The organism is Antrihabitans stalactiti (assembly GCF_012932915.1).
Lineage (GTDB): Bacteria > Actinomycetota > Actinomycetes > Mycobacteriales > Mycobacteriaceae > Antrihabitans > Antrihabitans stalactiti.
On the sequence record NZ_VCQU01000007.1, the window covers coordinates 274,281 to 330,995 of the forward strand.

Genomic DNA, 56,715 nt, shown 5'->3' on the forward strand with positions numbered 1-56,715 from the left:
TGCAGCGTAATAGCGACCGCCTCTTCCGGATTCAGCACGCCGCCCTTCCGAACCAGGTCGTCGACGCTGCCGCCAGGACAGAATTCGCTGGTGAAGAAGAAGGTGTCGCCTGCCGATCCGGCCTCGCGGAGACCGACGACATTCGGATGCCGCAGCGCCCGCATTCCGCTGATCTCGCGCAGAAATTCGTCGCGCGCTTTGCGCTGCACCGCAATTGCCGCGAGCAACACCTTCAACGCGACGAGTTCGCCATTGCTCTCGTGCCGCGCGAGGTACACAACGCCCTGACCGCCGCGGCCGAGTTCGCTTACGATCTCGAAGCCGCGGATCCCTGCGAGGTCGGGCTGACCAGCGGCAGCGTCGCTGAGCAATTTGTCGATCCGGCTACCGGGCTCGAACCGCGGAGAAACTCTGCGAGTCGGCGTCACCACGGTCTCGCGATCGGATTCGACGGTGACAGCCAAGATGGTCGCACCGAGTGCGATTCGATCGCCATCGACCAGATCACGCTCCCGAAAAGCGTTGCGCGCTCCTTCCTCTGGCGTTTGGCCTGCCGCACGGCGCCCGATCTCGACGCCGTTGACGTGGGTGCCGTTCAGGCTGCCGAAGTCACGCACCCGGATATCCGGCGGATTGATGTCGAACAGACAATGGTGCCGAGATACGTGCACCTGCGGTCCAGGCTCGATGATCCGCGGATTGCAATCGTCGGCTCGTCCCGCGATCGCGATCGTTCGTTCGGTGTATTCGAACGTTGCCCCGGTAGACGGGCCGGCGATCACCGTCAACGTCACCTTCGACATCCACACCTCCTCGCAAGAGTGAGCGATTCCGATCGGTATCCGAGAGGAATTCCACACTTCTCCCTATCGTTCACGTTGTACCGCTTCGCGGACAATGGGCACACAGACTTCTGCCGTGGACCCGAATTGCGCGCCTCTGCACACGATCCCGCAGCAAAGGCAACTCTGGCTCGGCCGTTCCCGGACCGGGAAATCGTGCGGATCGATAACGACGGGGGTCCCAGCGGTCCGCGCCGGATTCCAGTGCACCGCTCAGCAAGAACCAGCCTCCTGACCGCGCCGACCCGGGTAGCGTCGGAATACATATCCCCTACTCGATGGAGGTCCGGCGATGGGCTTGGTCACGAAGGCAGGCGTCGAGGAAGTCACACGACGCATCACACGGTCCGCGATAGGAAGTGCGGGTTTCAAGGAGCAGCTGACCGAGGCTGTCACGCAGGTCGCGGCCGCGGCATCGACACGCGACGTCACGACTGCGGTGGCGAGCACGGGCGACGCGATCTCCGGCGGACTCACTCGCGCATCGGATCTCGGTTCCGCGCTGTCGGACCGACTCTTCGGCACATCGCGACCGGCGCCTGCCGCCACACCGGCACCGAAGGAAGCTCCCGAGCGGAACGTTCCGCAGGAAGCGCTTGTCGAGGAGATGAGTGGACGCGCGCCGACCTTCTTCCTGCACGCTGAGGGCCTCGGCCACGAGACCGCCTACAACATGATCAACAGCGAGCTGCTCCTCGACGGCAGCGCTCGGTTGAACCTCGCGACCTTCTGCACCACATCGATGCCTGCCTACGCGGACAAGTTGATGGCAGAGACTGCCGACAAGAACATGATCGACAAAGACGAGTACCCGCAGACCGCGGAAATGGAAAACCGTTGCGTCAACATCATTTCCAACTTGTGGAACTCCCCCGCCGGCGAAGACGCCATCGGCTGTTCCACCACGGGGTCGAGCGAAGCGGTGATGCTTGCCGGTCTGGCTATGAAGTGGCGCTGGCGTGCGAAGATGCGGGCGGCGGGCAAGCCGACCGACCGACCGAACCTGGTTACCGGCGCCAACGTGCAGGTCTGCTGGGACAAGTTCATGCGCTACTGGGATATCGAAGAACGCATCGTGCCGTTGGAGGGCGACAAGCTCTGCCTCACCGCGGACCGGCTCAAGGACTACGTCGACGAGAACACCATCGGTGTCGCCACAGTACTCGGGTCGACGTTCGACGGTCGCTACGAACCGTTCACAGAGATCGCCGCCGAACTCGACCGCATCCAGGAAGAAACCGGACTCGATATCCCCCTGCATATCGACGCCGCATCGGGCGGCTTCGTCGCGCCGTTCATCCAGCCGGAACTGGTGTGGGACTTCCGACTTCCCCGCGTCTGCTCGATCAACGCCTCCGGCCACAAGTACGGACTGGTGTATCCCGGTGTCGGCTGGGCAATTTGGCGTAGCGCGGAGTACCTGCCCGAAGAGTTGATCTTCCACGTCAACTACCTCGGCGGCGACATGCCGACCTTCTCGTTGAACTTCTCGCGGCCGGGCAGCGAGGTCGTCGCCCAATACTTCATGTTCGCGAGCCTCGGCTTCGATGGTTACACGAAGGTCCAGCAGCACAGCTCGCACGTGGCGCAATATCTTGCGTCGGAGATCGAGAAGATCGGTCCGTACGAGTTGATCACGCGTGGTGACGACCTACCTGTGTTTGCGTTCAAGCTCAAAGACTCGGTGACGAACTACACCGTTTTCGACGTATCCGAGCGCCTGCGCGAGCGAGGCTGGCAGGTGCCGGCGTACACCTATCCTGCCAATCGCGAAGACCTTGCCGTATTGCGAATTGTGGTGCGGGCGGGCATGACCCACGACATGGCGGACCTTCTCCTCGCGGACCTTCGCAGGCACACCGCCAAGTTGGAATGCCTCAGCGGACCGTTGCCGTCGAGCATCGAAAGCGACGACCAGATCTTCGCGCACTGAGTGCGGGTCGCTCACCCTCGTGAGTCTTTTAGGAGTCCATAGACTCCTAAAAGACTCACGAGGGGTGTTGGGGCAGATCAGCTCAACCAGCCTTGATATGCGTCCCACGCCGGTCCGGGTGGGGTCGCGTCGTCGCGGGTGACGGTGGTCTGGATGAGGCCGTAGGGCCGGTCGTCGGCGTGGAAGACTTCCTTGTTGTTTTCCACGCCGAACGGGGCCAGATCGTAGACGAAGTGGTGTTTGTTCGGCGCCGAGAGCCGCACTTCGGCGATGACCGGGTAGGCCTCCAACACTGCTTTGCCCATCTTGTAGAGCGTCTGCTGCAAGGCCTTCGACTGGACGACAGCGAACTGCTTCACGAGTTGGACCTTGATTCCGGCGTACACCTCGTCCCAGTCGATGCCGTCGGTGTGGGTGAACCGCCACTGGGCGGTGAGTGACGTGGCCATCACGCGGTCGTGGGTCGGCTCGAGCACGGTGTACTTGTCTTTGTAGAAGCCGGCGAACTCCGAGCCGGTCGATTTCAGGATCACAAATTCCTTGAGTCCGCCGACGACCCATTCGCCATCCGCATTGACCGTGACGGCGGCGGTGCGAACTTCTTGCCCCTTTCGGACCCACGTGTGGTCGTGCTCGGCGCCGTCGACGATCACACGCTCCCAAGCGTATTCGTCGATCTCGATGCGCGCCTCGTCGATCGCATCGACATCGCCGACGTAGTGCCGCGCCAGTGCAAGCGCGTAATCCTCGATCTTCTCCAGCCCGACCTCTTTGGCAAACGAATACGCAGTCTGTTTTTGCGCGTCGGTGGTGAGAACGTTCGCTTGATCGCCGGTGAGGTGCGCGTCGCTGAAATCACCGCGCAGGCAAGACGATACGTTCACGTCGTGAATCTCGTGCCGAGGCGTATCACGATAGATACGGACCACTCGGTTTTCGGCTTTGCCATATTGATTGTGGCCAAGGACGATTTCGGACACGGTCAGCTCCCTCGATAGGTTGAGTACGCATATGGCGACAGCAACACTGGGACGTGATATTTCGCGCTGGTGTCTGTGATTTCGAAAGCAATGACGATTTCGGGATAAAAGCCGACGATGCCGGCTGCCGCGAAATATGTCGCCGTATCGAAGCGCAGTCGGTAAATCCCGGTGGCGGTGCAGCCTCCGCCAAGGTCGCCGATTCGTCCGTCGGCATTGGTGTGCCCGTCTGCCAACACGGAACCGTCTGCTGCGGTCAGCGTGACCGGCACGCCCGCCGCGGGACTGCCGGACACCGCATCGAGGACATGTGTGCTCAGTGTCGTCACGATGACCCCTCCGCGATCGGCTCGGCGAGTAGTTGCTGCAGCCGCAGCCGGTTGATTTTGCCCAGTTCCGAAATCATTACGCGGCGTTCGGTTTCCGGGTCGTTGTGCAACCGATCGGTCAGGATCGTCGCCATCTCTTCGCCCGTCTTTCCTGTGGCGAACACGAGGTAGATGTAGCCGAACTTTTCTTCGTAGGCGCGGTTGCCCTCGGCGAGCCGCTCGCGCACGGACCGCGTCGCATCCGCAACACCGGCTTGCTCACGTGCCTCCGAGGCGTTGTCGACGGAATCGCCGATCCGCGCGTGGGCGTCGCGGGCCGCGTCGATCTCCGCGACCGGCAATTCGGTCAGAATTCGGTCCGCGTGGCGCAGCACATCGTCGATATCCGAGAATGGCCGGGCAGCCAGCATGAGCTGGCCCCATTGCGTGGACGCGCACACCCCGTGGAGCATATCCAGCCCGTCGCGAATTGGAAGGGAATTGAACTCGTTCAGCCGTATTGATTCCGCGAAATCCACCAGTTCACTGTACTTTTCTTGGGTTGCCGGTCGTATCATCTGTCGAACAAAAAGATGAACTCGTCCAGGACGGATATCGATGACGACGCCAGACATTGGTCACATGGTCGCGGACGGGTTGACGAAGCCCCTGCCGCTCTACAACCACGCGACGATCCACAACGGGATTGTCTACATCTCCGCGATTCAGGGCTTCGTCCCTGGGACAGTGGAATTCCCTTCGACCGACCCGGGCGATGAGGCCCGTCAGGTCCTTGCGAATCTGAAAGTCGTTCTCGACCAAGCCGGTTCGAGCCTTGCACACGTCCTGAAAATCACGGTGTTGATGACCGACATGACGTACTTCTCGAAAATCAACGATGCCATCAACGAGGCGTTCCCGGTCGATCCGCCCGCCCGCAGTTCGATCTCTGTAAACGAACTACCCAAGCAGGCGAAGGTCGCGATCGAGGCCATCGCTGCGGTATGCACCTGATCGCGTGAGAAACCTCGGGTTACGAATCCGGACGCTGCGCCATCTCCCCCAGCACATCGGCATAGAGAGCGTTGCGCAGCGATACCTCGCGTGGATCGTCGAACAAATGAAAGCCACTGCGATTCATGGCGTAGCAGAATCCGATGCCGGTGTCGGGGTCGGCGAATCCGAACGAACCGCCGGCTCCCGGTGTTCCGAATGCTCGTCCGGCTGCGGTGCCGAATCGAAAGTCCGGGAACGACTTGATGTATCCAAGCGAGAAGACGGTGTCGGTCCGCAGCACTACGTCGTGCGTCCCACCGCTTGGCGGTGAGGCGGCAATGGCGAGGGCGTCGAGCGTCTCTTGATGTAGCCCGAATGCGTGACCGCCGGTTGCGACGACGCCGTACGCCTTCGCGACGGAGTCGACCCGGCCGGTGCCGTTTGCCGCGGGCAACTCGACCGCGAGCACGTCCGGACGGTTGTATTCGTCGATCGCGGCCAGCGACTTCGGATTGTTGAATGATCGCGCCGTGACACTGCGCGGGTTGAGCATCGCGAACACGAATTTCCTTGGCAGCTCGTGCATGTGCAGAAGCATCTCCGCCTTGCGAAAGCCGTGCAGGTGCGCGATCCGATCGACATCGACGGAGGCCGGCAACCCGATATGGAACTCGAGGTCCAGCGGTGCGGCGATTTCCTCGGCGAAGAACTGACCGATAGACCGATGCGCCGGGTCGACCCGGCGGATCAGCTCGCCCTCGTACCAGCCGAGTGAGATCGCGTGATAGCCGTGGCGCGTGCCCGGTGTCCACGCCGGCCGCTGTTGCGCGATCGCATCGGCAACCACGTCAAGATCGGCCAAATCTTCGAGCGAGAGCGGGCGATCGATCGCACAGAGTCCGGCCTGGTGTGACAGCAATTGGCGGACCGTCACGTCGCTCTTGCCGTTCTCCGCGAACTCGGGCCAGTACGTCGCAACTGCTGCGTCGTAGTCCAGCAGCCCACGCGAATGCGCGAGCGCACAGGCCAGGGAGGCAACGCCTTTCGTTGTGGAGAACATAGTGACGAGGGTGTCTTCACGCCAGGGTCGCCGGTCCCGACCGTCGCGGTAACCACCCCACAGGTCGACGACCTTCACACCGTCGCGGTAGACGACGCACGCAGCGCCGACCTCACCGCGCTCGGCGAAGTTGCGCCGAAACTGGTCGGCTACGGGGCCATAGCCCTCGTCGACGTCTCCGTGAACGGTCGTCTGCGGCACATCGATCTTGAACGCCATTGTTCGTCTCCTCGCACCGGTGCTGAGTTGCCACCACGCTAGACGACACCGCGATGCGCGACGAGTGCGCTGACTCCTGCCGGTGCGCCGAGGTCGATGCTGGAGTATCGATCGAACCCCGCTTCCGCGAGCCAGCCGACCAGGTCGGCGACGCGGTGGGGTCGTGCGGCGGCGGAGCGCATCCCGAGGTGCAACGCATATGCCGCATGCCGAAGCCGAGCAGGGCGGTCGCCGTCGAAGATGTCGACGATCACCAGGTCACCGTCGGAAGCTGTCGCGCTGGCTGCCTTGCTGATCAAGGCGGCCGCGTCGGTCGGCGACTCCAAGTGCAAGACGTTGGCGAGCACGATTCGGTCGTAACGATTCCGGTCGAGCGCGACCTCGTGATAGTCGCCGACTATCGTTTCGGCGCGGTCGCCGACGCCGACGATCGCGGCGCGCGCCCGAAAGGACGGCAGCACCCGCTCGAAATCGACGGCCGTCGCGGTCGCATCAGGGGTCGCCGAGATCATCGCCAAACTCCACACACCCGACCCGGCTCCCAGATCGAGCACACGCGCGCCAGCACGTATCGGCGCGAAACTCGCAAGCGTGAGGGCCGCATCGCCGAACAGGTCGGCGAGTCCCCCTACGGTCGACGAATAGGCAGCACTGCGCTCAGCGGGCGTGCCATCCATGACCGCCGTGGGTGCACCCGAACGGAGGTACGTCGGCGTATGCGCCCAGAGGCGGAAATATGCCGGGGCGCCACCGGGACTCTTGTCCAGCTCACTCTGGACAGCTGATGTGAACCGATAGCGATCACCGTCGACTTGGACGACGCCGGCTTCGACGAGCACCGCGAGCACTTGTTCGGCGGCCGCCACGGAACAGGTGCAACGCTCAGCGAGTTCCGTGCCACCGGCGGGCCCGGTGGATAACGCGACGAGCAGTCCCGTCTCGTGCGCTGCCGTCAGCGACGCCGACACCGCGGCCAACTCGAAGAAACCCGACACGAGCACATCGTTGATCATCTGGTCACGCTCCGGCATTGCAGTAGGTAGAGGGCAGATTCGGCAAACGCCCATTCGATATCGAGCGCCCCCGCGAAGGCTGCTTCGCAGCGTGTCGCAAGGTAGTCGAGTGCTGCCAAACGCTGCGGTGTGAGGCACAACCGCGCAGCACTGTCTGCGTCGATGTCCACCTCGATGGTTCCGCCTGTTGCCGCGGGTCGAATTGCTATGTCTTTCAGGCCAACTCGCGACGACAGGACCGCGCCGCCACGGGACAGCCGATATTCGTCCGGCACGACCATTCCGCCGACCACTGCCTCGCCGAACCCGTACGACGCCTCGATCACGCGCTCGTCGGCGTGCGTCACCGGGTTGCGGGTGAATAGAACTCCGGCGCACTCGGCATCGACGATCTGCTGCAGGACAACGGCCATCCGCACCGGACCGGCAACACCGAGACGTGAGCGATAAGCCGACGCACTGGGCGAACGGCCCGACGAATGGACGGCGGTGATCGCAGCCTCGAGCGCGGCGTCGGTGGGCACGCCGAGCATCGTCGTGTGCTGGCCTGCGAAGCTCGCGTCGGCGCCGTCCTCGCCGACCGCCGACGACCGAACCGCCACATACGGACCCAGCCGCTCCGCAGCGGCCAACGCCTGGCTGAATGCAGCATGGTCGCCGACGGCGATTCGGTCGACGACGTCGTAGCGAAGGGCTATGCCGGACGGAACGGGCAACCCGGCATGCACTGCCTTGGCAAGTCCCGCAGCCTTGCCGCCGAAAGCGGCAGGGTCGCCGGCCTGGGCAAGCGGGGTGATCATGTCAGGGTCGCAACACCGCGGTCGCCGTCGACGACGACACGAGCACCGTCTGGGATCAGCCTCGTCGCGGTGGAGCTTCCGACGACGGCGGGAATGCCGAATTCCCTTGCGACCGTTGCGGTATGAGAAAGCAGCCCGCCACGGTCGGTCACCACTGCGCCGAGCAGCGGCATGATCCCGTTATAGGCCTCCGTGGTCATTCGTGCGACGAGCACGTCGCCACGAGTGATGCGGCCGAAGTCGTCGGGTCGCAGAATCACGCGGGCCGTTCCTTCGTACCGCCCGGCAGCTGCCGGCAATCCATGGACCGCTTTGGGTTCGGTCCGCGGTACCGGTTCGTCGAAGATGGCCTTCACCGCTGCGTCGATTGCTGCATTCATCCGACGAGCCCCAACCGGGTACCAGCTCGGCGGCGGCGGGGGCGCAGGCTCGGGACCGAGAACCTTGGGGACGTCATCGGCCGTTGCCGTAATTCGGTATGCGTGTCGGTCTTTCAGTTCGGCAGCCTCCGGACCGCCCGTTCCTCGAACGAGTTCGAGAATCTCGCTGTGGCTCGCGTCCAGCAGGTGTGTTGGCTCAGCGATTCGGTCGCGGTCGGCGAGCCTGCGTCCTGCTTCCAAGATCGCCCTGCGGACGAGTCCGTACGCCCAGAAGTCGCAGACCAGGGCTCGCTCTTCGCGCAGGCTACCGACGAAAAGCGCTTCGGCGAGGACGGCCTCGTACTCCGCCTTGTGCTGCGTCGGCACCGCGGCTCGGACTTTCGCAGCCAACGCGGCACGCGTCTCTTCGCGAGCGTGAATTTGAGAGTCGTCGAGCGCCGCGAGCAGCGTCCGGATAAGCAAGTCAGGCATTTCGATTGCCGTGAGGTCGACGATGTCGTAACCGGTCATCAGCCTGTTGCCCGTCATTTCGAGCCATACGCGCATCGTCTCGCCGACCGCGTCGGTTCGCGCAGCAAGTTGGGCGAGGTTCTCGGCGGCATGCGGTCCGGTGCGCAGCAGTTCCTGCGCGGACCGATCGGCACGAAGCGCTTCGACCACAGCCTCGAACTGGGCACGCGCAACGGTCGCGATTCCCTCGGGCTGGCGGCATGCCTGCATGAGCACCCCGTCGGGCAGTCCGGTCCATTCACGGGCTTTGACGAGGTAGTCACCGACGGGCGTCAGGCTGCTGATCGTGAACCGGTGATGCACGTAGTACTGCTGACTTGCGTTGGCGTGCAACGCTTCCAGGTGCTCCGCAAGTTCGTCGTCGGATGCGGACACGACATCGAAACGCTGGAGGTCGAGATGGCGTCGCTCCGACTCTGGCCGAATTGTCTGCTGCCACAACGCGACGTCGTCGCGCCACGGCTTCCGCTCGAACACCGTCTTCTGCGATTTCAGCCGGCGCCGGACGGCCGGATGCAGCAGGGAGATCAGCTTGAAGACGGGGTACGGCGGCGTGCCGTTGGCGCCTTCGGGTGCACCGACGATTCGCGGGGTGATGTAGTCGAATCCGTTCACCACTGCGTGGTCGAAATGACTGAGCAGAATTCCGAGCCGCTCGGTCCCTGCAGCGAAGCCGCGTGGGAACTGTTCAGTGAGAATCTCGGCGTGATACGGCGATATCGGTGTCGGGAAGTGCGCGCTTTCCAGTTGCCACGATCCCTTGCCGGGCGGAGCCCATTGGGTGTCAATCATTGTCTTTCCCATTCTTGCGCTGGTGGTTTCGCTGTTCGATCGCAGCGAAAAGAGTCTCGAGTGCCCACCCGGCTGCCTCCCCACTGCGCACGCCGTCCAAGTCGAAGTCGGTCCGCATGCGGCGCCACGCGTCAGCGGACATCACGCAGTGGCAGACCGCGGCGAATGCGTCGCGCTCGTCCTCCGACAGGTCGGGCGCGATCGAATCGACGGCTCGCCGCATCGTGCGAGCCCGTTCCTTGCGAGCGTGGGCGCGTACGGTCTGGCCGGTCGGCGTCTGCATTTGCGCCAGGATGAGCGCTTCGTTCTCGTCGAAGGCAGGGAAGAGCTTCCGAGCCAGATCCGCGATGCCCTGCGGCGTCGTTGCATAGTCGGGGAACCCGACGCGCTCGTTGACCATCCGGCTCATCGCATCGAACATGTCCTCGCGCGTCGGGAAGTGCCGGTAGATGGTGCGCGGCGATATGCCTGCCCGCCTTGCGATTTCGAATACCGAGAAGTCGATGACGCCGGTCTCGCCGAGTTGCTCGACCATCGCTTCGACGATCAAGGTCCTCGTATGTTCGTTCAGCTTGGCCCGCAGCGACGGCTGCTTTTCAGGGTCCGACATGTCACACTCCTACGCGCTCTGTCACGCTAAGAGTAATCCTGTCACGGTCCGTGACACAAGCCTCAAATTGGTTTGGGTCCGAGCAATGCAATGCACGCGTCGACGGCGATCTCGGCGACGTCATGGATGCTGTCGCCGTGCTCGATGGCAGCCGCGGTCAGCTCTCGCAGGCCGCCGAGCAGCAGGATTGCGGTCAGGCGCGAAATCGGCGCGATGCCGGCGTCGCGAAAACCTTGCGCGTCGCCCAGCTGGAACAGCATCTGGGTAAGCGAGTCCATGGCTTCCCGCTGGACCGATCGGGATTCGGTCTCGATCGCCGGCAGGTCGCGGATCCAGCTCAGCGAGAGCCCCGGGTGGCTTTCGACGGTGCCGAAGTACGCGTCGAGCGCCTGCCGCACCTGGTTGCGCCAAGGCATCGATGGGTCGACTGCCTTTTCGATAGTTGAACGCATCGACTCGTTGGTCGCCTTCAACAAGGCGAAGTAGCACACCTCTTTGCTCGGAAACTCCTCGTAAAAGGTCCTTTTGGACGTTCGCGCGTGGCGCACGATGTCGTCGATCTTGGTTCCCGCGTAGCCGACTTCTTCGATCGACGCCGCAAGGCCATCGAGCAGGCGCTTCCGAAACGGGCTCATCGTGTCGGACGGCGCAACGACGTCGCCGCGATCGGTCATCACCGTCCGGAGACTATCGCGTCTGCCAATCAACCGTTGCGCATCGGCGGTAATCCCGCGTACCGTCGACCTGGTACTCGTGATTACCGCCACAATGCCGTGAGGACACGAAATGAGCGCCCGCACAGTAGACGTTCCCCCAGGCCCATCGCTGCCGAGATTCGTTCAAGGCGTGGCTTTCATCGCGTCTCGCCGAAAGACAATGCAGTACTTGCGAAATCGCTACGGTCCGACGTTCACGATCGACATTCCGCTGTTCGGCCGCTCGGTAGTTGTCACAGAACCGGCGCTGATCAAACAGGTCTTCATGACCAGCACCGACGTGGCGTCCAATCTCCGACCGAATCTCGGCCGAGTGCTCGGCGACGGCTCGATCTTCAACCTCGAAGGCGAAGCGCACCGCCGGCAGCGCAAGCTGCTCGTGCCGCCGTTCCACGGCAAACGGATGCACGCCTACGAGAGCGTCATCGAAGAGGAGTTCCTCCGTGAGGCCGCGTCCTGGCCGGGGAACAAAGAGTTCGCAACGCTCGATTCGATGATGCACATCACGCTGAATGCGATTCTGCGCGCCGTATTCGGTGCGGAGGGTGCGGAATTCGAGGCACTGCGGAAGCTTCTTCCCGGCTGGGTGAAGTTTGCCTCGCGGCTGGCGACTGTCCCGATTCCCCGAAAAGACTTGGGACCCTGGAGCCCCTGGGGTCGATTCAACGGATATCGCCGCGAGTTCGACGCCATCGTCGGCAGCCTGATCGACAAAGCACTCGCCGATCCTCATTTGGCCGAGCGCGACGACGTGCTCGCGATGCTGCTGCAAAGCCGCTACGACGACGGCTCAGCGATGTCGCACCGCGACGTAGCAGACGAACTGATCACCCTGCTCGCCGCTGGACACGAGACCACAGCGACAACCCTTGCGTGGGCCATCGAACGGCTACAGCGGCATCCGGATCTGTTGGCACGCTTGGTCGCCGAAGTGGACGAGGGTGGCTCCGAACTGCGCCAGGCGACAATTCTCGAGGTCCAGCGCACGCGGCCCGTGATCGACCTGATGGGCCGGCATGTCATCTCCGAGTCGATGCCTTTGGGCGACTGGACAATTCCGCGCGGCTACACCGTGATCGTCGGCATCAGCATCGTGCACGACGACGAATCGGTCTTTCCCAACGCCGACCAGTTCGATCCCGATCGCTTCGTCGGACACAAACCGAACAACTACGAGTGGGTACCGTTCGGCGGCGGAACCCGCCGCTGCCCGGGCGCCGCCTTCGCAAACATGGAGATGGACGTCGTACTGCGGACGTTGCTTCGCGATTTCGACCTGACGACAACCCACGCGCCAGGTGAACGCTTCCACAGCCGGGGCGTCGCCTACGCTCCCAAGAACGGTGGTCGAGTGCGGCTCCGTCGCCGAAACACGTTGTCGAACAACGTCGTAACGCCACTTCGCCGCGCCGAGAGTCTGCCGTCGGCGTAGTACGGACGACACCCCGCGGTGATCCAGATGCGTGGGTAGTCGGCGATTGGTTCGTGCGCTTGGCTCGAATCGCCGCCATTCGTGGCGATTCGAGCCGAGAAGATCCTGGCTTCTGTCGGACCCAGTCAGTACACTGAACATATGTTCGATATCGGGGGATCGTTTCTCACACAGTCCATTTCACTGCTCGACCACATGACCACCGCGTCTGTGGCGGAAAACAAAGCCGCCCACGCCAAGATCACCGCAGCCGGACACTTCTGGTCGGACTGGATCGAACGCGACGCCGAACTCGCCACCGGCACCATCATCGACTGCGGCAACAACGCCCTCGCCGAAATGGCCGTCCGCCTCGGCGTCTCCAAAACCACCGCCGAAACCTTCGCCGGCGTCGGCATGGATTTGCGGTTGCGACTCCCTCGGGTGAATGCCGCCTTCGCCGCCGGCGAACTCGACTACCCCCGCGTCGCCCGCATCTGCCGCGCCACCACCGGATTCACCCACGACACCCTCGACAAAGCCGAAGAAGAGATCCTCTCTTCGGCGTTGCGGCTCTCACCCGGTCCGCTCGCCCGCGCCATCGACAGAACCTTGATCCGGACCAGCCCCGACGAATACGCCGCCCTCCGCAAAGAGCAACAACACTTCCGCCGCATGCGACGCCGTCGAGGCGACGCCCTCTCGGTCATCGAAGCCCACGTCAACCCCGACGAAGCCGAAGCCGTGCTGCAACGGCTCACCGAAATCGCCGACACCGTCTGCGGCCACGACACCCGCGGACGTGACTACCGCATGGCCGACGCGTTCATGGCCCTCATGCACGGCGAAACCCACCTCGACTGCTCCTGCGGACGCGACGACTGCGCTGTCGCCGGTCAACCACGCAGCGACAAACGCCGCACCCCCCTCGTCCAAGTGACCGTGGATATCGCCACCCTGCTCGGACTGCTCTCCAACCCCGCCTACCTCGACGGCCACGGACCCATCGACCCCGACCTCGCCCGCACCCTCGCCGACGACGGCACCTGGCAAGTGATGCTCACCGAATGCCTGCACCTCGCCGAAGAACACGGCCTCATCGAACGCGAACCCACCACCCAATTCGTCGCCCGCGGCGGGCGCCACAACGCCGGCATTATTCCCGAACCCGCAGCAGCGCAACCGGTCTCGACCGAACCCACCATCGTGGCAGAGCCGGCACCGGTGCCCGTCGCGCCAGCGCGGGCGGTCGAGTTCCGCCGCCCAGTCCACGTCGGCCGCGTCCAAGGACCCACCAGCCTGCGACTACCGAAAACCGCGTTCATCTACCGACCCAACGCCGAAACAACAGCGTTGGTCCGTGCCCGCGACCAGCACTGCCGCTTCCCCGGCTGCAATGTGCCCGCAGCCAAATGCCAACTCGACCACATCGAAGAATTCGACCAAACCAACCCACCCGACGGCGGACTCACCCTGCCGGAAAACCTGCAATGCCTCTGCCAACTCCACCACACCCTCAAAACCCTCAAACTGTGGCGCGCAGAAGCACTGCCCGGCAGCCGAATCCGCTGGACCAGCAGCCACGGCGAACACTTCATCACCACACCAGGCGGCGGAATCACCGCAGTCCCCGCCGCGCACCTGAAACCGAAACTCAAAGTCACCCGGAATCCAGAACTTCCAGCCACACCGAACAAGGAACCCGAAGAGCCAGCACCGTTCTGATAGGGAGAATTGGCGTGGAATTCCACTCGGAATCCGGGAGGAATCCCACTCAGTCGGGTACAGGTGGTGGCCGACCACAGCCCAAAGAATCCGAAAAGCCATCGCCCTTTTGACGAGGACAGGGCAAGCACGGATTGGCGTGGCCAGCCGAGTCACGCTTCTTGACGCGACATCAACCGTCAGAGTCACGCATCAATCGAAGTACAGCGCCCATGTGCCGTTCGTTTGCGGCTTGCAGGTCCAGCGCGAGAAGCGGGTCGCGTCGCCGTTGTTGCCTGCGGAGACGCATGCGTCCTTGGTGGCGTAGGTACCGCCGTACGTGGAGGTGTGAAAGCTGGGCGTGGCGGCGGCGACCGAGGCTCCGCCGATCAGCAGTCCTGCGGTCAGGGCCGCGCCGCCGAGAATTGTCGTCATCTTGGACATTTCGAACTCCTAGCTGCGGGGGTGGTTTCGACTCGAAACTTTGCCCGCAGCCGCTGAATAGGCGCTGATCAGACGCTTACGCGTCCGATTCACCCTTGACAAAGCCCTTCCGTAAGCGTTGACTTACCGTTCGTAGTCACTTACCGAGCTGGAGACGAATGGGGTGCGCTGGCAGATCGCTCGCGGCGCACGATCCTCGAACGTCTTGCCGAGAGTCCTTGCGCGGTTGGTGAACTCGCTCGCGAACTACCGATCAGCCGACCGGCAGTCTCGCAACACCTGAAGGTGCTCAAGGACGCCGGACTGGTCCAAGACAGGGCAGTCGGCACCCGCCGCATCTATCAACTGGATCCGGAAGGGATGAATGCGCTACGCGCACAACTGGACCGGTTTTGGGGACAAGCCCTGACCGCCTTCAAGGAAACAGTCGAACAACCGGAGGAGTAGCAATGACTCAGACACACGCAGCACCGGTGCGGCAGCGGATTGTGGTGAACGCACCACTGGAGAAGGCGTTTAGAGTGTTCATCGAGCGATTCGACGCGATCAAGCCACGCGAGCACAACATCATGCCGTCCCCGATCGCGGAGACGGTCTTCGAACCTCGCGTCGGCGGCACAATCTACGACCGCGCCGAGGACGGGACTGTCTGCCGCTGGGCGCGAGTCCTTACGTACGACCCCCCAAATCGGGTCGTGTTCAGCTGGGATATCAACGGGCGCTGGCAAATCGAGACTGATCCGGCGAAGACCAGCGAGGTCGAGGTCCGCTTCATCGCCGAATCGCCCGATCGCACACGGGTCGAGCTCGAACATCGCAATCTGGAACGCCACGGCGAAGGCTGGGAAGGCGTCCGCGACGGTGTCGCCAACGACGCAGGCTGGCCGTTCTACCTGCAGCGCTACCTCGACGCCGTGCACAAAGAGTCGCGCTAACCTGGAAGCTCAACCTTCTCAGCCGAGGTAACGGCACATTTGCCACAGCTCCCCCACCCTCCCACCCACGGGTGGGTACGAGGTTTGGCCTCCTCGGGTATCTATCTGTTTGCGCAGCTAGAAGCCATATTTGTCGTAGCCCACTTGGGCGAAGACGCACAAACGACAAGGGCCCGACATGACCTCCAAGACCGTCAAAGCATTTGCAGCCTCGTTGCTCATCACGGCGGGAGTATTCGGCGCAGCCGGAGTCGCACAAGCCGAACAGACGACGTCTCCCGACGGGACCGTTACCTACTACTGCACGTCCGGCGGCGTGAGCTACAGCGTCGGCAAAAAGCTCGATGGCCAGGTCTGCCAGTCCGACGGTACTTGGAAGCGGCTCAAGCCGATCGCGACCCCGCAGCGCGTGCCCGTTCCGTCGCGCTCGAATTAGTGCCTTCGCCGGGCTCGGTAGAACAACGCGGCATCGCGGATCGAGTCCTGCACCGGTCTCGGATGCCAACCCAATTCACGCTCGGCCTTGCTGTGGTCCATCGGCGTCGTGACATACGACAAGCGGACCGACACCGAGGTGAGGAGCACATCTCGCCGAAACAGCTTTCCGACGAGGTCGCCGATCACGCCGGATGCTCGGGCCAGCCACAATGGAATCTTGACCATCGGCCGTCGCGCGCCGGTCGCGTCGGCCGCAACGTCGAACATCTCCCGGTTGCTGATGAACCGCTCGGAAATGATGTAACGCTCCCCTACCCGCCCGTTGTCGGCGGCCAAGCAGAGTGCGGCCGCGGCGTCCTCGATCCCGACCGCCTCCGCGGCGAACTTGTCGAAATACACCAGCGCTTGTCCACGGGCTGCGGCATCGACCAATTTTCCGTGCGGTGTCGCTCCCCAATCGTCGGCGCCGTAGGTATTCGCGACGCACAACACAATTCCAGGCAACGAGCGTTCGCGGCAGTATCGCAACACGAGTTCCTCTGCAGCGATGCGCGATTCGACATACGGACCACCGCGCTCCACCCAGTTGCACGCGTCGTCCTCGGTCGCCGGCGAACCGTCGTCTCGAATACCGATCGTGGCGAGCGAACTGGTGAACACGAACCGTCGCAGCCCCGCATCGGCGGCAACGTCGAGGACGTGGCGCAAACCTTCTACGTTGGTCCGAAACAGCGGCGCGGGATCGCGCAGCCAGGCGCGGGTGTCGACGACGCAGTAGAAGACCACGTCACAGCCAGCCATGGCGGACCGCAAGGCTGCGTCGTCGAAGATATCGCCGTAATGCCGCTCGACCGCGAGGCCCTCGATGCCACGAAGATTGCTCGTGCGCCGTGCGAGCACCCGAACGTCGTGTCCTGCCGCGACCAGTTGGCGCGTCACGTGCGAACCGAGAAAACCACTCGGACCGATCACCAACGAGGTACCGATCAGACGGTCATTTCGCCGAGTTCGGACCAGTCAGTTGCGTCGATGGTCTGACTGATGATCTTCGGGGTGGCGACCAGCGCGGGTGGAAGTTCCTGCATGGCCTGCTTGAAATGGGCGCTGTTGACATGAATCCCGCCGGCCTCGCCGTCGCGGAACGCTTCGACGAGCACGAACTCGGTAGGGTCGTCGACGCTGCGCGACCAGTCGAACCAGAGGTTGCCCTCTTCGGCGCGGGTCGCGGTGGTGAACGATTCGACGAGATCGAGCCAGCGATCAGCCCATTCGGGTTTTGCTTTGAATTTCACGACAATGAAGATCAACGGTGTCCCTTCCTCGCCGGGGGTACTGCACCCACCGAAGATATCCGACAACGAGCCCGCGGCGCGGTAGGGTCCGATATGCCGATCAGCGCCGATCACCTGTGAATTCGTATCGGCGGCTCGTTGCCTCGGCGCTGCTCGTAGGCGCCGCACTCTATTCGGCGTGGCTGTTCGGACCATTCGTCGACCCCCACAGCCGGTCGATGTCGTCCTACGTCAGTGAGCTCGCGGCCGTCGGCCGACCATATTCGACGTTGTTCCGATGCCTCGACTTCGTCTGCGGTGCTGTCGTTCTCACTGCGACGGCCGTGGTGTTGCGATCGCGCCCACAGCGTTGGCTGATCCGTATCGGCTGGTGCGCTGTGGCGTTGTTCGCCGCAGCGACCGTCGCCGACTCGTTGTTGCCGCTGAGCTGCGCGCCCCATTCCGACCCGACTTGCGCTGCCAGAGAAGCGAGCGGTGACGTCCCGCTGACCCATGAACTGCACCTCGCGAGCAGCGGGCTAGCTGGGTTCGCCGCCGTCGTGTCGGCACCGGCCTTCACCATTTCCGCGTACCGCTACTCGAACCATCGAGTGTTGCAACGCATTGGACTAAGCATCACAGCACTTCTGTTGACCTCGACGGCGGCAATCCTGGGTGCGATTTGGCTCGGCGAGAAGGGGCATCCCGCAGCCATCGGCGTGATCCAGCGTGTCCAACTGCTCGCGATCGCCGGTGGGCTTGTCTATGTCGCCGGATTCGTTCACTACCTGCGCGACGACAGGAATCAGCAATGACGACGCCCCGGCTGGTGACGGTCGACGGCGAGCAGTTGCATGTCGTGGTCCGCGGTTCGACAGGGCGGGTGGTGGTGTTGTGCAGTGGCCTCGCCGGCAAATGGAGCGACTGGGACGACGTAACCGATCTGCTCGCCACCGACCACATCGTCGTCCGATTCGACCGGCCTGGTCTGGGTTCGAGCCCGGCGCCGAAGTCCGACTACAAGCCGACCGTGCGTGCCGAGGCGCACAGGATCGCCGCCGTCCTTGACGCTGTCGGACGTACCGCTGCCGTCACGCTCGTCGGACACTCGCTCGGTGGCTTCTACGCGGAAGGATTCGCCCGCCTGTATCCGGACCGGACCGCAGCGCTTCTGCTGCTCGATTCGAGTGTTGCCGAGCCCGCCGGACCGCGCCTGCTGCCGAAGCGAGTGCAGACAGCGACGCACACCGTCCTCAACGGCCTGAGCAACTATCTGGGCGCGGTCGTGCGAGAGAACAACGCGTATTCCGACCTCGGCGAAGAGGTGCTCGATTTGCGACGGCACGCGCCGATCCAAGCGGTCTCGGTGGCGGTCGCGGTGGCAACAGGTCGCTACCGAACACCATGGGCGAACAAATGGCTCGACCAGCAACGTGTACTCGCAGAAGAGCTCGGCGCCGATTTGACGATCATTACCCCGTCGGGTCATCGCGTGATGGTGGACCGTCCGGACGAAACTGCGCGATTGATACGAGAACTGTCGCGATGATTTGGGGTTCCACAAAGCGACCACGTGCGCGTATTGTTAATTCCGGGCTATCGTCGAGTTTCGTTCTTGGGCGTGTTTGCAACCCTCGGAACGCCCTTCGATCTCGGTTTGATCACAATCAGGATCAGCACCCATCCCCAGCCGCGACGGCAACGAATAAACCTCTTTGAAGGCCCGACGATCGTCGGAAATCAGTTGCAGGAGAACAAATTCGGCTATTGACGGAGTGCCGTCGGATGTGTTGCAGTTCATATATGAACGGCGCCGCAAGCCGCCTGTCGGCGTGGCGATTCGGCAGGATCGGCGCCCCGACAACCGAACAGCGAAGGGGGTTCTCGGGGTGACCCGAACAATTGACACAACCTCGACCGAGCGTGGCGTCGAAACGGCTGAAAAAAAGCTGGCGGAGTTGCGGTCCGAACTCGACGAACTGGACCACAAACTGCTCGACGATGTACGAAATCGTATCGAGGTGTGCGCCCAAATAGCATTGCTGAAGGAAAAGCACGATATTCCGATGCTGCAGCCTGGGCGAATGCGATTCGTTCACGAACGTGCGCAAAACTACGCGCGAGCGCACAACCTCTCGCCTGAATTCCTGCGTTCTCTTTACGACCTGATCATCGGCGAGGCGTGCCGCGTCGAGGATCTGATCATCGACGGCCTCGGACGGAAGTGATCCATGGCCACTCGGACCCTGCTCATCGACAATTACGACTCGTTCACCTACAACCTCTTCGGGTTGCTTACCGAGGTGAACGGGACGCCGCCGACCGTCGTCGCAAACGACGCTGAGTGGGATCTGCTCGATCTTTCCGAGTTCGACAACATCGTTGTATCGCCTGGCCCCGGACGGCCCGACCGCGAGCGCGATTTCGGCATCAGCCGCCGGGCTCTCGACGATTGTGGTCTCCCCGTGCTCGGCGTCTGCCTCGGCCATCAGGGGCTCTGCAATCGATTCGGCAGCCCTGTCGTGCTGGCGCCGGAGCCCATGCATGGTCGGGTTTCACAGATCAGCCATTCCGGCATCGGCCTGTTCGCTGGCATCCCGTCGCCATTCGCCGCAGTGCGCTATCACTCATTGCTGGTCGAAGAGCTGTCCGACGAGCTGGAAGCCACGGCATGGACCGACGACGGTCTGATCATGGCTGTCCAACACAAGACGCGACCGCTCTGGGGAGTTCAGTTTCATCCCGAATCGATTTGCACCGAATTCGGTCGCGAGTTGCTCACCAATTTCCGGAACCTGTCACCACACGCATCGGCGGACACGGTCCCGACGCTGCCGTCGGCACGTGCGAACAACGCACGCTCGCCACTGGTGGTCGAATCTCGCCGAATCGACCGAAGCATCGACGCCAGTGCGGTATTCGACCGATTCTTCGCGTCGAGCGACCACTCCTTCTGGCTCGACGGCAGTAGCGCTCGTGAAGTCGCGTCCCGTTTCTCCGTCATGGGCGATGCGAGCGGTCCGCGCGCAGAGTTCGTCACCTATCGCGTCGCCGAGATGACCGTGCGCGTCCACCGCGACGGCAAGCTGGTCGAGGAGAACCGGGCGACGATGTTCGAGTACCTCGACAATCAACTGAAGCAGCGCTCAATTGCGCCGAACCCGGAACTCCCCTTCGCGTTCAGCCTCGGTTACGTCGGATTCCTCGGCTACGAATTGAAGGCTGATTCGGGTGGTCAGCTCGTTCACACCGCGGCGGACGCCGACGCGTCGATGGTGTTCGCCGACCGTTCAGTGGTCATCGACCACGAGGCCGGCTGCTGCTACCTGCTCTGCTTGAGCGATCCGACCGGCGACCCGGCGTCTGCCGCGTGGCTGGACGAAACGTCGACGGCGTTGCTGCAGATGGAGGAAAGTCACAACGCTCCCCCGGCACCCGCGCCGATCGTCGGACTCGAAGACCAAGTCGAGCTGCGCCTTCGCCACGACTACGCCCGCTACCTCGATCTGATCGAGCAGTCCCTCGTCGAAATTCGGTCCGGCGAGACCTACGAGGTGTGCCTGACGAACGTTGCCGCAGTCGACCGGACGATCGATCCCGTCAGCACGTTCGGGTGCCTGCGCGAGATCAGCCCAACCCCGTACAGCGCATTGCTGCGCTTCCCCAACAGCTCGGTCCTGAGCGCGTCGCCCGAGCGGTTTCTCCGGATCGACAAGGACCGCGTCGTCGAGTCGAAACCGATCAAAGGCACGCGGCCACGGGCGAGTACGCCTGCCGCAGACGCCGATCTGCGGCGCGACCTCGTCTCCAGCGAAAAAGATCGCGCCGAGAATTTGATGATCGTCGACTTGGTCCGCAACGATCTGACGAAGGTATGCGTGCCGGGCTCGGTGCACGTTCCGAAGTTGTTCGACGTGGAAACCTACGCGGCAGTTCATCAATTGGTATCGACGGTGCGCGGAACACTGCGCGACGATGCGTCGGCGGTCGACTGTGTGCGCGCCGCATTCCCCGCCGGCTCGATGACGGGGGCGCCGAAGATCCGAACGATGGAGATCATCGACAAACTGGAAGACGGCCCACGTGGCGTCTACTCCGGCGCGATCGGATACTTCTCGCTCACGGGAACAGCCGATTTCTCGGTTGTCATCCGCACGGTCGTCGCCACCGACCACGAGGTGACCTTCGGAATCGGCGGCGCCATCGTCGCACTCTCGGACCCCGCGGAAGAACTCGAAGAAACTCTCGTCAAGGCAGCGACGATGCGCAGATGCTTGTCGGCAACCCTCTCAACAGAAGCGAAACGGTGACCGCGCGGCACGTGACAGTAGTTGGTGGATGCGGATCGATCGGTCGGCTCCTCCTTCCGCTGTGGGATATCGACGGCACCCGTCTGGTCGTGGTCGATCGAGTTGTAGGAACGGTCCCCGCCACTGTGATCGTCGGCGACATCACCGCACCGACCCCCGACGTCATTGAAGCGGTCCGCGACGCTGACATCGTTGTCCTCGCGCTGCCCGAATCCATTGCCCTGCAAGCGGTGTCGTTCGTCGCGGACAACGCGTCCCCAACTGCGCTGCTCGTCGAGACGCTTTCGGTGAAGTCACACATTCACCAGCGCATCGCGAGAGAGGCACCACACCTGCAGAGCGTCGGGATCAACCCGATGTTCGCGCCGGCCCTCGGTTTCTCGGGCCGCCCGGTCGGTGCGGTGGTCCACCACACCGGGCCTGCGGTCGCACCGTTTCTCCACGCATTGACCAGTTGCGGCGCGCGCGTGGTCGAACTGAGCGCCGACGAACACGACCGTCGTTGCGCGGCAACGCAAGCACTGACGCACGCGGCAGTCCTGACGTTCGGTTTGGCGCTGGCGAATCTCGGGGTGGCAGGTGAGGAACTGACCACGATCGCTACCCCGCCGCACAACGCGATGCTGGCGCTCCTGTCGCGCGTCGCGGGTGGTCTCCCCGAGGTGTACTTGGATATCCAGAGCGGCAACCCGTATGCCGTCGACGCCCGCAAGGCTTTCGCGTCGGCTGCGGCGGAGCTGAGCGATGTCGTCGACCGTGGCGGCGAGCGTGAATTCGGCGAATTGATGACGCGCGCAATGAGTCCGCTCGCAGACCAAGGCGAGGCGTTCCGCGCTACCTGCACGCGCATGATTGCGGCACTGCCGTGATGCCGCCAACGCTGCCCGACTACGACCGCGCCGATCCGGTCGAAAGCGCAATCATCAACGGACTGGTCCGGACGTGGGGCCACCGGGCGACGGTGCGCAAACCGGAAGTCGATGTCGACGACCTCTTCGATCCTGCGAAGGCGGACTACCCCGAAGAACTCATTCCCTTCCACACCCACGATCGCTATCTCGCGCTCGACGAGAACACCCAGAACCGCGTGCGCGCCTGGGCATGGATCGCCTACAACAAGAACGTCATGGACATCGAGCAATACGTGGTCAACCCCGGCTTCGGGATGTTGTCACGGGACGAGTTCGGCGTCGGATTGGGCGACAAGCACAAGATCGCGGCAGTACAGGCGATGGTCGACGAGGAGTACCACACGCTGATGCACCTCAACGCCAGCGCGCTCACTCGTCGGCGCCGGCAGTGGACCTTGTCCGACTCGCTGCTGCCGCGAAGTCGCACCGTACGAGAACATGACGCAGACTTGGCCACCGCTGCGCCGGGCCGCCCCGCGGCGATCGTGCGGCTCGCCTACACCGCGGCAGCGGAGACGTCGATCAGCAGCTATCTCGCCTTGATGAGCGAGAACGACGCCATCCAGCCCGTCAATTGCGCCACCGTCGCGATGCATCGTCGCGACGAACTATGCCACTCGTCCGTTGCGGGTGAGCTACTCAAAATCGTCTTCGGCGAACTGGATTCCGACGAACGCAGGCAATTGATTGCCGCGCTCACCACCGCGGTCGAAGCGTTCACCGGAAGCGACTTCTCGACCTGGGCCGCGATCCTGCACGCAGAGCGCATCGAAGGCGCCGACGAGATCATTCGCGACGCCGAGGCCGAAGCGGTAGGCCACCGAGTTGTTCAGGACTGCAGTGCAATTCGCAGGCTTTGCCGCGACCTCGGCGTCGAGCACGAGTTGGCTGTCCGCTGGTAGCGTTCGACCTGTGACTGCACAACGTCCCCCGCTGCCGCCGTTCACCATGGAGACCGCGATACAGAAGGTCCAGGCCGCCGAGGATGCGTGGAATACGCGCAACCCCGAAAAGGTCAGCCTCGCTTACACGCCCGACTCGCAGTGGCGAAACCGGGACACGTTCATCACCGGCCGCGAAGAAATCGTCGCGTTCCTCACCGCGAAATGGGAGCGCGAGCTGGAGTACGTTCTCCGTAAGAGCCTGTGGGGATTTCGCGAGAATCGAATGGCCGTGCGCTTCCAGTACGAATGGCACGACGCGGCGGACCAGTGGTACCGCAGCTACGGCAACGAATTATGGGAGTTCGACGAGAACGGGCTCATGCGTCGCCGCGAGGCGAGCATCAACGATGTCGCCATCAGCGCCGCCGATCGGCGGTACTTCGGTCCGCGACCCGACGCCGAGCGCGGGCCCGGGCACGACATTCCGCTGCGCTAGCGCAACAGGTCGAGGCGGATGTTCGTTCCCGGGATGACGCACCGGCCGTCGAGGCCGATCGTCCCGAGAATCATGCCGTCGGAGAACGAACAGAATTCGCCGACCTTGACGCATTTGTCGTGGGTGTTGACGACCATGTCTGGACCGCAGGGAGTACCTGGAACTTCCGCTTGTGCAGTTGCCTCAGCGGCGAGAGCCATCCCGCAGGCGGCAATCATGGTCGCGAGCCACACTGAAAATCGAAGAACCGAGATCCGAAGCATAGGAGCTTCCTTCGAGATTGTTGTTCGCAGGTCTGCGATCGTACTCCGTTCCAGTCTCGTTGACTTTTTAGGTTAGCCCACCCTAAATTGGTCCGGTGACGACAACCGCTGGACCTGACAGCAAGCACACGTTCGGCGAGTCACGATTCGTGACGCTCGACGACGGTCGCCGCCTGCACTTCCGCATCCGTGGCAATGGCGGACCCACGGTCGTGTTCGAGTCCGGCATGGGCCTGTCCGGCTCGATTTGGGGACTTGTGCAGCCTGCGATCGCCGAGCGCACCACCACCGTCGTCTACGACAGGGCATGCTCAGGCAAGAGCGATGACGACGACGCCCCGCGCGACCTCGAGCGCACCGTCGCCGACCTCGTGCAGCTCCTCCGCGCCGTACCTGGACCGTTCATCTTGGTCGGGTCCAGCTGGGGTGGGCCGATCGTTCGTTCGGTGGCGATGACCGGCGAGTTCGACATCAAGGGTCTCGTCCTCGTCGACCAATCCGACGAGAACGCCGCCGAATACTTCACTCCCGCAGGCGAGAAACGCATGGCGCAGACCGGCTCGTTCGCGGTGTTTTTCGCTCGGACCGGGCTATACAGATTGATGGCCCGGATGGGTCGCAGCCAACCGAAGGACGTATACGCCGACTTCCGGAAGGACTTCGGAATCCGCGGCGCTCGCATGATGGGTGCCGAAGCGCGCGAATTCCTGCCGTCGATGCGTCGGCTGCGCGACAACCCAGCACGCCTCGAAGGCATCGACGTCACGGTCATCAGCGGCACGAAGGTGAGCTTCGTCGACAAGAGCCAGCGGCCCGCCATCAACGTCGCCCACCGACGCACTGCCGAGTTCCTCGACAAGGGCCGGTTCGTCGATGCGTCGAACTCAGGCCATTACGTCATGTTCACCGAACCCGAGATCATCGTCGACGAGACACTCCGGCTGCTTCCCGACGCATAACCCGCGGAGCATTGCGACAATCATCCGATGCCCTGGAGATCGCTGTCGGATGTGAAGCGATTTCTCGCCTTGTCGGACCCCGGTCGCGTGCGATTGCGGAGCGCCACGGCCGTGACCCTGTCGGTATTGGTGGCAATGGTTGTGCTGCTGGCCTTCACGACCCTCACCGACCAGCCGATAACTGTTGCCTTGTTGGGCACGGTCGTCGCGATGCAATCGTCGGCAGTTGTGAAGGATCGAGATCAGCGCAGCCGGGTGATCACGACTCTTCTGTTGTTTCTGCCTGCTGTGGCTGCCGTCTCTGTGTCGGCGGTGCTGTCGCAGTTCGGCAAGGTCGGCGACGTCGGGTTCATCGTGATTCTCTTCGCAGCGGTATGGGTGCGTAGATACGGACCTCGCGGTAACGCGATGGGCATGGTCGCATTCATCTCGTACTTCTTCGGCCTGTTCCTGCACGCGGCGCCACATCAAATACCGGTGCTGACCTTCGCAATCGCGCTGGGGATAGCCGCCACGCTCCTGGTACGAACCTTGATCCTCCCCGACCGTCCCCGAGTCGAGGTGCGTCGACTCGTCCAAGCGTTGCGGGCAGCATCGATCTCCGTGCTCGAGGCTGCGGGCAATCGGGATCGACGAGATCTGGGCATGCTGCGGCGACGGTTGGACCGGCTCGGCGAGACCGCGCTGATGATCGACGACTGGCTCGACAGGCACGACGCCGCGCAGTTGCTTTCCATCACCAACGAAGATCTCTCGCTGCGAGTTTTCGACGCGCAGATCGCGACCGAACAACTGGTCAGCGCGTTGTGGGCGCTCGATCCCGCCAAGCCGTGGCCGACCGGCCTTGGGCATGCCACGACAGCACTCGGGGCATGCCTGCAGAACAACCCCTCCGAGGATCAGCTTCGGGCCGCCCGCAAGCTAGCCGCGGGGGCCGCGGACAAAGCCGACTTGTCCACCCAAACCGGCATCGCGACCGTCGTTGCCTACCGAGCCGCTCAGGCGCACATCGCAATTCATCACATCACGATGAACGCATTGCGAGCCGACAAAGCCGCCGATGTTGCGCCGCAGCAGCAGCCTGAGCCGGAAGATCCCGAAGGCGAGGCCCCGACTGGCTTGAACCCGAGCACCAAAGCCGCGATCCAGGTCGCCGTCGCGACGACCGCAGCCGCCGTGCTCGGTGAGCTGATATCACCCGACCGCTGGTACTGGGCGGTGCTGACCGCGTTTCTCGTGTTCACAGGCGCATCGACCCGGGGTGAGATCCTGACGAAGGCAGGTCATCGCATCGTCGGCACGGTCGTCGGTGTCTCGGCTGGTGTGCTGCTCGCTGCACTCGTCGGCAACAACCAGCCGCTACAGATCGCACTCTTGCTGGTCTGCGTGTTCTGCGCGTTCTACCTGGTGACTGTCGCGTACGCGCTGCTGACGTTCTTCGTCACCGTGTTGCTCGCGATGTTGTATGGACTGCTCGGCGACTTCAGCGTCGCTGTCCTCCAGTTGCGCATCGCCGAAACCGCCGCAGGCGGACTGGTCGGCATGGCATCGGCGTTCTTCATCTTCTCGACCGGAACGCGCGCGACCCTCGCCGAGAAGGTCGACGCGTACCTCGATCTCATGAGCGAGGTGATCAACGGCGGCGTCGACGCTGTCGTTGCTCCCGGTGGCGACACCGACCTCGTCACCAACACCCGCCGGCTGGACAACGCGCTGCAAGAGGTGATCACGGCAGGCAAGCCACTCGAACTGGGGCCGACCACGCGCAACAGACGAGGTGCCAAACGGCTGCTGCGAATTCTGCAGTCGAGCAACCGATCCGCCCACGCCTTCGCGCGAGCTGGCGTGAATGCCGCTCGGGCAGAGCCCGACTCCGCACCGAGCGCGGAAACGGCGGCCGCGTTGCGCGGAGCCGCCGACCATGTACTCGGTACTGTCGAAGCCGTCCGCCAGGTCGTTGCAGGCGAGTCCGTCCCACCGACCGAAAAAGTAACCGAAACAACGATATTGGACGTCCTGCGTACATCGTCGAACGCACCGGGCCCGGTGCGAGGAGCAGTCCGAGCGCTGAGCACGCTGCAGCGCGCACTAGGCGAGGCAACCACCTTCGTTCGATAGGTCCATTTTGCGCGTGGACGTGAAATACTCAGGTCCGTGCGTGCGTCGCAAATGAGCGTGGACGAGGCCGTGGCTCCACGTTTTCCACACATCGCGATCGGTCGTGCGCACTATGAGAGCACCTATCTGAAGGCGTGCCATCCCGACGAGCCGCTCGGGATGTGGATTCGGTACACGATCCGCAAAAGCCCCGGCCAGCGACCCATGGGCTCGGTCTGGTGCACGGTGTTCGAGTCGGACGGTCCGACTGCCGTCAAGGTGAACAGCGACGTGTTGGCAACGCCGGACGGCACCTCGCTTGCAATCGGCGACCACGGCTCGATCAGTGCACGAGGTGCATCCGGCTCCGCGGCGGCGTCGGACGTGAGTGCTCGATGGAACATTCGATTCAGCGGCGATGAAGGTCCATTGGCGCACCTGCCCTATGCCTGGATGTACCGAGCGCCGCTGCCGAAAACGAAGTCGACGAGTCCGCGACCCGACATGCGGCTCAACGGGTCGTTCACGCTGAACGACCGCGAAATCTCGCTCGACGGTTGGCGCGGGATGCTCGGGCACAACTGGGGTACCGAGCATGCACACCGCTGGATCTGGTTGCAGGCCAGCGGTTTTGCCGAAAGCCCTGGTACCTGGCTCGACGTTGTCCTCGGTAGGCTGAACATCGGACCCTTCACCACACCGTGGGTGGCGAGTGGGGTGATCAGCCATGCCGGTGTCCGGCACCGAATCGGCGGCCCCCACCGGGCCCGCGCGACAGCGATCCGCGAATATGTCGGCGGCAATACCCTGTCGCTTCCCGGCGACGCACTTGTCGCCGACGTCGAGGTCACGGCACCGCAAGAAAGGTTCGTGGGCTGGCGCTATGCCGACCCCGCCGGCGGCGAACACCAGGTCCGCAACTGCTCGATCGCGTCCATGGCGCTGACGCTGACCGGCACCGGATCGGGCCCGACGTCGCTGCACACGGCCTTCGGTGCTACCTACGAATTGGGGACTGCGGAGTTCGACGACACGTTACCGATGCAGCCTTATCCGGACCAGTGAAGGCATGATTATCGCGTGAGCAAGGCTTCGGCAATCGACGCTTCGGCGATCGAGAACGTACGGGACGAACTGGCGGCGGCGGGTGTGCGGTCGGTCATCGGGTCCGTCGTCAACGCCGCAGGCCTCACGTTGGCGAAGACGGTCCCGCTCGAACGGCTCGACGTCTTTCATCGCGCTGGACTGGGCGTGTCGCCGGTGTGGCATGCGTTCTGCATCGACGGGCATATCGCTTTCACCGACACCATCACGGCGGTGGGTGACGAGCGGGTGCGCATCGATATCGACGGCGTGCGGAATCTTGGCGACGGGCTGGCGTGGGGGCCTGCGGACTACTTTCTCCAGGACGGTCAACGAAGTGCGAATTGCGCACGTGGACTGCTGCTTTCGATCGAAAGACGCCTAGCTGACGCGGGCCTTGCAGCCCAGGTCGGCCATGAACTCGAGTTCGTGCTCACCGCACCCGACGGCTCTGAGCTCCACGAGCCGGGATGGGTCCCGTACGGAATCGCCGGCCTGCTCGACTCGGAGGCCTTCATCGGCGACCTGTTCGATGCCGCGCGTGTCGCAGATTTGCCGATCGAACAACTGCACCGCGAATACGGACCCAACCAGTTCGAATTCTCGCTCGCGCCTGCTACGCCCGTCGCAGCTGCCGATAGCGTGGTGCTTGCCAAGGCCATCGTCGGCAGGGTTGCGCGCCGACACAATGTGCGGCCGTCGTTCTCCCCCATGCCGTTCATCGGCGGCGCCGGAAACGGTGCACACCAGCACTTTTCGCTGACCCGCGATGGCGTTCCGCTCTTTGGCGGCGGCTCCGGACCGTACGGCCTCACCGCTGAGGGTGGCGCAGTGATCGGGGGCATCGTCGCGAATTTGCCTGCCGTGCAAGGGTTATTGACCGGCTCGGTCCTGTCGGGCGCGCGACTGGCGCCTGGGTCGTGGTCCGGCGTCCACCTGTGTTGGGGACGGGAAAATCGCGAGGCAGCAGTGCGCCTGGTCGAAGGCGGACCGAGCAACCCGTACGGCGCCAACCTCGAGGTCAAGATCACCGATCCGTCGGCGAACACCTACGTCGCTTCCGCGACAGTGCTTGCACTCGCACTCGACGGGATCACGCGAAATATCCCGCTGCCGAACGAATTTGCCGACGATCCGTCGAAATGTTCCACGGAGGAGCTAGCGACTCGCGGAGTTCCGCTGCTGCCGAACGACATTGCGACCGTGATCGAATCCTTGGCCGCCTCGCGCTATACGCGCGATCTGCTCGGTGCTGCAATCGTCGACGCGACGGTCGCAACTCGACGGCATGAGCAGACCCTACTTGACTCCCTCGCCGACCTTGCCGAGCGCTTCCGGCTCGCCTGGACGATCTGAGCAGGAGGCTGGACAATCACCGCGATTGTCCAGCCTCCCAACTACATCAGTTTGCTACGACGACTGCCGTCGCGTCGCCTGGCGTCCAAGTGACAGTGCCCTTTTCGAAGGTCGTCTGCTTCTTGCCGTCAGGGGTGTCCGTCTCATCGCTGGTCGGGTAACCGAGCTGCCCCTGCGAGCCCCCGAGCTCGTTCCACTTGTCGCGGATCAATCCCCAGGTGATGTAGGACTTTCCGTTGTGAACGACGATGACGCCGCCGTCGAACTGCTGGAAGGTGCCACCGTCTGGGTTCGTCTGCTGCTCGCCCTTCGGTGCGCCGAGCGCCGTCTTTGCTGCGTCGGTGGCCGCGTTGTACTTCGTGTAGATGTCGCCGGTGACCGTGTATTCCACGCCGTCCGCGCCCTTGATCTTCGTCTCGCCTGCCGCAGCAGTGCCGGTCGTCGTTCCGTGTGCACCTGACATGACATGGGACGTCGCCGAGCTCGCTGTATCGCTAGCCTTGTCCTTGTCGTCGTCACTACAACCCGCACCTACCAGCGCGACAGCCGCAATGGCGGCGCAGAACGCTGCAGTTCGTTTTGTTGCATTGTGCATGCTTCAAATCCTCTCGCATTGTGAGGAGGCGCCCCGGTCGACACACCTCGCAGCGACCGTACCCCGATGGTCCGGCAACATCCTCGCAATTCGATGAACAAAGGGAATCTGTTTGTTCTCGCGTTCGGAGAGTATTGATTCTGCTGCCCAACAACAGGTTTGCCGTCGATTCGGCTGAATTCTCGGTCAGGCGAATACTTTGCGCGGCGTATGGGTACACCTGCCTGACGCTTCACAGCGTTCATCATCTGCTTGCCATTGGGGTCGTGAGTCTTTTAGGAGTCTCTGGACTCCTAAAAGACTCACGACCCATGGAGGCGTAAAGTTCGGGTCTCGGGGATATCCGCAATACGATTCAGGAGTGCCCGTGACCGACATCATGCCAGCGATGGACGCAATACTTGCCTGGGTGCGGCGGATGTTCGGCCTCGCCTAACATCCACGACCCGTGCCGACGAGGGTGGTGAGATCCACCGCGTCCGCCATCGCCCGGTAGCCGGCTGCGTTGGGATGCACACCATCCCCGCTGTCCAAGCCGGGGTTCAAGATGCTGGGGTTCCCCGGATCCCGGAGTACGGCATTGAAATCGATGACCGAGTCCGCCTGCGATTCCTCGCGGATCCAACGATTGACCGCCAGCACACCGGCTGGATGGCTCGGCGGTGTCTGCGCGTCCTGCCGCGGCGGAATAGTGCCGAGCTGAACGCGCACGCCAGCGGCATGCGCTTTGGCGACGATCGTCGCCAAGGCGTCGATGACTTGTTGCGGAGTTGCCGGCTCCTGGAACTCCGAGGACATGTCGTTGGTACCGAGCATCACGATGACGTCGGTGACGCCGGGTACTTCGAGAACGTCATGCTCGAACCGGGATACCCCAGCCGGCCCGTAACCCACGATGGGTCCGGTCACGGGGTTGCCATCCCTGCTCGCCTGGTTTCCGCTGATGCCCGCGTTGACCACACCGATGTCGGAATGCCCGGCGCCGAGAAGCCTGCGCGCCAAGAAATCCGGATAGCGCTCGTCGGTCCCGAGCATGGCAGGCCGCCCCTGAAACGACGCCGCACCATCGGTGATCGAATCCCCGAAAGCCACCACTGTCCGACCACCGGGAACCACGGCGTCGAGGCCCGCGACAACCGGCAGCATCGGATACGGCAGCAGGAATGCGCTTGCGTTTTCGGCTCCGGTGGCGTCGACATTGGGCGCCATCCAGGACAACCGCATGGCATCGAAATGTTCGGTCGTCGATTGCGCAACAGGTAGGAAGAAACTCACAGCAAGCAGCTCGAATGCGTTGGCGCGCAAACTGATTGGATCACTGGTCAGATCGGCGCCCGCCGGGATCGTCACCGTACGGCTGCCACCGAAGGTGACGACCGTATTGCTGCCGGCCACGAGGTTCGCCGAACCCCCGATGCTGCGGCCGATCTCGACTGGGCCGACCGTCAGAGGTTGGCTACCGAATCGGTTCGTCAAGCGCAGCCGCAGGGTATCGCTTCCCACGTGCGGGGACACGATCGCCCGGATGGTCGAGCCCTGCAGCGACGCCGCACTCTTCACACCTGGCGCAGCGGTGAATGCCGCGACCCAGGATTCGCACGCACTCGAGTTCGGAGCGGCCGCGACCGGTGTGGCATTACTTCCGACAGCCAAAAGGGCGAATGCCGCCACGAGCACCGCCGAACTTCGCATGGTCATAACCCAAGTGCGTTCTTGACGGCCCACGCCTGATGGTTGGCGCCGAGTTGATTCGGATGGAACGGAACCGCCACACCTTGCGGCGTACTCGACATCGGCATTGTTCCCTCCACCCATCGCACACCCGGGGCTTGGCACGCGTCGTGACCGACACTGCCGGAGTAGGTGTCGACGTATTCCGCACCGGTCGCCGCGGCGGCGGCTATCAGCATGTCGTTAAGTTCGACGAGCTTTCGGCCCACCCAGGCTGCGTCGGAGTCGGGAATTCCGCTTTGCGCTGCACAGCCACTATTCGTGGGGAGGCCGGCGAGATAACCGATTACCAGGACTCGCGCCTGTGGTGAACGGGCACGAATCCCCTGCAGCACGTCGATCACCTTGCCTTTGCCGGCGTCGATCAATGCTGACATTCGATCGACGCCACCGACCACCCATTGATCCGTGCAGTGCGATGCACCGAACGTCACACACGTTGCGACAACGTCTGCGAGGCCGGCGTCGTTGCCACCGATACCCAACGTCACGAGATCGGTCGAGGGTGTGAGTCGATCGAACTGCGGTGCGTTGATACCGGGTACCAATAGCGACTGCGGGGCCGTCATCTCCTTCGTCGTCGCCTGCCCACACGTTGCGTCACGGAACGTCGAGACGCCGAGTGCTGCAGCAACTTGCTTGGGGTAGTTGCTGCGGCTCTGTGCGCAACCCACTGGCACTTGGCTTGCGTCCAAGTTGACCAGCGAGACATCTGCCGCCCAGGAGTCTCCCAATGCCACATATTCCCGGTACGACGGTGCGGCCGCCGCGTCGGGTGCGATCGAGACCGCCAGCCCAACCGTCAGCAAGCTCGCAGCCACCGCTGCGCGCGCTCCTCCGAACATGTCAGTGTTCCTTCCGTTGAGTTGTGCGCAAGGAGCCTTGCTCGAGCGCATTCGTTGCGACGTTGGCGACGACTTCGGGGAGCCCCCTGACGACTCCCCGACCGACCAACGCGCCCCACAATCCGGCGAGTGGTCCGGTGATTTCGACTGCGTGAGTGAGAGTTACACCGTCAGCGCTCTCGATCATGTTGTGCGGCAGGCGCAAAGTGGCGAGCGGAAGCTTGATCTCGAAGACCATGCGCCGATTCGGTTCCAGTTCGGTGAACGTGAAGGTCGACTTCGGCCCTTTGGACTTGAGTGTGCCGGTCGCGCCGACAACAACCGGTCCGTCCATCCGCGCCCATTGGCACTCCGGATCATCTTCCGACCAAGTGGACAACGTGGTCCATCGATACCAGATCGCCTCTGCTGCAGCGGTTGTGGTCAGTGTGTGTTCGCCGTACCAAGTCATGCGGATACTCCTTGCACTCGCGTTCGTATTTCTCGGGCAGCGCGCTCGCCTGCGCTGACGGCGCCGTCGAGGTAGCCGGGCCATTTGTCTGCGGTCTCGGATCCCGCCCAGTGGATGGGTCCGACGGGCGCTGCGAGGGCCCGCCCGTAGCTCGTCCACGCACCCGGGGGAACAGCCGAAGTCGGGCCGCCACCGCTCCACGGCTCCTGGCCCCATTGCTGCTCGATGTAGTCGATCGGATTCAGCGCGGCGGCGCCGAAGAACGTCGCAAAGGCGGACAGCGCACGGAGTTTGCGCTCGGCGGGCGGCAGGGTCGCGAAATCGCGAGCGTAGGAACCACCGACGAAGCCGAGCAACACGCCAGGCCCGTCGTCGGACGGACCAGTGTCGAAGGTTCCGTAGATCGGTGCCGCGTCCGACACCACTTGACCGCTCAGTCCAGCCGCTCGCCAGAACGGCGTCTCGTATGCGACGTACACATTCGAAATCACACCTTGCGGCCAGCGCTGCGGCAGAACATCGTGCAGCATCGGGAGAAGTGGGGCAAATGTGATGCGGCCACGGAGGGCGGGCGGCACCGACACAATCACATTGCGGCAGTTGATGATTGTGTCTCCAGCCGTAACGGTCGCGCCATCCTCGGACCATTCGATCCGGGTAGTGGGCGCACCGAGCAGCACCTTCTCACCGAGTTTGTCGGCCAATCGAACCGAAAGCTGTTGCGCGCCCTCAGGAAAATGGTCCTGCTGGGCGCCGCCTTCGGTGTCGACCATCGGGTTCAATCCCCCGCAGGCGTGCAGGTAGTGCGTGAAATGCAGCAACGATATCTCGTTGGGTTCGCAGCCCCATGCCGTCTTGGTTATTACGCCGACGAGGGAGCGAGCGCCCGCGGTCGCACGGGCCTTCTCGAGCCAGGAGGCCACCGTCTGCGCATCGAGTTCGGCCGCGTCCGGTGCATCCCACGGTCGGCCGAGGGGGACGCGGCGCATGATCCGCTCGAGCTGCAGCCGGACCCGTTCGACATCGGCAAGCGTCACCGGACTGACGCGGGGAATCGTCCCGCTGTACCGACGGACTCGTCCGTTCCAGAACGCGAGATTGTCCCCCGCCGTACGGGTCGGGTGCGTCGCGCAGCCGAGCTCGGCAGCAAGGGCACCGACCCGGTCCTGACCAGGTCCGATGAACGTGCCGCCGAGGTCGACGTTGACGCCTGCGACCGTGGCGTTGAGCGTGCGTCCGCCGACTCGGTCGCGGGCCTCGGTGACGAGCACCGACAGACCGGCGGCATCGAGGTCACGCGCTGCTGTCAGACCGGACAGCCCGGCCCCGACGACAACGACATCGACGTCGGTCACGCGCGCGTCGCCGTCGCCGCGACGAACTGCTGCACTGCAGAGAGGTCGAATTCTCCGAAGTCGCTACCGAGCCCACCCGCGACGAGAGCAGCTGAAGCACAACCGAGTACGGCCGCGTCGCGAGCACTCTGCCCGAGCGAGAGCCCGCGCAGGAAGCCCGCGGAGAACGCGTCCCCGCATCCGGTCGTGTCGACGACGTCGATCGCAAACGCTGGTACCCGGATCACGCCGTCCTCATCGACCAGCACCACGCCCTCGCCGCCCGCAGTCGCCGCGACAGTGCCGACGCCGCGTTCGCGCAAGGCGCGGCAGCCGGCGGCCAAGTCGGTCGCTCCCGTGAAGCCGAGGACTTGCTCGTCGTTCGGCAGGAGGTAGTCCAGATGTGGCAGCGCAGGCGCGATCCATTCCAGTAGGCCTGGGTCACCCGGTGCGAGGATGTCCGCGGATGTGACAGCGCCGTGCTCGCGCGCGAACGCCAAGATTTTCGCTGCGGCGTCGCCGCCCATGAATTCCGGACCACCGAGGTGCAGGTGAGTTGCGGAGGCGATCAGATCCCAGGGAGCATCGCCCGGACCGTACGTGGCATTCGCACCGACGACGTGAAATGCAGGACGCGAGCCGTCGGGCCTGATCGGCAGTACGCTCGCCGAAGTCTGAACGTCATTGCGACGCAGCAGATTCGACGTATCGATTCCTCGCTCCTGCAACAGCGAGACCATCAGGTCGCCGATCGCGTCGGTGCCGATCGCACCCGCGCTGTGCACATCGGCGCCGAGCTTGGCCAGGGTAAGGGCGGTGCCGCCCGCCGTCCCCGCAACTGTCATCTTGATCTGCTCGACCAGCTGGCTACCCTGCCCCGCAGGGATTTCTTGCACCGGACGGACGAGAGTATCCAGGACGTGAACTCCCATCGAGACGACCTTCATCTCTGGACCGCTGTTCATCGCACTTCCTCTGCTTCGATTGATTGTGTTGTGCCGTAACGGCGTTCGATGACCGCGGCGATCACCGCAGCCTGATCCTCAGGTGTGAGGGCGCGAGGCTTGCCAATGGCGGCGGCCCGCCAATAGGCGGTGCAGGCCCATTCGAGCAGCAACGCCGACTCGACCGCGTGGTCCAAGTCGCTCGCGTAATTGATCGCGCCGTGGTTGGCCATCAACGCGGCCGATCGGTCCGCGAGGGCGGCGTGAACGTTGTCCGCTAGTTGCTGCGTGCCGAATGTCGCATACGGAGCGACCCGAACCGACCCGCCGAGCGAGAGCATCGAATAGTGCACGCACGGGATTTCGTCGATGACCGATCCCACAGCCACGGCCATTGGAGCGTGGGTATGAACGATGGCTCCCGCGTTGCAGTTCCGGTACAGACCAAGATGCAACTCGAGCTCCGACGTCGGCGCAAGGTCGCCGTCGACAACGTCCCCGCGCAGATTCACCACGGTCACCTGGTCTTCGGTCAGGCCCTCGAACGCAGCGCCCGTCGCCGTGATAGCGACGAGTTCGCCGACCCGCACGCTGACGTTGCCCGCGGTGCCGATCACCAATCCCGCGCCGGCCAGTCGTCGGCACGACTCCGCAATTCGAGCGCGCTCGGCGGCCATAGTTGTGACGGACATCATGGAAAAGGATGCTAGAGTGAATTCGAAACAATCTCAAGTTCGAGTTTTAGGAGCATTGTGACTGCCGCATCCGAACCCGCAACCCGGCTACGCAACCAGCCGCAGCAGGCGCGCAGCCGAGCCCGACTGGAGAAGGTCCTTGCCGCTGCCGACGACCTGCTCGCAAGCGAAGGCGCCGAATCGGTCACCACCACCAAAGTCGCTGCTGAAGCCGGGGTATCGATCGGATCGCTCTACCACTACCTGCCCGACCGAGACGCCATCCTGCACGCCCTCGCCCTCCGATATCTCACGGGATTCGAGGTGCAGATGGCGCAGTACGTTGCACGGGCCGACAATCTGACCTGGGACGATTTCGTCGACGTGGTAATCGACGGCTATGCCGACGCCTACCGCTTGCAACCAGGATTTCGGGCGCTGTGGTTCGGTCGACACCTCAGCGAGAAGACTTGGGCTGCCGACCGCGACCACAAGGTGAGGATGGCGGAATCGCTGCGGCTTCTGCTCGTCGGCTTGGGCGTCGAAGACAACGATCGCCTACCTGCCATCTGCAGGACCGCACACCTCACCGCAGACGCCCTGATCCAAGAAGCATTTCGAGCCGATCCCAGCGGCGACCCTGCGTTACTCGACGAGTGCAAGCACGTGCTGCGCGCTTACCTGGACACCGTTGGCCCACACACGAAGAAGGCGATTCGTTGAAGATCTCCCGTAGAGCGGTCCTTTTCGCGCTCGGTGCCGCACCCGTAGCTGCAATGGCGGCGACGCGAAGCGCCTCAGCGGCTCCAGGCAGTGCCGACTACCTGGTCGGCTGCGGAATATCCGACATGACCGGCGCGGTCGCCGGGCAAGGCTTGATGGGCTATTCCGAACTCGAGCAGGTCGCCGAGGGCCTTCGCCAACGTTGTTAGGCAAGGGCTTTCGTCGTCGTCGACCAGTCTACTGGCAACCGCGTCGCCTACGTGAACGCCGACGTCGCGTGCTTGTTCGACTCGGTACACCAGACGGTCGTGCAGCGTCTGCAGGGCATGTTCGACGGCGTGTACACCGAGGCCAACATCATGCTGACGGCCACACACAACCACAACTCGTGCGGCGGCTCGTCGTGGGACTTCATCTACACGCTCGCGACAAATGGTTTCCGCCGCAACACCTTCGAAGCCGAAGTCGCAGGCATCATAGAAGCGATCGCGCAGGCGCACGACCGCTTGGCACCCGGAACGATCACCTTGGGACGCGAGCAACTGCACAACGCCAGTGCCAACCGTTCGCGCGGCGCGTTCGACCGAAATCCCGAACCCGACAAGGCCGCATTCCCAGACGCAATCGATCCGATGGTCACCGTTCTACGATTTCGGCAAGGCGGCCGAGACGTCGGGGCCATCACCTGGTTCGCCACGCACGGAACGTCACTCACCGATCGCAACCGCTACATCTCGTGCGACAACAAGGGCTATGCGAGCTACCTGTGGGAGCACGACACGGTCGGCGTCCGCTACCTCGACGGTCCGGCCGAGTTCGTCGCCGCCTTCTCGCAGACGAACGCCGGCGACATGACGCCGAACCTCGACCTCGTCAAGATGCACCCGACCCGGCCGACGCAGGACAACGTCGCAAACAACCGGATCATCGGCGAAAGGCAGTTCGACGCAGGCAGATCCGCGTTCGATACGTCGTCGACCATGAGCACCGTTGGTGTATCGACCGCGTTCACCTATATCGACATGGGCACTCAGATGATCGACGGCCGCTTCACCCCCGACGGCAAGCCTGCGCGAACGACACCCGCGATGACGGGTGTATCTACGCTCGCGACCAGCACCGAGGACAATTGGAACAGCCAACTGTCCTTCCTCCAAGAGGGCACGCTCAATCCACTGGCCGTGGCGTTCGGCGGTGTCGATACCCCCGTGCCGCAGTGGATTCGTGATGCACAGTGGCCGAAGCTGGTCGCCTTGCCTGCAGGCCTGATGCCACCTGCACCGTGGGCACCGGAGGTGATTCCGCTGCAGATCGTGCGGATCGGCGACCTGGTGATCGCGGGCGGTCCGGCCGAATTCACTATCGTCGCCGGGCTGCGCATCCGGCAAGTCGTCGCGCGCGAACTCGGCGTGCCGATCGAAAACGTTCTCACCCAGGGCTATACGAACAGTTACGTCGAATACTGCACCACGCCTGAGGAATACGACGCGCAAATGTACGAGGGCGGTTCGACGATGTACGGGCGCTGGTCACTCTGCGCGTACATGCAGACGTTTGCAGGCCTTGCCGCAGCCATCCGCTCCGACACGCGACCGGCGCGGGGTCCGGCGCCGTTGGACAAGTCCGGATTCCAGCCGGACCTGCTTCCACCGGTTCCACCCGATGCGCCACAACCGGGGACGGCGTTCGGCGACGTCACGGTAGCGCCGCAACCCACCTACGCAACAGGCGACACCGTGACCGTCGAATTCGTCGGTGGCCACCCGAACAACGACTTCCGGCGCAACTCCACCTATTTGGAGGTCCAGCAGTACACCGCGGGCGGCTGGGTCCGTATTGCGGATGACAACAGCTACGAGACGACATTTCATTGGGAACGTCCGAACGGCAGCGACAATCAATCCACCGTGCGGATCATCTGGGCGGTCCCGCCGAGCACCACAGCGGGGCGTTACCGCATCCAGCACTACGGTGCGTGGCGCGACAATTCAGGCCGTATCGCGCCCTACACCGGCACCTCACCCGAATTCACAATCGGCTGAACGATATTGCCTGCCACCTCCACCGCGATCTCGATCGCGCGTGCTGCGAGCGGCGAGTGCGTTCGATGCGCCTGCCACAGCAGGAAGATCTCGCGCGGCGGAAGTGCCGGCTCGAGCTCGTGGACGTATAGCGTCGCATCGGAATCGATATCGGCACCGTGAATCGCGAGCCGGGGCAGGATGGCCGAACCCATACCCGCGCGCACCATCGACAGCACAGTTTCGTTTCCGCCCGTGCGACAAACGATTTGCGGCCGAACACCGCGGCGAGCGAGGGCCTGCTCCATGCGGGCCTGATCGCAGATCGGCGGGTGCGCGACCATCGGAGTTCCGTCGAGTCGGTCCGTGTGCACGGGACCGTCTGCGAAGGTGCCGCGACGAGCAATCAACACGTACGGATCGTCGAACAACTTGCGATGTTCGACGTCGCCGTCGACCCGGCCGTCGAAGAACATCAGGTCGAGATCGCGGACATCAGGTTGGTCGGTCTCCTCTTCGAAAAGTCTTATGTCGCAGCGTGGATGTTCGGCGCGAAGGCCACGAACGATCAACGGCATGATCACGTTGGACACACTCTGGAAGGTGCCGATATCGACTCGGCCATCGCCGGCCTTGAACCGGTCGACGGCGTCTGCCATCGACTGGGCTTTCGCCAGCAGATCGCGTCCGTGTGCCAGCACGACCGTGCCGAGTGGGGTGATCCGCACCGGTTTCGGTCCACCAGGCCGGTCGAAGACGGCACCGCCGACGGCCTTCTCCAACGCTGCGATCTGCTGACTCACCGTCGACTGGGTGTAACCGAGCCGCGCGGCCGCTCGCCCGAACGAGCCCTCGTCGGCCACGGCGGCCATCGCGGTGAGATGCCGCAGTTCGATGTCGTACATGTTCAGTATGGTATCGACAAAAGCGATCACATTGATCGGAAACTATCGCTTTTCTCGATCGATCCGTCTGTCTAGCGTTGCAGTCATGACAAAACACCTTTCGAACGGCGAACAACTCATCGACATCAACGACGTCGAACTCTGCATCGAAACCTTCGGCGACCGAACAGATCCGGCAATCCTGTTCATCGATGGCGCGACCGCCTCGATGCTGTGGTTCGAGACCGAACTATGCGAGCAGATCGCACGCGGCAACCGGTTCGTCATCCGCTACGACAACCGCGACACCGGCAGATCGACCAGCTATCCGCCAGGGCAGCCGGGCTACCGCTATAGCGACTTTGCCGCAGACGCAGTCGGCATTCTCGACGCCCTGAACATCGAGCGCGCTCACGTCGTTTGCCGGTCGATGTCCGGCGGAGTCGGACTCATGATCGGTGTCGATCACCCAGAGCGGGTGGCGTCACTGACCTTCGTCTCCACCTCTACTGGGGCAGAAGGACTTCCGCCGTCGACCTACGAGCTTCCTCCCGGCACCTCTGTCGACCCAGACCCTGCCGATTCCGTTGCGGTGGTGGACTTCATCGTCACATCCGCGCAGGCAGGCTCCGGCGGATCGCCCTACTTCGACGAGAAGACAACCCGCGCTCTTGTAGAGCAAGACGTGGCCCGCACACGCGATATCGCGGCCACCCTGGGCAATCACTACGCAATGAGCTTCGACGGATCGTCTCGCGATTTCGCCGACATCACGGCGCCGACCCTCGTCGTGCACGGCGACCACGACCCGGTTCTCCCACTCCCCCACGGATTTGCGGTCCGCGACGCGATTCCAGGCGCGACCCTCCTGGTACTCGAAGGCGCCGGACACGACCTGCCGGCACCCCTGTGGGGTGTGTTCGTCCCTGCGCTGCTCGCACACACCGACGGCGGCCGCGCATGACCGGGGCGCGCTCGGCGCTATGGCTGCCGATCTTCGACGAACTCGCCGACCCGGTCGCAGTCGCACGCTTGGCAGCCGAAGCAGAGGAAGCCGGCTGGGACGGCGTCTTCGTCTGGGACCACCTTCGCTGGCGCGCGCCGGTCCAGCAGGTCGCCGACCCGTGGATCACGTTGGCCGCCATTGCCACAGCTACCGAATCCGTCCGGATCGGACCCATGATCACACCGCTCGCACGCCGCAGGCCGACCAAGCTGGCCAAGGAAACCGCCACCCTGGACCGGCTCAGTGGCGGCCGGCTCACCCTCGGCGTCGGCCTCGGCAGCGATCGCTACGCGGCAGAGTTATCGGCGACCGGCGAAGAAGTGGTTGATCGCCGGCGAGGCGACATGCTCGACGAGTCACTGGAAATCCTCGTCGCCGCGTGGTCGGGTAGACCGGTGCACCATCACAGCGAGCACTACACCGTCGAGGGCATGACCTTCCTTCCCACACCGGTCCAGCGTCCTGGCGTGCCAGTATGGGTTGCAGGACAACCCGGCAACGCCAAACCACTGCGCCGCGCCGCCCGGCACGACGGCTTCTTCCCAGTGAATCTCGAACACCACGACCAACTCAGCGAGATCGTCACCACCATTGCCGATCTGCGGCAAGGGAAGTCGACTCCCTACGACTTCGTGGTCGGGCTTCCGCTAGGCGTCGACCCGGCGCCGTACGTCTCGGCGGGCGCCACGTGGTGGCTGCCGGAGTTCAGGCCAGAGACCGTGACACTGGATCAGGTACGAGGAGTGCTCCGCGACGGCCCTGGGATCCGGTGATGGCTGACGTCTTCGACTACGACGCAGAACTGAGTCTGTACAACGAGCACTTCCGTACCGCCGCTCGGGTCGGCCATGCCGACCGTGTGCTCGATATCGGCTGTGGCACAGGACTGTCCACCCGTGAGGCCGCCCGTGCCGCCGTCGCAGGCAGCGCATTGGGCATCGATGTGTCTGCGCCCATGCTCGAACGGGCCCGACAGCTGAGCGAGGGATTCACCAATCTCACGTTCGAGCAGGCCGACGCGCAGGTTCACGCATTTCCCCCGGCGCATTTCGACCTCTGCATCAGCAGATTCGGGACCATGTTCTTCGCCGACCCTCTCGCCGCCTTCACCAACATCGGGCGCGCTCTGCGCCCCGCAGGACGGTTGGTCCTACTGGTCTGGCGAGAGCGCGACCGCAACGAGTGGGCCGAGGCGATCAGGCTCGGTGGGTCCGCTGCGTTCTCCCTGGCAGATTCAACACTGACCCAAGGCATCCTGACGGCAGCCGGCTTCGTCGACGTCACCTTCACCGAGGTCCACGAGCCCGTCTACTACGGTCCGGACGCGGCCACCGCCTACGACGCGGTCCTGCGGCTACTGAAACTCGAAGACCAACTCGCCGACCTCGACCCAGCAGCTGCCGAGCAAGCACGCACGCAGCTTCGCGCGACCCTCGACGCCCACACCACCCCCGACGGCGTGTACTTCGACTCCCGCGCCTGGATCGTCGAGGCTCGTAAGTAGGGCAGATCCCGGCAACGCGACGTGTCAGCGCGCGGAGCGTGGCGCTGCTGCGGAGAATTCCTGCTCGGGCCGTCCTGTGGTCCCGTACCGCAACCCGATTGTCACGTCGCCGACAGAGGCCATTGCTGCCAGATAGCGTTGCGCTGTGGCGCGGGAAACGCCTATCGCCGCAGCCACCTCTGCTGCGGACATCGGTTGCCCGGATGCCTGCAGAGACTGCAGCACAAGTGTTTTCGTCGGGGATGGCGGAGCGCTTGTGTGCTTGAGACTCGCGACCTTCGGGCGCAGCGCGTCCAGTGCCGCGTCGACTGCATCCGCTGACACAGTCGGTGGCGACAGGATCTTTCGGTATCGCGCGTATCCGGCCAACCGAGCGGCAAGGTCGACCGGGGCGAATGGCTTGACCAGAAAACCGAGCGCTCCGGCTGCGATCGCTTCGCGCACAGTGTGCGACTCGAGGGCAGCGGTAAGCATGATGGCATCGCCGCGCAGCTCGCGAACGAAGTCCACCCCTGATCCGTCCGGCAGGTACACGTCGACCAACGCGAGGTCGACAGGTCCTACCTTGCGGGCCGCGGTGAGCGTGGTCACGGTGGCCTCGACCGTAAAACCTGTTATCGCAGAGACGATTCCGGCGTGCATGCTCGCCACGCGAAAGTCGTCGTCGACGACAAGGACAGTCAGGTCTCCCACTGCGCCTCCTCGAACACGTCCGAATCCTGCACGTCCGAATCCTGCATGACCCCGGGCAGCCGCGCGATGAACTCAGCCCCACACAGTCGCCGGTCTGGCTCACCCGGGCTCGACAACCTCAAGTCCCCGCCCAGCCCTCTTGTCAGCTGGCGCGACAAGGTCAACCCGATCCCGCGGCCGCCAGGTATCCCCGAAGCGGGTTTGGTCGTCGCACCCTCGGTGAACAGCTGATCGACAAAGCCCGGCTCGACGCCTGCGCCACTGTCCGCGACGACGATGTGCAATGTCGAATCATCCTGCAAGAGTTCGACTTCCACTTCCTTGACGTCGCCCGACACACCGCGAGTGGCGTCGATGGCGTTGTCGAGGAGGTTACCGAGCACGGTTGTCACCTCGACGGGAAGCGTCAGCCGCCCAGCGACCCAGGTGTTCTCGCCGATCGTCAACGTGACGCCGGCTTCGCGCGCCCCCGCTGCCTTGGCTGCCAGGAAAGCCTGAATGTAGGGGTCGCTGATGGCGTCGATGCCGGGCACAGCCGAGCCCAGCGGCCCGGAACCGAGCAGGTCGGCCAGGTACTGCCGTGCTTCGTCGACATGGCGGGCATCGAGTAGCCCGTTGAGCAGGTGGAGCCGGTTGGCAAACTCGTGTCGCTGTGCGCGTAGCGCCGTACTCATCAACTGGACGGCATCGAGTTGGCGGGTAAGCGATTCCACGTCGGTGCGATCGCGAACCACAAGAACTGCGCCCAGGTCGCGACCGTCGCGGATGACCCGGCGAGCCGACACGACAACGATATGGTCGCCGACCGTCGCCAGAGTCGGTGTGGAGTCCGCCGCGAGGAACACGTCGAGCACCCGAGGCGTCAGTCCGATCTCAGCCACCGGGCGGCCTGGTAGATAGGCGACCTGCAGCAGGCGCATTGCCTCGTCGTTGACGAAGGTCGTGCGCCAATCAGCATCCGCGGCCAGCACGCCTTCGCCGACGCCGTGCAGCACCGCCGCCTGTCCGCGCACCATCTCGGCCATTTCGGTTGGCCGCAGGCCCAGGGTCAGCCCACGCCAGCGGCGCTCCAGGAGAATCGACCCGATGACGCCGACGAGCAAAGCCACCCCGCCGAGCAGCGCGCAGATTCGTAGGCTGCTGTCAAGTTGACGACGCACATCCCGGGTGGAGATTCCCACACTGATTTCGCCGACGACGCGATCCGAATTCGGTGCCCGGACAGGGACTTTTCCCGTGACGGCCGGGCCGAGCGTGCCAATTTCATCCAGCACTTCCTCCCCGCCGGCGAGCGCGCGCGCGGGGTCGGTACTTACCGGCGAACCCAGGTCGTTCGAGTTGGGGTGGGCCAACCGCAACCCTCTACTGTCGGTGATCACCACGAACAGCACATCGGTGCTTTGTGCAACCTCCGCGGCAATCGCCTGAAGAGGACCCGATTCGAGTTCGGCCCTGAATTCGGGACCGACTGGCAGCGGGTTCGCGTCATAACCGGCAACACCGGCCCGAACTGCCGGAGCCAGGGCGACGACACGTGCCACATCGAGAGCGCGAATGCCGTACTCGTCGGCAATACGGTGACGGGTGAAAGCCGCGAACATGCCGAAGGCGACGATCGACGTCAACGCCACGACCACGAGTTGCAGCACCAGCACCTGGGTGGCGAGCCTCAGGTCGATGCGACCTCTCGTGGCCATGGGTGGCAGCGTACCGCCATCGTTGCCGACGTCAGACTGGGTTGATGTCCTCTTGTCCCCGGTTGCTGGTCCGCGGACCGACTGGCACGAGGACAGCGACAGCCAAGCCCAAAGCGACCACCACGACTGCGAACATCGCAGCCGGCCCATAGTTGTCGAGCACGGGAATCAAGATGAACGGCAATGCAGCGCTGGACAGCCGAGAGATGGAGTAGGTCCAGCCAACCGCGGTGGCGCGCACGTCGCTGGGGAAAATCTCGGCCTGGTAGACGTGATAGACGTTGGAGAACACGTTGGCCGCGGCGGTGGTGAGCACGCCGAAGACGACTATTGCCGCTGTCTCGCTCAGCGTCGCAAATGCGATGCCGCACAATGCCATCGCAGCCGCGCTTGCGATGGTCAGGTACTTGCGTTCCCAGCGCGCCAATAGCGGGATCGACAGCAGCGAACCCAGCGGATACCCCAGGAACGACAGCGCAACGAACAGCAGTGACGATGTCACGTCGAAGCCGCGGTGGACCAACACCAACGTCGCCAATGTCCCGAAGCCGTAGTAGCCGAAGGGCTGGAACAGGTGGAACACCGCGAGCATCACCACGCGCGCCCGATATGGTGACTGGCGCAGGCGGACAATAGGTTTCGTAGAAAGCGCCGGTGGGGTCGTCGACTCTTCGCTGAGGTCGGCCGGCAGGCTCGTGTCGGTCTCGAATTGCTGCAGTGCGGCTTGCGCCTCGCCATTGCGGCCTTGGCCCGCGAGCCAGCGCGGGGATTCGGGCAGTCCGCGCCGCATCGCGACGACGAAGATCGCTCCCGCAGCGCCGATCAGCAGCAAGATCCGCCAGCCGGCGATGCCCGCGATCGTGTGTCCGGTCAGGCCCAGAGACAGGAACCCCAGGGCTGGTACTGCCAGGAACGAGCAGGTGTACGCCCACGCCGCCAGGCGCCCACGATGGGACGCCGGGAGCACGTCGGAGAGGTAGGCGTCAGCGACGGGGTACTCGGCTCCGATCCCGACCCCGGCCAAGAACCGCGCGACGACCAGAATCGCGAGGTTCGGAGCGAACGCAGCGACCAGGCTGCACACCGAGAACCACACCAGGTTGATCATGAACGCGCGGCGTCGGCCGATCTTGTCGGCGATGTGGCCGAACGCCGCTGCGCCAACAAACATTCCGACGAACGTCGATGCCATGATGACCATCAGCGTCGTCCCGCCCAGACCGTACTCGGTCTTCAGCGCGGTCCCGATCGCGCCTGACAGGAAGATCTCGTAGACCTCGAAGAACAAGCCGAGCCCGATCGCCACCACAACCCTGCGATGAACTGGACCTACCGGCAAGGCGTCGAGACGACGGCCGATATCGATACCTTTAGCGGGAGAGCCGATTTCTGCTGTCAGCGTCATTGCCGTTACATTCCTTGACTTTTCGGATGTTCGGGCGATTCCGATGTCCGTGTGAATCGAAGTTAACGACGCACGGTGGCGAAGGCGCGCTTGTGCTCACAACGGGCGCAAACGCGCGATCTCGGCATTCTGCGCATTCTGCTCGCGACTACGACCGCTGTCGTCTAGACGACCTTGGCGGCGATCAGCAGGTCCCAGATCTCACCCTGGCCGACGACCTCGACGCCGAGTTTCTCTGCTTTGGTCAGTTTGCTCTCACCGACGCCTGCACCGGTGATGAGCAAGTCGGTGTTGGCCGAGACCGAGGAGGCTGCCGTCGCGCCCGCCTGCTCACAGAGGCGTTGAAACGTTGGGCGCGCGACCTTCTCGCCAGACCGCGGGTCGCTGATAGCCCCGGTGATGACCACCGTCTTGCCTTCCAGGGGTGCGCCGGCCGCAATGACCGGGGGAAGGTCCTCTTCACGCACGTCCAGGGATACGCCTGCCGCGCGTAGCTTTTCGAGTTCCGGGCGTAGGCGGGTGAGGTGAGCGACGAGGGAGGTTGCGACCTTCGCGCCGATGTCATCCACGGCCACGAGCCGTTCCTGGCCCGCGTCGGCGACCTCTTCGAGGGAGCCGAATCCCGCTCGGGCCAGGCGCGCGGCGGTGCCGTCGGAGGCCATCGGGATGGCCAGGCCGATCAGCGCGCGCCGCAGGCCGACCTGGCGGCTCGCATCGATCGAGTCGATCATGCGTTGGGCCGAGACCTCGCCGATACGGTCGAACTCGAGCAGGCGTTCCTTCGTCAGTGTGTAGAAGTCCGACGGGTTCTCGAGGACGCCGGCGTCAGCTAGGCGTTCGATCCACACCTGCCCTATGGCGTCGATATCCGCTGCGGCACGCGACGCCCAGTGGATGAGCCTGCGGACCGTCTGCGCGGGACACGCGACATTGGTGCAGAACAGTTCTCGGCTGTTGCCTTGCTCGGTCACCGGTTGTTCGCACGAGGGGCAGACAGCGGGCGGCACGATATCGCGCTCCTCGCCCGTTCGTTTCGCGGCATCGAGAACGCCTGCCACAAAAGGGATTACGTCGCCAGCGCGGCGCACCAGCACCGTGTCCCCGATCTTGATGTCGCGGGCGCGAATGACTTCTTGGTTGGCCAGCGTCGCCTTCGTGACCGTCGTGCCGCCGACGAAAACCGGCTCCAGCCACGCGACCGGGACGATCTTGCCCGTCTTGCCGACGTCCCAGATCACCTCGCGCAGCAACGTGGTCTTCTCCTCGGCGGCGAACTTGAACGCCAACGCGCCGCGCGGGGAGTTCGACCGCGTTCCGGCCGCCGCATAGGCCTCTCGATCGGCCAGCCGCAGCACCGCACCGTCGAGGTCGTAGTTCAGCGCGTTGCGACCCTCCTCGATCGCGGTGATCGCGGCCTGCGCTTGCTCGGCATCGACGCAGTGTTGCATCTGTGCACCGGCGATACCGAGAGCCCGCAGCCCCTCTTCCAGGTCGACGACGCCATCATCGGCAGGGTCATCCAAGTCGAAGCCGAAAAACTGCAAGCGCCGCTCGGCGACCGTCGCCGGGTCCTTTGCCCGCAAAGTGCCCGCTGCGGCGTTGCGCGGATTGATCAGCGGCTTATCCGGATTCGCCTTGTTGTATGCGAGGAAGGTCGACCGGAGCATCACCGCTTCGCCACGCACCTCCACCCGCCCGCGGCTACCGATCCGCTCGGGGACGCCGTCGACCAAGGCGCGAACCAACATGGTCACGTCGTCACCGGTGGTGCCATCGCCGCGGGTGATGGCACGTACGAGGCGCCCGTCCTCGAAGACCAGAGCCAGGGACAAGCCGTCGAGCTTCGGCATCACTACAACCGACTGCCCGGGGAAGCGGTTGAAGAACGCCGCAACCTGCTCAGGTTTGGTCGCCTTCTCCAGTGACAGCATCGGACGCGAATGCCGGACTGGAGCGTGCAGCTCTGCGGGCGCGCCGACCTGCTCCAGCGGATTGAGGTCGAGCGTGAGGTCGGGGTGCGCTTCGAGAAGGCCGCGTAGTTCGTCTTCGATCGCGTCGTACTCGGCGTCTGCGACCAGCGGCGCCCCCTGGTAGTAGGCGTCGCGTAGCTCGACTATGCGGTCCGCGAGCTTCTGAGCGTGTTCCCCTGTTTTCACAGCACCCGACGCTACAGATACCCACTGACGCGCTCGCCTGCGCTGGTCAGGCCGGCTGCTTACTGGTGAGCTTGACCATCATCTTCGTGTAGCCCTTCACGAAGTTGGATTGTGCATACTCCGGCTCCGACACCACCTCGATGTCTTCGAACCGCGCAAGCAACTCCTCCCAGAGGATTCGCAGCTGCAACTCGGCGAGCCGGCTGCCCATGCATCGATGGACGCCGATGCCGAACGAGATGTGATGGCGCGCAGCGGATCGGTCGATGATGAATTCGTCCGGATTCTCGAATTTGCGCTCGTCCCGGTTGCCCGACACGTACCACATGACGAGCTTGTCGCCCTTTCGGATGAACTGCCCGTTGAGCACGGTGTCTTCCTTGGCGACGCGGCGCATGTACGCCAGCGGCGTCTGCCAGCGGATGATCTCGGGGATCATCTTGCGAAGCAGCGCGGGGTTTGCCTTGAGTTTTGCGAACTGGTCCGGGAATTGGTTCAGCGCCAGCACACCGCCGGTCATCGAATTGCGGGTGGTGTCGTTGCCACCCACGATCAGCAGCAAGAGGTTACCGAGGAACTCCATCGGGCGATGGATCAAATCCTTCGTGTCCTCGGACGACTGGAGCAGGGTGATCAGGTCGAAACCGGGCTTCTCGCCTGCCGCCAAACGGGCGGCCTTGTCATGCCAGAGTGCACTGAAGTGGCGTGCCATGTCTGCGATGCCCGTGAACATCTCGTCCATGTCGTTCTCGCCGCCCGTGGCCGAGGCGCTGCCGCCCGCCAAGTCGGACCAATACACCAGCTTGCGGCGCTGTTCGTACGGGAAGTCGAGCAGCGTCGCCAGCATGCGCGAAGTCAGTTCGATCGAGACCTTGTCCACCCAGTCGAAGGGCTCCCCGATCGGCAGGTTGTCGAGCACTTCTTGCACGCGCGATCGGATGAGGTCTTCCATTTCTTCGAGGTTTTGGGGCGCAACCACGCCTTGCACGGCGTTGCGCTGCTCGTCATGACGCGGGGGGTCCATGGCGATGAACATTTCGACGCTCAGGCCCTCGGGCGGCTCACCGATCACGATGAACGGTTCGGCGGAGAACACGTCGGCGTTCTTGTCGACGGCGATGATGTCCTCGTAGCGAGTGATCGACCAGAACGGGCCGAAAGGGCTGTTCGGCTGGTAATGCACCGGCGCCTCATCACGCAGGCGCTTGAAGTACGACTGCCATTTTCCCTGGCGGAAGAGGAATGGGTTACTGACGTCGATCTGTGCCAGCGGCACATCCTCGACGTCAGGAATCGGGCGTTCGACGAAGACCGGCGCGTTGTCACTGACCACCATCTTCTTCGCCTTCTGGAAGAGATGCACGCCCTGAATCTGCTTGTCGAGCGGGATCGTCGCCTGCGCCTTGTTGATCACTTGATCGAGAAGGTTCATGAGTTCGCCTGCCTGGTGGGGGTTCGAGAGTCCTGGGTCACGTCTGAATTTCGGACAGTCCCTGCGCCGCCGGCCGAGCATTACTAGGAACTGATCAGTTCCTAAAACGGTAGGCGGCGCGACGCGGTGTGTCAAGATTGGAGAGTGAACGATTCAACCGCCGTGGTCCGGACGTTCCGAGGCGTCAGCGCAGCGGAGCGCGTGCGGCTGCGTCGTGATGCCCTGCTCGACGCAGGCCTCAGCGCGCTCGCGGATGGAACTCGCGCATCGGTCACCGTTGACGACGTCAGCGCGCGAGCAGGTTTGTCGAAGCGCTATTTCTACGAGCACTTCCACACCCGGAACGATTTGTTCGTAGCCCTCGGCGAGCGGTTGGTGGACGAAGTCACTGCAGCTGCCCGGGCCGCCATCGCAACCCCGGCCCCCGACATGCTCAGTCGAGTGCAAGAAATGGTCGGAAGCGTTGTGTCAGTTCTTATCTCCGACACTCGCAACGCTCGGCTGTTCGTCGACATGATGGGCGGCGACGAACGCAAAGACACCGTCGGCCGCGCCGAGCACGCGATCGCCGCCATGCTCATCGACGCCGTCGTTTCGGACATCGAGGTGACCGAAAAAGAACGCATTCGTTTGGATGTCGCCGCCTTGATGCTCATCGTCGGAGCAGCGCAAGCCATCAGCGATTGGGTGGACGGCGGAATCGAACTCTCACGAGCCGAGCTGATCGAGGAAATCGTTCGAATGGTCGCCGCGGCGATTCGCACGGTGCGTCCCGATCTCTAACCCAGCCCGTCGCCTTCGCGCCATGTGCGGGCGTGGACCGATATCGCCCCAACGTCGAGCAGCGTATCGGTGAGGGCGGCAACCTCGTCGACGGTCACACCCGGAGCGAGTTCCCGGAGCGCAAGAGTGCCATCGCCGGTGACGTCGATGACCGCGAGGTTGGTGATGATGCGGTCGACCACGCCCTGGCCTGTCAGCGGCAGCGTGCAGGCGTCGACAATTTTCGGCTTTCCATCCCGGTCGATGTGTTCCATGACGACGATGACGCGACTTGCCCCATGGACGAGATCCATCGCGCCGCCCATGCCCTTGACCATCTTTCCGGGGACCATCCAGTTCGCGAGGTCACCGTTCTTGGCGACCTGCATAGCACCCAGTATCGCGGTGTCGATGTGGCCGCCTCTGATCATCCCGAACGACAGTGCGGAATCGAAGAACGAGGCGCCCGGGTTGACCGTGACCGTCTCCTTGCCCGCATTGATCAGATTGGCGTCGACCGCGTTTTCGGTTGGATAGGGTCCTGTCCCGAGAATCCCGTTCTCGGAATGCAACGTCACATGAACGTCGGGGTCGCGGTAAGCGGGAATGAGCGTAGGCAGTCCGATACCGAGGTTAACGTACTCGCCGTCGACCAGCTCTGCGGCCGCGCGTTCAGCCATTTGCGCGCGAGTCCATCCCCGGCTCACCGCGTTGCCTCTTTTGCTGTTGTGACAGTTCGCTTTTCGATTCGCGTCCGCTGTGGACCCGTCTCGACGATTCGTTGGACAAACACTCCCGGCAGATGAACTTGCGCGGGATCGAGGGTGCCCGTGGGCACGAGTTGTTCCACCTGCGCGACGGTTACCCTGCCAGCCATCGCGGCGAGAGGGTTGAAATTCATTGCGGTCTTGTCGAAGACGAGATTGCCGGCCGAATCTCCTTGCAATGCATGCACCAACGCGAAGTCGGATGTGATTCCGTGTTCGAGGACGTACCGGGTGCCACCGAAGACTCGCACTTCTTTTGGGGGTGAGCCGATTGCGACCGAGCCGTCACTGTTGAACTTCCACGGCAGTCCGCCGTCAGCGACTGGGCTGCCGACACCGGCCGGAGTGAAGAACGCGGGGATGCCGACTCCCCCTGCACGCAGTCGTTCTGCCAGCGTGCCCTGCGGCGTCAGCTCGACTTCGAGTTCGCCGGCGAGGTACTGACGAGCGAATTCTTTGTTCTCCCCGACGTAGGACGCGGTGACTCGGCGCACTCGATGGGTGTCGAGCAAAATGCCAAGTCCGTGGGCGTCGATTCCGCAGTTGTTGGAGAAGATTTCGAGATTGCCGACGTCTGAGTCGGCCAGTGCCCAGATCAGCGCGTCGGGTATGCCGCAGAGCCCGAATCCGCCGACGGCGATCGATGCGCCGTCGGCGATGTCGGCGACCGCGTCTTCCGGTGTGGTGTACACCTTCGTTCCCATCAAAGTCCTCTTTCGCTGTGTTCCACACCGCCAAGTTTGTCAACGTGACTGTTGCTCACGGACCACGCGTTGTCAACATGAACGTTGACAACGACACCTGTGGATGTCAGGATTCGAAAGACGCTTGTCAACGTCCGCGTTGATTCTTGGAGAGAGGTACACATGCAAGACGAAGACGGCTACTTCAACCCGGATCGCTTGAGCGAGCAGGAAGTGCGGGCCGCGGTGGCCATCGCGAACGTGCCGGCGTTGCTCATGGTCGTTTATCAGACGACCGGCGACCCGAAATGGCTCGAGGAGCCCTATCGCCCGACCCGCGGAAAAGGTTTGGGGGACCATGATTCCGGCGGCTTGGCTCCCACATTGCAGGACGAGATACGCGAAAATGCTGTGGCTGCGATCCTGTCGCTCCAAGCCGGTCACGCACCGGCCATCCCGTCCCCATCGCCCGAAGACACGGTCCGGATGATGACAGTGTGCATGGGCGAACCCGTCGGCGACGAGTACGGTCCGATGCTTTCCCAGGAGCTCGCCCGCCGCGTTGCTCCCGACGCCCCCGAGATCGCGCTCGAGCCTGTGCAGCCACCGCCGGGCTTCAATGTGGTGCTGATCGGCACGGGCGTGGCGGGAATCGCGGCAGCCCAACAGCTCGAGGACATGGGCGTGGATTACGTCATCCTCGAGAAGCAACCCGAGTCGGGAGGCAACTGGTTCCAGAACACCTATCCGGGTGCCGGCGTCGACACCCCGAGCCACCTCTACTCGTTCTCGTTCGCGAAGAACGACTGGAACACACACTTCGAGTTGCGAAACGACTTGCAGCTCTACTTCACCCGAACGATGAAAGCTCTCGGCGGGCACGAGCGAGTGCGCTACGGCACCGAGGTTCTCAGCGCTGACTACGACGAAACCACCAAGCGGTGGAACGTCGCCGTCCGCAACGGGGCAGGCGAAGAAGAGGTCCTGAACGCGAGCGTGGTCATCAGCGCCGTGGGAGTCCTCAATCGACCAAAGCTACCCAATGTTGCTGGAATGGAGACTTTTTCGGGCATTCAGTTCCATTCGTCAGACTGGCCAGAGGGGCTCGAACTCGAGGACAAGCGCGTCGCCGTCGTCGGCACCGGAGCCAGCTCCATGCAGATCACACCGGCCATCGCAGATCGCGTCGAGCAACTGACCGTCTTCCAGCGATCGCCGCAGTGGGTCGCGCCATTCGAGAAGTTCCGAACACCAATTCCTCTGGAGCTGCGCCGGTTGATGCAGTCGTGCCCCGAGTATCACAGCTGGTACTGGATTCGGCTGTTTTGGCAGTTCGGCGACAAGGTCATCGAGTCCCTTCGCGTCGACCCCGCGTGGGAGCATCCGGAGCGTGCGGTCAACGCGCGCAACGACGCGCACCGCGAGTACTTCACGCGCTATATCACCGCACAACTCGGGGACCGTACCGACCTGCTGGACAAAGTCCTTCCGGACTACCCACCGTTCGGCAAGCGAATCCTGTTGGACAACGGGTGGTTCGCAGCGCTGCGCAAGGACAATGTGGAGCTGGTGAACGACGGAGTCGACCGAGTAACTCCCACCGGCCTTGTCAGCAGTGCGGGGGTCGAGTTCGACGCCGACGTCATCATTTGGGCCACAGGCTTCGAGGCCGCACGTTTCGTGTCGTCTCTCGATGTCCGTGGCATCGGCGGACTCTCGCTGCGACAGGCGTGGAACGACGATGACCCGAGGGCATATCTCGGTGTGTCTGTTCCCGACTTTCCCAACTTCTTCATGCTCGGCGGCCCGAACTCGTTCCCTGGCAGCGGCAGCTTCATGTTCTTCATGGAGGTCCAGATGCGTTACATCCGTGGACTTCTCACGGAGATGTTCAAGAACGACATCACCGCGATCGACGCCACAGCCGAGGCGAACGACCGCTACAACGAGCTCGTCGACACCACTCACGACAAGACGGTGTGGACCCACCGCGGAATGTCGACCTACTACCGCAACCGACACGGTCGAGTCGTGTTCGTGATGCCCTTCCTCAACGTCGAGTACTGGCAGATGACTGAACGGCCCGACCTCGAGAACTACACCAAGCGCTGACGACACGGCTGAGAGGGCGGGAACCGAAAGGTTCCCGCCCAAATAACTTGGCCCTCAACGCATGAATGCGACATTCACTCAGTCTGACTGAGTCAGTGCGACATTCATGCGGTAGCGGCCGGCGCGCAGGCGCGGTAGCCGCCCTGGAAGAAGATCAGGGGATCGTCGATCGCGTCGAGTTCCATGGCGTCGACCCGGCCGACGGCGATGTAGTGATCGCCCGCTTCGTGCACGGCATCGATCGTGCATTCGATCCACGCGAGAGCGTCGGTGATTCGGGGCAAGCCCGTCGCCGTGGGAGACCACAAAATATCGGCGAACTTGTCGGTGCCCTTTCGCGACAGCGCACGGCAGACGGCCTGTTGCCGTGAGCTGAGGACGTTGACGCAGAACCTGCCGTTCGCGCGCACGATCGGGAAGGTCGTCGAGGAACGGTCCGGCAGGAAGGCCACCAGCGGCGGGTCGAGCGACACCGAGGTGAACGAGCCAACGGCCATGCCGACGGGATTGCCGTTGCCGTCGAGTGACGTGATCGCTGTTACTCCCGTCGGGAAATGGCCGAGGACGTGTCGAAATCGGCTCCGTTCGACCGTCCGTGTCGGGTCGAGAATCGTCATCGAAGTCACCTTCCGAGAATGCATTGATCTGCGCTGCTCCCCTACGTCAATGGTCACACCGTTGAGTTTCCTTGTCAATGCTCGCGTTGATTCAATCTACGTCCGCGTTGACAATTGCCGCGATTCACGCGATGATCTACACGTACGTTGACGACAACGAGGAGAACCCGCCATGACCACTGCCCAGGACACGACAACGCGAGAACTAGCGGAGCTGTTGTCGATCAAGAAGATCGAGCGCGTTCTCTTCGACTACGCGTACTACCTCGATATGAACCTGCCCGACGATCTCGCTGCCCTGTTCACGGAGGATTGCTACGTCGCCTATGGACCGAACTTCGGCGCCGACGGTCGCAAGGCCTATCGCGAAACCCTCGATGGGATCGGAACCTTCTTCACCGCAACGAGCCACCACGTCTCCAACGTCGTCGTCGACTTCAGCGACGATCTGCGCTCGGCAAAGGTTCGATCGGTGTTGTATGCATGGCACCGCTACACCAAAGAGGGCAAGGCGGACGGGTACTTCTTCGGCCAGTATCACGACGAGTTCGTCTTCGACGACACCAGCGGTTGGCTGTTCACCCGACGCGAACTGCGAGCATCGGGCGTAACCGATTTCCATGTCAAGAAGCAGATTCCGATCGGCCGAGCGTCGGCATGACCTCCTCGACCGCAGTGGATGTCGAGTACGAGAACCTCCAGATCGAGCATCGAGGACCGATCAGTTGGATCGTGCTCGATCGCCCGACCAAGGCGAACGCGCTCTCCACTGCACTCCTGGACGAGTTCAGCCATGCACTGGACCGGCTGACGTACGAGGGTGGCCCCGTGATCGGCATCCGCGGTCGCGGGCGCGGCTTCTCTGCCGGCTACGACATCGACCAGGTAGGCAAGGTCGTAGCCGAACCTGATCCGGTCGCGGATCGAGAACGCCTCGCACGCAACATGAATCGATTCCTGGCCATCTGGGACCATCCCAAGCCAGTCATCGCCGCAGTACACGGATATTGCATCGCCGGCGCAACACAGATGTGCGTGTTCGCCGATCTGACGTTCGTTGCCGACGACGCGAAAATCGGGGAACCTGCCATGCCGCTCGGAGGGGGCTACATCGCTCCCGTCTGGGCACCGTTGGTCGGACCGAAACGTGCAAAAGAGCTAGCGTTTGTGCCCGGCAACACCATCGACGGAACTACCGCGGTCGAGTGGGGATGGGCGAATCATGCAGTCCCTGAAAGCGAGTTGATCGCTGCGGTAGAAACATTTGCAGCCAGAGTCGCCCGGACGCCCTCGGATGTGCTGCGGATCAAGAAACTCTCGATCAACCGCTCCATGGAAGCTATGGGCGTGCGTAACGCCGCGCAGAGCGGAGCGGAGATGGACGCATTGCTGCACCTGTCGCCGTCCGTGAAGCAGATCCGAGCATGGATCGCCGACGTCGGACTCAAAGCCGCTGTGGCGCACTACAAGCGCCCTGTCGGTCCCGAAGAACTCTACTAGACAAGGAAACTCCATGAGCTCAGGAATCGGATTCGCGGTCGATGGTCACATCGCGCGCGTCACCCTCGATCGGCCGAAGGCCCTCAACTCGATCAACGCCGAGATGGACCTCGCCTTGTTCGAAGCGTGGACCGAAATCAACAACAACCCCGACATTTGGGTCGCGGTGTTGTCTGCCACCGGCGAGAAGGCATTCTGCGCGGGCGCAGACGTCAGCGGTACCGGCGGCGGCGCAGGGCGCCGAATGGCCCTCGGCGGCGGACTCACAGGCGTCGGAGGGCCCCTGCTGACCCTTCGCAAGCCACTTGTTGCGGCGGTACAGGGCTACGCCATCGGCGGCGGCTTCGAACTCGCAATGTGCGCCGACATCATCGTTGCGGCCGACACCACGAAGTTCGGCATTCCCGAGACCAAGGTCGGGATCATCGGCGAGGCCGGCATCATGCACCGGGCGATTC

General features: G+C 63.5%; 55 protein-coding genes and 2 pseudogenes (2 of these 57 running past the window's edge). 28 read left to right on the forward strand and 29 right to left on the reverse strand.

The window, feature by feature from the left end; all coding sequences use genetic code 11:
* On the reverse strand, nt 1–803 hold the 5' portion of the coding sequence (locus tag FGL95_RS20855) for a protein kinase domain-containing protein (protein ID WP_169590362.1). The gene continues 508 nt to the left of window position 1, outside the view; the window shows 803 of its 1,311 coding nt (coding positions 1–803); it begins with the start codon at nt 801–803; the stop codon falls past the left edge of the window.
* A 331-nt stretch (nt 804–1,134) separates the two neighbouring features.
* Here FGL95_RS20855 and gad point away from each other — a divergent pair, with 331 nt between their 5' ends.
* Nucleotides 1,135–2,775 (forward strand): glutamate decarboxylase, encoded by a 1,641-nt coding sequence (gene gad / locus FGL95_RS20860; protein WP_169590363.1) that lies wholly within the window; start codon nt 1,135–1,137, stop codon nt 2,773–2,775.
* A 77-nt stretch (nt 2,776–2,852) separates the two neighbouring features.
* Here the strand turns inward: gad and pucL are convergent, their stop codons facing one another.
* The 3 genes from pucL to uraD are packed head-to-tail and all read right to left on the reverse strand — an operon-like array spanning nt 2,853 to nt 4,641.
* Nucleotides 2,853–3,755, reverse strand: coding sequence for a factor-independent urate hydroxylase (pucL, locus tag FGL95_RS20865; protein WP_169590365.1), 903 nt, complete (start codon nt 3,753–3,755; stop codon nt 2,853–2,855).
* 2 nt (nt 3,756–3,757) lie between these two features.
* Entirely contained in the window at nt 3,758–4,084 is a 327-nt protein-coding gene (gene uraH, locus FGL95_RS20870; protein WP_169590367.1) for a hydroxyisourate hydrolase, read from the reverse strand.
* Entirely contained in the window at nt 4,081–4,641 is a 561-nt protein-coding gene (gene uraD / locus FGL95_RS20875) for a 2-oxo-4-hydroxy-4-carboxy-5-ureidoimidazoline decarboxylase (RefSeq protein ID WP_169590368.1), read from the reverse strand. Before uraD ends, uraH begins: the two co-directional genes overlap by 4 nt.
* Before the next feature lie 40 nt (nt 4,642–4,681).
* On the opposite strand from uraD, the gene FGL95_RS20880 reads away from it, so the two are divergent.
* Nucleotides 4,682–5,077, forward strand: coding sequence for a RidA family protein (locus tag FGL95_RS20880; protein WP_169590370.1), 396 nt, complete (start codon nt 4,682–4,684; stop codon nt 5,075–5,077).
* A 19-nt stretch (nt 5,078–5,096) separates the two neighbouring features.
* On the opposite strand, the gene FGL95_RS20885 is transcribed toward FGL95_RS20880, so the two are convergent.
* The 6 genes from FGL95_RS20885 to FGL95_RS20910 form a co-directional block, all read right to left on the reverse strand.
* Nucleotides 5,097–6,338 carry a serine hydrolase domain-containing protein gene (locus FGL95_RS20885; RefSeq protein ID WP_169590372.1) on the reverse strand — a complete coding sequence of 414 codons (1,242 nt, stop codon included), beginning with the start codon at nt 6,336–6,338 and terminating at the stop codon, nt 5,097–5,099.
* Between the two features lie 38 nt (nt 6,339–6,376).
* A complete protein-coding gene (locus tag FGL95_RS20890) occupies nt 6,377–7,351 on the reverse strand; it encodes an SAM-dependent methyltransferase (protein ID WP_169590373.1) in 975 nt (324 codons plus the stop codon).
* Nucleotides 7,348–8,151, reverse strand: coding sequence for a PEP/pyruvate-binding domain-containing protein (locus FGL95_RS20895; RefSeq protein ID WP_169590375.1), 804 nt, complete (start codon nt 8,149–8,151; stop codon nt 7,348–7,350). The genes FGL95_RS20890 and FGL95_RS20895 overlap by 4 nt, the downstream gene beginning before the upstream one ends.
* Nucleotides 8,148–9,833, reverse strand: coding sequence for a PEP-utilizing enzyme (locus FGL95_RS20900; RefSeq protein ID WP_169590376.1), 1,686 nt, complete (start codon nt 9,831–9,833; stop codon nt 8,148–8,150). Before FGL95_RS20900 ends, FGL95_RS20895 begins: the two co-directional genes overlap by 4 nt.
* Entirely contained in the window at nt 9,826–10,443 is a 618-nt protein-coding gene (locus FGL95_RS20905) for a TetR/AcrR family transcriptional regulator (protein WP_169590378.1), read from the reverse strand. Before FGL95_RS20905 ends, FGL95_RS20900 begins: the two co-directional genes overlap by 8 nt.
* Nucleotides 10,444–10,505: 62 nt before the next feature.
* A complete protein-coding gene (locus FGL95_RS20910) occupies nt 10,506–11,117 on the reverse strand; it encodes a TetR/AcrR family transcriptional regulator (RefSeq protein WP_169590560.1) in 612 nt (203 codons plus the stop codon).
* Nucleotides 11,118–11,229: 112 nt separating this feature from the next.
* Between FGL95_RS20910 and FGL95_RS20915 the strand changes: the two genes are divergently transcribed.
* Both FGL95_RS20915 and FGL95_RS20920 read left to right on the forward strand, forming a co-directional pair.
* Complete coding sequence (locus tag FGL95_RS20915; RefSeq protein ID WP_169590380.1) at nt 11,230–12,591, forward strand: cytochrome P450; 1,362 nt, start codon at nt 11,230–11,232, stop codon at nt 12,589–12,591.
* A gap of 141 nt (nt 12,592–12,732) precedes the next feature.
* Nucleotides 12,733–14,295, forward strand: a complete 1,563-nt coding sequence (locus FGL95_RS20920; protein WP_169590381.1) for an HNH endonuclease signature motif containing protein — start codon at nt 12,733–12,735, stop codon at nt 14,293–14,295.
* Nucleotides 14,296–14,487: 192 nt separating this feature from the next.
* Here the strand turns inward: FGL95_RS20920 and FGL95_RS20925 are convergent, their stop codons facing one another.
* A complete protein-coding gene (locus FGL95_RS20925; protein WP_169590383.1) occupies nt 14,488–14,718 on the reverse strand; it encodes a hypothetical protein in 231 nt (76 codons plus the stop codon).
* Between the two features lie 168 nt (nt 14,719–14,886).
* Here FGL95_RS20925 and FGL95_RS20930 point away from each other — a divergent pair, with 168 nt between their 5' ends.
* The 3 genes from FGL95_RS20930 to FGL95_RS20940 all read left to right on the forward strand — a co-directional run bounded on the left by FGL95_RS20930 (nt 14,887) and on the right by FGL95_RS20940 (nt 16,089).
* Nucleotides 14,887–15,165, forward strand: coding sequence for an ArsR/SmtB family transcription factor (locus FGL95_RS20930; RefSeq protein WP_169590561.1), 279 nt, complete (start codon nt 14,887–14,889; stop codon nt 15,163–15,165).
* A 2-nt stretch (nt 15,166–15,167) separates the two neighbouring features.
* Nucleotides 15,168–15,653 (forward strand): SRPBCC family protein, encoded by a 486-nt coding sequence (locus FGL95_RS20935; RefSeq protein ID WP_169590385.1) that lies wholly within the window; start codon nt 15,168–15,170, stop codon nt 15,651–15,653.
* A 178-nt stretch (nt 15,654–15,831) separates the two neighbouring features.
* A complete protein-coding gene (locus FGL95_RS20940; protein WP_169590386.1) occupies nt 15,832–16,089 on the forward strand; it encodes a hypothetical protein in 258 nt (85 codons plus the stop codon).
* Here the strand turns inward: FGL95_RS20940 and FGL95_RS20945 are convergent.
* Nucleotides 16,086–17,081: an NAD-dependent epimerase/dehydratase family protein gene (locus FGL95_RS20945; RefSeq protein ID WP_206072164.1), complete on the reverse strand. Its 996-nt coding sequence runs from the start codon at nt 17,079–17,081 to the stop codon at nt 16,086–16,088. The genes FGL95_RS20940 and FGL95_RS20945 overlap by 4 nt on opposite strands.
* Nucleotides 17,078–17,398: a putative quinol monooxygenase gene (locus tag FGL95_RS20950; protein WP_169590565.1), complete on the reverse strand. Its 321-nt coding sequence runs from the start codon at nt 17,396–17,398 to the stop codon at nt 17,078–17,080. Before FGL95_RS20950 ends, FGL95_RS20945 begins: the two co-directional genes overlap by 4 nt.
* A 101-nt stretch (nt 17,399–17,499) precedes the next feature.
* Here FGL95_RS20950 and FGL95_RS20955 point away from each other — a divergent pair, with 101 nt between their 5' ends.
* The 7 genes from FGL95_RS20955 to FGL95_RS20985 all read left to right on the forward strand — a co-directional run bounded on the left by FGL95_RS20955 (nt 17,500) and on the right by FGL95_RS20985 (nt 23,963).
* Nucleotides 17,500–18,177 carry a DUF998 domain-containing protein gene (locus tag FGL95_RS20955; protein WP_169590388.1) on the forward strand — a complete coding sequence of 226 codons (678 nt, stop codon included), beginning with the start codon at nt 17,500–17,502 and terminating at the stop codon, nt 18,175–18,177.
* Nucleotides 18,174–18,911, forward strand: coding sequence for an alpha/beta fold hydrolase (locus FGL95_RS20960; RefSeq protein WP_169590390.1), 738 nt, complete (start codon nt 18,174–18,176; stop codon nt 18,909–18,911). Before FGL95_RS20955 ends, FGL95_RS20960 begins: the two co-directional genes overlap by 4 nt.
* 340 nt (nt 18,912–19,251) lie before the next feature.
* Nucleotides 19,252–19,590 carry a chorismate mutase gene (locus FGL95_RS20965; RefSeq protein ID WP_169590392.1) on the forward strand — a complete coding sequence of 113 codons (339 nt, stop codon included), beginning with the start codon at nt 19,252–19,254 and terminating at the stop codon, nt 19,588–19,590.
* 3 nt (nt 19,591–19,593) lie between these two features.
* The gene (gene pabB, locus FGL95_RS20970) at nt 19,594–21,672 is read left to right on the forward strand and encodes an aminodeoxychorismate synthase component I (RefSeq protein ID WP_169590393.1); all 2,079 of its coding nucleotides are present in this window, start codon (nt 19,594–19,596) and stop codon (nt 21,670–21,672) included.
* Nucleotides 21,673–21,683: 11 nt separating this feature from the next.
* Nucleotides 21,684–22,541 (forward strand): prephenate dehydrogenase/arogenate dehydrogenase family protein, encoded by an 858-nt coding sequence (locus tag FGL95_RS20975; protein ID WP_169590395.1) that lies wholly within the window; start codon nt 21,684–21,686, stop codon nt 22,539–22,541.
* Nucleotides 22,541–23,485, forward strand: a complete 945-nt coding sequence (locus FGL95_RS20980; RefSeq protein ID WP_169590397.1) for an AurF N-oxygenase family protein — start codon at nt 22,541–22,543, stop codon at nt 23,483–23,485. Before FGL95_RS20975 ends, FGL95_RS20980 begins: the two co-directional genes overlap by 1 nt.
* 10 nt (nt 23,486–23,495) lie before the next feature.
* The gene (locus FGL95_RS20985; RefSeq protein WP_169590398.1) at nt 23,496–23,963 is read left to right on the forward strand and encodes a DUF1348 family protein; all 468 of its coding nucleotides are present in this window, start codon (nt 23,496–23,498) and stop codon (nt 23,961–23,963) included.
* On the opposite strand, the gene FGL95_RS20990 is transcribed toward FGL95_RS20985, so the two are convergent.
* The gene (locus FGL95_RS20990; RefSeq protein ID WP_169590400.1) at nt 23,960–24,226 is read right to left on the reverse strand and encodes a hypothetical protein; all 267 of its coding nucleotides are present in this window, start codon (nt 24,224–24,226) and stop codon (nt 23,960–23,962) included. The genes FGL95_RS20985 and FGL95_RS20990 overlap by 4 nt on opposite strands.
* Nucleotides 24,227–24,321: 95 nt before the next feature.
* On the opposite strand from FGL95_RS20990, the gene FGL95_RS20995 reads away from it, so the two are divergent.
* From FGL95_RS20995 to FGL95_RS21010, 4 genes are read left to right on the forward strand one after another with little or no spacing between them, the layout of a single operon-like run.
* Nucleotides 24,322–25,185, forward strand: a complete 864-nt coding sequence (locus FGL95_RS20995) for an alpha/beta fold hydrolase (protein ID WP_206072133.1) — start codon at nt 24,322–24,324, stop codon at nt 25,183–25,185.
* A 27-nt stretch (nt 25,186–25,212) separates the two neighbouring features.
* Complete coding sequence (locus tag FGL95_RS21000) at nt 25,213–27,303, forward strand: FUSC family protein (RefSeq protein ID WP_169590401.1); 2,091 nt, start codon at nt 25,213–25,215, stop codon at nt 27,301–27,303.
* Nucleotides 27,304–27,339: 36 nt separating this feature from the next.
* Nucleotides 27,340–28,347, forward strand: a complete 1,008-nt coding sequence (locus FGL95_RS21005; protein WP_169590403.1) for a hypothetical protein — start codon at nt 27,340–27,342, stop codon at nt 28,345–28,347.
* 15 nt (nt 28,348–28,362) lie between these two features.
* On the forward strand, nt 28,363–29,721 hold the full coding sequence (locus FGL95_RS21010) for a type I glutamate--ammonia ligase (protein WP_338079947.1): 1,359 nt from the start codon (nt 28,363–28,365) through the stop codon (nt 29,719–29,721).
* Nucleotides 29,722–29,767: 46 nt separating this feature from the next.
* Here the strand turns inward: FGL95_RS21010 and FGL95_RS21015 are convergent, their stop codons facing one another.
* From FGL95_RS21015 to FGL95_RS21045, 7 genes are all read right to left on the reverse strand, one after another.
* Complete coding sequence (locus FGL95_RS21015) at nt 29,768–30,316, reverse strand: LGFP repeat-containing protein (protein WP_169590404.1); 549 nt, start codon at nt 30,314–30,316, stop codon at nt 29,768–29,770.
* Nucleotides 30,317–30,748: 432 nt separating this feature from the next.
* Nucleotides 30,749–32,014, reverse strand: a complete 1,266-nt coding sequence (locus FGL95_RS21020; protein ID WP_169590406.1) for a GDSL-type esterase/lipase family protein — start codon at nt 32,012–32,014, stop codon at nt 30,749–30,751.
* A complete protein-coding gene (locus FGL95_RS21025) occupies nt 32,011–32,892 on the reverse strand; it encodes an SGNH/GDSL hydrolase family protein (RefSeq protein WP_169590408.1) in 882 nt (293 codons plus the stop codon). Before FGL95_RS21025 ends, FGL95_RS21020 begins: the two co-directional genes overlap by 4 nt.
* Before the next feature lies 1 nt (nt 32,893).
* Nucleotides 32,894–33,343, reverse strand: a complete 450-nt coding sequence (locus FGL95_RS21030) for an SRPBCC family protein (protein WP_169590409.1) — start codon at nt 33,341–33,343, stop codon at nt 32,894–32,896.
* Nucleotides 33,340–34,698, reverse strand: a complete 1,359-nt coding sequence (locus tag FGL95_RS21035; RefSeq protein ID WP_338079948.1) for a flavin monoamine oxidase family protein — start codon at nt 34,696–34,698, stop codon at nt 33,340–33,342. The genes FGL95_RS21030 and FGL95_RS21035 overlap by 4 nt, the downstream gene beginning before the upstream one ends.
* Entirely contained in the window at nt 34,695–35,642 is a 948-nt protein-coding gene (locus tag FGL95_RS21040; protein ID WP_240963177.1) for a carbohydrate kinase family protein, read from the reverse strand. The genes FGL95_RS21035 and FGL95_RS21040 overlap by 4 nt, the downstream gene beginning before the upstream one ends.
* Nucleotides 35,639–36,316: a class II aldolase/adducin family protein gene (locus tag FGL95_RS21045; protein WP_206072134.1), complete on the reverse strand. Its 678-nt coding sequence runs from the start codon at nt 36,314–36,316 to the stop codon at nt 35,639–35,641. The genes FGL95_RS21040 and FGL95_RS21045 overlap by 4 nt, the downstream gene beginning before the upstream one ends.
* 57 nt (nt 36,317–36,373) lie before the next feature.
* Here FGL95_RS21045 and FGL95_RS21050 point away from each other — a divergent pair, with 57 nt between their 5' ends.
* Complete coding sequence (locus FGL95_RS21050; RefSeq protein WP_338079949.1) at nt 36,374–37,018, forward strand: TetR/AcrR family transcriptional regulator; 645 nt, start codon at nt 36,374–36,376, stop codon at nt 37,016–37,018.
* Nucleotides 37,015–39,060: pseudogene (locus tag FGL95_RS21055) on the forward strand (neutral/alkaline ceramidase). The gene FGL95_RS21050 and the pseudogene FGL95_RS21055 overlap by 4 nt, the downstream one beginning before the upstream one ends.
* Here the strand turns inward: FGL95_RS21055 and FGL95_RS21060 are convergent.
* The gene (locus FGL95_RS21060) at nt 39,024–39,944 is read right to left on the reverse strand and encodes a LysR family transcriptional regulator (protein WP_169590411.1); all 921 of its coding nucleotides are present in this window, start codon (nt 39,942–39,944) and stop codon (nt 39,024–39,026) included. The pseudogene FGL95_RS21055 and the gene FGL95_RS21060 sit on opposite strands and share 37 nt — an antisense overlap.
* Before the next feature lie 85 nt (nt 39,945–40,029).
* Here FGL95_RS21060 and FGL95_RS21065 point away from each other — a divergent pair, with 85 nt between their 5' ends.
* From FGL95_RS21065 to FGL95_RS21075, 3 genes are read left to right on the forward strand one after another with little or no spacing between them, the layout of a single operon-like run.
* Complete coding sequence (locus FGL95_RS21065; protein ID WP_169590412.1) at nt 40,030–40,887, forward strand: alpha/beta fold hydrolase; 858 nt, start codon at nt 40,030–40,032, stop codon at nt 40,885–40,887.
* A complete protein-coding gene (locus tag FGL95_RS21070; protein WP_169590414.1) occupies nt 40,884–41,702 on the forward strand; it encodes an LLM class flavin-dependent oxidoreductase in 819 nt (272 codons plus the stop codon). The genes FGL95_RS21065 and FGL95_RS21070 overlap by 4 nt, the downstream gene beginning before the upstream one ends.
* Nucleotides 41,702–42,433: a class I SAM-dependent methyltransferase gene (locus FGL95_RS21075; protein ID WP_169590416.1), complete on the forward strand. Its 732-nt coding sequence runs from the start codon at nt 41,702–41,704 to the stop codon at nt 42,431–42,433. Before FGL95_RS21070 ends, FGL95_RS21075 begins: the two co-directional genes overlap by 1 nt.
* Nucleotides 42,434–42,457: 24 nt before the next feature.
* Here FGL95_RS21075 and FGL95_RS21080 read toward each other — a convergent pair whose 3' ends face one another.
* The 4 genes and pseudogenes from FGL95_RS21080 to ligA form a co-directional block, all read right to left on the reverse strand.
* The gene (locus tag FGL95_RS21080) at nt 42,458–43,126 is read right to left on the reverse strand and encodes a response regulator (RefSeq protein ID WP_169590418.1); all 669 of its coding nucleotides are present in this window, start codon (nt 43,124–43,126) and stop codon (nt 42,458–42,460) included.
* Complete coding sequence (locus FGL95_RS21085; RefSeq protein ID WP_206072135.1) at nt 43,114–44,823, reverse strand: sensor histidine kinase; 1,710 nt, start codon at nt 44,821–44,823, stop codon at nt 43,114–43,116. The genes FGL95_RS21080 and FGL95_RS21085 overlap by 13 nt, the downstream gene beginning before the upstream one ends.
* A 31-nt stretch (nt 44,824–44,854) precedes the next feature.
* Complete coding sequence (locus FGL95_RS21090; RefSeq protein WP_169590419.1) at nt 44,855–46,228, reverse strand: MFS transporter; 1,374 nt, start codon at nt 46,226–46,228, stop codon at nt 44,855–44,857.
* A 164-nt stretch (nt 46,229–46,392) separates the two neighbouring features.
* Nucleotides 46,393–49,816, reverse strand: a pseudogene (gene ligA / locus FGL95_RS33275) (NAD-dependent DNA ligase LigA).
* A 144-nt stretch (nt 49,817–49,960) separates the two neighbouring features.
* Between ligA and FGL95_RS21105 the strand changes: the two are divergent.
* A complete protein-coding gene (locus tag FGL95_RS21105) occupies nt 49,961–50,599 on the forward strand; it encodes a TetR family transcriptional regulator (RefSeq protein WP_169590424.1) in 639 nt (212 codons plus the stop codon).
* On the opposite strand, the gene FGL95_RS21110 is transcribed toward FGL95_RS21105, so the two are convergent.
* The gene (locus tag FGL95_RS21110) at nt 50,596–51,285 is read right to left on the reverse strand and encodes a 3-oxoacid CoA-transferase subunit B (protein ID WP_338079950.1); all 690 of its coding nucleotides are present in this window, start codon (nt 51,283–51,285) and stop codon (nt 50,596–50,598) included. The genes FGL95_RS21105 and FGL95_RS21110 overlap by 4 nt on opposite strands.
* Nucleotides 51,282–52,049, reverse strand: coding sequence for a CoA transferase subunit A (locus tag FGL95_RS21115; protein ID WP_169590428.1), 768 nt, complete (start codon nt 52,047–52,049; stop codon nt 51,282–51,284). The genes FGL95_RS21110 and FGL95_RS21115 overlap by 4 nt, the downstream gene beginning before the upstream one ends.
* Before the next feature lie 162 nt (nt 52,050–52,211).
* Here FGL95_RS21115 and FGL95_RS21120 point away from each other — a divergent pair, with 162 nt between their 5' ends.
* The gene (locus FGL95_RS21120) at nt 52,212–54,140 is read left to right on the forward strand and encodes a flavin-containing monooxygenase (protein ID WP_169590430.1); all 1,929 of its coding nucleotides are present in this window, start codon (nt 52,212–52,214) and stop codon (nt 54,138–54,140) included.
* A 104-nt stretch (nt 54,141–54,244) separates the two neighbouring features.
* On the opposite strand, the gene FGL95_RS21125 is transcribed toward FGL95_RS21120, so the two are convergent.
* Entirely contained in the window at nt 54,245–54,757 is a 513-nt protein-coding gene (locus FGL95_RS21125) for a flavin reductase family protein (protein WP_206072136.1), read from the reverse strand.
* 172 nt (nt 54,758–54,929) lie between these two features.
* Here FGL95_RS21125 and FGL95_RS21130 point away from each other — a divergent pair, with 172 nt between their 5' ends.
* The 3 genes in view from FGL95_RS21130 to FGL95_RS21140 are tightly spaced (at most 13 nt apart) and all read left to right on the forward strand, a layout consistent with a single transcriptional unit that may run on beyond the window.
* The gene (locus tag FGL95_RS21130) at nt 54,930–55,418 is read left to right on the forward strand and encodes a nuclear transport factor 2 family protein (RefSeq protein WP_169590432.1); all 489 of its coding nucleotides are present in this window, start codon (nt 54,930–54,932) and stop codon (nt 55,416–55,418) included.
* Nucleotides 55,415–56,257 carry an enoyl-CoA hydratase-related protein gene (locus FGL95_RS21135; protein ID WP_169590433.1) on the forward strand — a complete coding sequence of 281 codons (843 nt, stop codon included), beginning with the start codon at nt 55,415–55,417 and terminating at the stop codon, nt 56,255–56,257. The genes FGL95_RS21130 and FGL95_RS21135 overlap by 4 nt, the downstream gene beginning before the upstream one ends.
* A 13-nt stretch (nt 56,258–56,270) precedes the next feature.
* Nucleotides 56,271–56,715 carry the 5' portion of an enoyl-CoA hydratase-related protein gene (locus tag FGL95_RS21140; protein ID WP_169590435.1) on the forward strand. The gene runs 332 nt beyond the window's last position, so 445 of the gene's 777 nt are visible here — the first part of the coding sequence; it begins with the start codon at nt 56,271–56,273; the stop codon falls past the right edge of the window.

What these genes read in the sequence shown, in the direction of transcription:
- gad (WP_169590363.1), top strand. Translation starts at nt 1,135, where the DNA reads ATGGGCTTGGTCACGAAGGCAGGCGTCGAGGAAGTCACACGACGCATC.
- uraD (WP_169590368.1), bottom strand. Translation starts at nt 4,641, where the DNA reads ATGATACGACCGGCAACCCAAGAAAAGTACAGTGAACTGGTGGATTTC.
- FGL95_RS20880 (WP_169590370.1), top strand. Translation starts at nt 4,682, where the DNA reads ATGACGACGCCAGACATTGGTCACATGGTCGCGGACGGGTTGACGAAG.
- FGL95_RS20885 (WP_169590372.1), bottom strand. Translation starts at nt 6,338, where the DNA reads ATGGCGTTCAAGATCGATGTGCCGCAGACGACCGTTCACGGAGACGTC.
- FGL95_RS20890 (WP_169590373.1), bottom strand. Translation starts at nt 7,351, where the DNA reads ATGATCAACGATGTGCTCGTGTCGGGTTTCTTCGAGTTGGCCGCGGTG.
- FGL95_RS20895 (WP_169590375.1), bottom strand. Translation starts at nt 8,151, where the DNA reads ATGATCACCCCGCTTGCCCAGGCCGGCGACCCTGCCGCTTTCGGCGGC.
- FGL95_RS20900 (WP_169590376.1), bottom strand. Translation starts at nt 9,833, where the DNA reads ATGATTGACACCCAATGGGCTCCGCCCGGCAAGGGATCGTGGCAACTG.
- FGL95_RS20905 (WP_169590378.1), bottom strand. Translation starts at nt 10,443, where the DNA reads ATGTCGGACCCTGAAAAGCAGCCGTCGCTGCGGGCCAAGCTGAACGAA.
- FGL95_RS20910 (WP_169590560.1), bottom strand. Translation starts at nt 11,117, where the DNA reads ATGACCGATCGCGGCGACGTCGTTGCGCCGTCCGACACGATGAGCCCG.
- FGL95_RS20915 (WP_169590380.1), top strand. Translation starts at nt 11,230, where the DNA reads ATGAGCGCCCGCACAGTAGACGTTCCCCCAGGCCCATCGCTGCCGAGA.
- FGL95_RS20920 (WP_169590381.1), top strand. Translation starts at nt 12,733, where the DNA reads ATGTTCGATATCGGGGGATCGTTTCTCACACAGTCCATTTCACTGCTC.
- FGL95_RS20925 (WP_169590383.1), bottom strand. Translation starts at nt 14,718, where the DNA reads ATGTCCAAGATGACGACAATTCTCGGCGGCGCGGCCCTGACCGCAGGA.
- FGL95_RS20935 (WP_169590385.1), top strand. Translation starts at nt 15,168, where the DNA reads ATGACTCAGACACACGCAGCACCGGTGCGGCAGCGGATTGTGGTGAAC.
- FGL95_RS20940 (WP_169590386.1), top strand. Translation starts at nt 15,832, where the DNA reads ATGACCTCCAAGACCGTCAAAGCATTTGCAGCCTCGTTGCTCATCACG.
- FGL95_RS20960 (WP_169590390.1), top strand. Translation starts at nt 18,174, where the DNA reads ATGACGACGCCCCGGCTGGTGACGGTCGACGGCGAGCAGTTGCATGTC.
- pabB (WP_169590393.1), top strand. Translation starts at nt 19,594, where the DNA reads ATGGCCACTCGGACCCTGCTCATCGACAATTACGACTCGTTCACCTAC.
- FGL95_RS20980 (WP_169590397.1), top strand. Translation starts at nt 22,541, where the DNA reads ATGCCGCCAACGCTGCCCGACTACGACCGCGCCGATCCGGTCGAAAGC.
- FGL95_RS20990 (WP_169590400.1), bottom strand. Translation starts at nt 24,226, where the DNA reads ATGCTTCGGATCTCGGTTCTTCGATTTTCAGTGTGGCTCGCGACCATG.
- FGL95_RS21000 (WP_169590401.1), top strand. Translation starts at nt 25,213, where the DNA reads ATGCCCTGGAGATCGCTGTCGGATGTGAAGCGATTTCTCGCCTTGTCG.
- FGL95_RS21015 (WP_169590404.1), bottom strand. Translation starts at nt 30,316, where the DNA reads ATGCACAATGCAACAAAACGAACTGCAGCGTTCTGCGCCGCCATTGCG.
- FGL95_RS21020 (WP_169590406.1), bottom strand. Translation starts at nt 32,014, where the DNA reads ATGACCATGCGAAGTTCGGCGGTGCTCGTGGCGGCATTCGCCCTTTTG.
- FGL95_RS21025 (WP_169590408.1), bottom strand. Translation starts at nt 32,892, where the DNA reads ATGTTCGGAGGAGCGCGCGCAGCGGTGGCTGCGAGCTTGCTGACGGTT.
- FGL95_RS21030 (WP_169590409.1), bottom strand. Translation starts at nt 33,343, where the DNA reads ATGACTTGGTACGGCGAACACACACTGACCACAACCGCTGCAGCAGAG.
- FGL95_RS21040 (WP_240963177.1), bottom strand. Translation starts at nt 35,642, where the DNA reads ATGAACAGCGGTCCAGAGATGAAGGTCGTCTCGATGGGAGTTCACGTC.
- FGL95_RS21045 (WP_206072134.1), bottom strand. Translation starts at nt 36,316, where the DNA reads ATGATGTCCGTCACAACTATGGCCGCCGAGCGCGCTCGAATTGCGGAG.
- FGL95_RS21060 (WP_169590411.1), bottom strand. Translation starts at nt 39,944, where the DNA reads ATGTACGACATCGAACTGCGGCATCTCACCGCGATGGCCGCCGTGGCC.
- FGL95_RS21065 (WP_169590412.1), top strand. Translation starts at nt 40,030, where the DNA reads ATGACAAAACACCTTTCGAACGGCGAACAACTCATCGACATCAACGAC.
- FGL95_RS21070 (WP_169590414.1), top strand. Translation starts at nt 40,884, where the DNA reads ATGACCGGGGCGCGCTCGGCGCTATGGCTGCCGATCTTCGACGAACTC.
- FGL95_RS21075 (WP_169590416.1), top strand. Translation starts at nt 41,702, where the DNA reads ATGGCTGACGTCTTCGACTACGACGCAGAACTGAGTCTGTACAACGAG.
- FGL95_RS21085 (WP_206072135.1), bottom strand. Translation starts at nt 44,823, where the DNA reads ATGGCCACGAGAGGTCGCATCGACCTGAGGCTCGCCACCCAGGTGCTG.
- FGL95_RS21090 (WP_169590419.1), bottom strand. Translation starts at nt 46,228, where the DNA reads ATGACGCTGACAGCAGAAATCGGCTCTCCCGCTAAAGGTATCGATATC.
- FGL95_RS21115 (WP_169590428.1), bottom strand. Translation starts at nt 52,049, where the DNA reads ATGGGAACGAAGGTGTACACCACACCGGAAGACGCGGTCGCCGACATC.
- FGL95_RS21120 (WP_169590430.1), top strand. Translation starts at nt 52,212, where the DNA reads ATGCAAGACGAAGACGGCTACTTCAACCCGGATCGCTTGAGCGAGCAG.
- FGL95_RS21125 (WP_206072136.1), bottom strand. Translation starts at nt 54,757, where the DNA reads ATGACGATTCTCGACCCGACACGGACGGTCGAACGGAGCCGATTTCGA.
- FGL95_RS21130 (WP_169590432.1), top strand. Translation starts at nt 54,930, where the DNA reads ATGACCACTGCCCAGGACACGACAACGCGAGAACTAGCGGAGCTGTTG.
- FGL95_RS21135 (WP_169590433.1), top strand. Translation starts at nt 55,415, where the DNA reads ATGACCTCCTCGACCGCAGTGGATGTCGAGTACGAGAACCTCCAGATC.